At 60.1% G+C, this 56,940-nt stretch carries 52 protein-coding genes and 1 pseudogene (2 of these 53 running past the window's edge); 24 read left to right on the forward strand and 29 right to left on the reverse strand.

Annotated elements, in window-relative coordinates; genetic code table 11:
* Both lspA and H096_RS27980 read right to left on the reverse strand, forming a co-directional pair.
* A protein-coding gene (gene lspA / locus H096_RS27975) for a signal peptidase II (RefSeq protein ID WP_003821921.1) crosses the window boundary here: on the reverse strand, positions 1 to 213 show its beginning. The gene continues 300 nt to the left of window position 1, outside the view; the window shows 213 of its 513 coding nt (coding positions 1-213); its start codon is at positions 211 to 213; the stop codon falls past the left edge of the window.
* 3 nt (positions 214 to 216) lie between these two features.
* Positions 217 to 1,113 carry a cation transporter gene (locus H096_RS27980; RefSeq protein WP_004364974.1) on the reverse strand — a complete coding sequence of 299 codons (897 nt, stop codon included), beginning with the start codon at positions 1,111 to 1,113 and terminating at the stop codon, positions 217 to 219.
* Between the two features lie 95 nt (positions 1,114 to 1,208).
* Between H096_RS27980 and cadR the strand changes: the two genes are divergently transcribed.
* The 4 genes and pseudogenes from cadR (at position 1,209) to H096_RS27995 (ending at position 3,559) form a co-directional block, all read left to right on the forward strand.
* On the forward strand, positions 1,209 to 1,616 hold the full coding sequence (gene cadR / locus H096_RS27985) for a Cd(II)/Pb(II)-responsive transcriptional regulator (RefSeq protein WP_009403731.1): 408 nt from the start codon (positions 1,209 to 1,211) through the stop codon (positions 1,614 to 1,616).
* Positions 1,617 to 1,735: 119 nt separating this feature from the next.
* A pseudogene (locus tag H096_RS34785) lies at positions 1,736 to 1,900 on the forward strand (Wzz/FepE/Etk N-terminal domain-containing protein); the annotation flags it as partial.
* A 57-nt stretch (positions 1,901 to 1,957) separates the two neighbouring features.
* Entirely contained in the window at positions 1,958 to 2,356 is a 399-nt protein-coding gene (locus H096_RS34650; protein ID WP_241495548.1) for a hypothetical protein, read from the forward strand.
* Between the two features lie 363 nt (positions 2,357 to 2,719).
* The gene (locus tag H096_RS27995; RefSeq protein WP_033902557.1) at positions 2,720 to 3,559 is read left to right on the forward strand and encodes a lipopolysaccharide kinase InaA family protein; all 840 of its coding nucleotides are present in this window, start codon (positions 2,720 to 2,722) and stop codon (positions 3,557 to 3,559) included.
* Between the two features lie 33 nt (positions 3,560 to 3,592).
* Here the strand turns inward: H096_RS27995 and H096_RS33695 are convergent, their stop codons facing one another.
* Entirely contained in the window at positions 3,593 to 3,814 is a 222-nt protein-coding gene (locus tag H096_RS33695) for a hypothetical protein (RefSeq protein ID WP_082461930.1), read from the reverse strand.
* A 183-nt stretch (positions 3,815 to 3,997) separates the two neighbouring features.
* Between H096_RS33695 and dusA the strand changes: the two genes are divergently transcribed.
* The gene (dusA, locus tag H096_RS28000) at positions 3,998 to 4,993 is read left to right on the forward strand and encodes a tRNA dihydrouridine(20/20a) synthase DusA (protein WP_033902558.1); all 996 of its coding nucleotides are present in this window, start codon (positions 3,998 to 4,000) and stop codon (positions 4,991 to 4,993) included.
* A 168-nt stretch (positions 4,994 to 5,161) separates the two neighbouring features.
* Positions 5,162 to 6,088: a transaldolase gene (tal, locus tag H096_RS28005; protein WP_033902559.1), complete on the forward strand. Its 927-nt coding sequence runs from the start codon at positions 5,162 to 5,164 to the stop codon at positions 6,086 to 6,088.
* 71 nt (positions 6,089 to 6,159) lie between these two features.
* Here the strand turns inward: tal and rssC are convergent, their stop codons facing one another.
* Both rssC and rssB read right to left on the reverse strand, forming a co-directional pair.
* A complete protein-coding gene (gene rssC, locus H096_RS28010; protein WP_003172602.1) occupies positions 6,160 to 6,642 on the reverse strand; it encodes an anti-sigma factor antagonist RssC in 483 nt (160 codons plus the stop codon).
* On the reverse strand, positions 6,642 to 7,823 hold the full coding sequence (gene rssB / locus H096_RS28015; RefSeq protein WP_016975286.1) for a two-component system response regulator RssB: 1,182 nt from the start codon (positions 7,821 to 7,823) through the stop codon (positions 6,642 to 6,644). The genes rssC and rssB overlap by 1 nt, the downstream gene beginning before the upstream one ends.
* 276 nt (positions 7,824 to 8,099) lie before the next feature.
* On the opposite strand from rssB, the gene H096_RS28020 reads away from it, so the two are divergent.
* Positions 8,100 to 8,396, forward strand: a complete 297-nt coding sequence (locus tag H096_RS28020; protein WP_033902560.1) for a PilZ domain-containing protein — start codon at positions 8,100 to 8,102, stop codon at positions 8,394 to 8,396.
* A gap of 60 nt (positions 8,397 to 8,456) precedes the next feature.
* Here H096_RS28020 and H096_RS28025 read toward each other — a convergent pair whose 3' ends face one another.
* The gene (locus H096_RS28025) at positions 8,457 to 9,146 is read right to left on the reverse strand and encodes a VacJ family lipoprotein (RefSeq protein WP_010212030.1); all 690 of its coding nucleotides are present in this window, start codon (positions 9,144 to 9,146) and stop codon (positions 8,457 to 8,459) included.
* A 195-nt stretch (positions 9,147 to 9,341) separates the two neighbouring features.
* On the opposite strand from H096_RS28025, the gene H096_RS28030 reads away from it, so the two are divergent.
* Together H096_RS28030 and H096_RS28035 are read left to right on the forward strand one after the other, a co-directional pair.
* Positions 9,342 to 9,950, forward strand: a complete 609-nt coding sequence (locus tag H096_RS28030; RefSeq protein ID WP_033902561.1) for a hypothetical protein — start codon at positions 9,342 to 9,344, stop codon at positions 9,948 to 9,950.
* 110 nt (positions 9,951 to 10,060) lie between these two features.
* A complete protein-coding gene (locus H096_RS28035) occupies positions 10,061 to 10,327 on the forward strand; it encodes a DUF4404 family protein (RefSeq protein ID WP_005786202.1) in 267 nt (88 codons plus the stop codon).
* Positions 10,328 to 10,363: 36 nt separating this feature from the next.
* Here the strand turns inward: H096_RS28035 and queF are convergent, their stop codons facing one another.
* Positions 10,364 to 11,194 carry an NADPH-dependent 7-cyano-7-deazaguanine reductase QueF gene (gene queF, locus H096_RS28040; RefSeq protein WP_033902562.1) on the reverse strand — a complete coding sequence of 277 codons (831 nt, stop codon included), beginning with the start codon at positions 11,192 to 11,194 and terminating at the stop codon, positions 10,364 to 10,366.
* 69 nt (positions 11,195 to 11,263) lie between these two features.
* Complete coding sequence (locus H096_RS28045) at positions 11,264 to 11,776, reverse strand: cupredoxin family protein (protein WP_033902563.1); 513 nt, start codon at positions 11,774 to 11,776, stop codon at positions 11,264 to 11,266.
* 155 nt (positions 11,777 to 11,931) lie between these two features.
* Between H096_RS28045 and H096_RS28050 the strand changes: the two genes are divergently transcribed.
* Both H096_RS28050 and H096_RS28055 read left to right on the forward strand, forming a co-directional pair.
* Positions 11,932 to 12,612 carry a heavy metal response regulator transcription factor gene (locus tag H096_RS28050; protein ID WP_033902564.1) on the forward strand — a complete coding sequence of 227 codons (681 nt, stop codon included), beginning with the start codon at positions 11,932 to 11,934 and terminating at the stop codon, positions 12,610 to 12,612.
* Positions 12,609 to 13,955, forward strand: a complete 1,347-nt coding sequence (locus H096_RS28055) for a heavy metal sensor histidine kinase (protein WP_033902565.1) — start codon at positions 12,609 to 12,611, stop codon at positions 13,953 to 13,955. Before H096_RS28050 ends, H096_RS28055 begins: the two co-directional genes overlap by 4 nt.
* Positions 13,956 to 14,061: 106 nt before the next feature.
* On the opposite strand, the gene H096_RS28060 is transcribed toward H096_RS28055, so the two are convergent.
* The 3 genes from H096_RS28060 to H096_RS28070 form a co-directional block, all read right to left on the reverse strand.
* Positions 14,062 to 15,306, reverse strand: coding sequence for a lipoprotein-releasing ABC transporter permease subunit (locus tag H096_RS28060; protein ID WP_033902566.1), 1,245 nt, complete (start codon positions 15,304 to 15,306; stop codon positions 14,062 to 14,064).
* Between the two features lie 62 nt (positions 15,307 to 15,368).
* Positions 15,369 to 16,052 carry a lipoprotein-releasing ABC transporter ATP-binding protein LolD gene (lolD, locus tag H096_RS28065; protein ID WP_167351254.1) on the reverse strand — a complete coding sequence of 228 codons (684 nt, stop codon included), beginning with the start codon at positions 16,050 to 16,052 and terminating at the stop codon, positions 15,369 to 15,371.
* 7 nt (positions 16,053 to 16,059) lie between these two features.
* Positions 16,060 to 17,310 carry a lipoprotein-releasing ABC transporter permease subunit gene (locus H096_RS28070; protein ID WP_033902568.1) on the reverse strand — a complete coding sequence of 417 codons (1,251 nt, stop codon included), beginning with the start codon at positions 17,308 to 17,310 and terminating at the stop codon, positions 16,060 to 16,062.
* A 94-nt stretch (positions 17,311 to 17,404) separates the two neighbouring features.
* Between H096_RS28070 and H096_RS28075 the strand changes: the two genes are divergently transcribed.
* Positions 17,405 to 17,989, forward strand: coding sequence for a PilZ domain-containing protein (locus H096_RS28075; RefSeq protein WP_033902569.1), 585 nt, complete (start codon positions 17,405 to 17,407; stop codon positions 17,987 to 17,989).
* 46 nt (positions 17,990 to 18,035) lie between these two features.
* Positions 18,036 to 18,758, forward strand: a complete 723-nt coding sequence (locus tag H096_RS28080; RefSeq protein WP_016975274.1) for a glycerophosphodiester phosphodiesterase — start codon at positions 18,036 to 18,038, stop codon at positions 18,756 to 18,758.
* Positions 18,759 to 18,800: 42 nt separating this feature from the next.
* On the opposite strand, the gene sthA is transcribed toward H096_RS28080, so the two are convergent.
* Complete coding sequence (sthA, locus tag H096_RS28085) at positions 18,801 to 20,195, reverse strand: Si-specific NAD(P)(+) transhydrogenase (RefSeq protein WP_016975273.1); 1,395 nt, start codon at positions 20,193 to 20,195, stop codon at positions 18,801 to 18,803.
* A 234-nt stretch (positions 20,196 to 20,429) separates the two neighbouring features.
* On the opposite strand from sthA, the gene H096_RS28090 reads away from it, so the two are divergent.
* Positions 20,430 to 20,963 carry a chalcone isomerase family protein gene (locus tag H096_RS28090; protein WP_033902570.1) on the forward strand — a complete coding sequence of 178 codons (534 nt, stop codon included), beginning with the start codon at positions 20,430 to 20,432 and terminating at the stop codon, positions 20,961 to 20,963.
* A 56-nt stretch (positions 20,964 to 21,019) separates the two neighbouring features.
* Here H096_RS28090 and H096_RS28095 read toward each other — a convergent pair whose 3' ends face one another.
* A complete protein-coding gene (locus H096_RS28095; protein WP_033902571.1) occupies positions 21,020 to 22,483 on the reverse strand; it encodes a glyceraldehyde-3-phosphate dehydrogenase in 1,464 nt (487 codons plus the stop codon).
* Positions 22,484 to 22,823: 340 nt separating this feature from the next.
* Between H096_RS28095 and mfd the strand changes: the two genes are divergently transcribed.
* The 3 genes from mfd to H096_RS28110 are packed head-to-tail and all read left to right on the forward strand — an operon-like array spanning position 22,824 to position 29,551.
* The gene (gene mfd, locus H096_RS28100; RefSeq protein WP_033902572.1) at positions 22,824 to 26,273 is read left to right on the forward strand and encodes a transcription-repair coupling factor; all 3,450 of its coding nucleotides are present in this window, start codon (positions 22,824 to 22,826) and stop codon (positions 26,271 to 26,273) included.
* 11 nt (positions 26,274 to 26,284) lie between these two features.
* On the forward strand, positions 26,285 to 26,851 hold the full coding sequence (locus H096_RS28105) for a CsiV family protein (protein WP_033902573.1): 567 nt from the start codon (positions 26,285 to 26,287) through the stop codon (positions 26,849 to 26,851).
* Positions 26,852 to 26,860: 9 nt separating this feature from the next.
* Positions 26,861 to 29,551 carry a DEAD/DEAH box helicase gene (locus H096_RS28110; protein WP_033902574.1) on the forward strand — a complete coding sequence of 897 codons (2,691 nt, stop codon included), beginning with the start codon at positions 26,861 to 26,863 and terminating at the stop codon, positions 29,549 to 29,551.
* Here the strand turns inward: H096_RS28110 and nagZ are convergent.
* Positions 29,548 to 30,555 (reverse strand): beta-N-acetylhexosaminidase, encoded by a 1,008-nt coding sequence (gene nagZ, locus H096_RS28115; RefSeq protein ID WP_033902575.1) that lies wholly within the window; start codon positions 30,553 to 30,555, stop codon positions 29,548 to 29,550. The genes H096_RS28110 and nagZ overlap by 4 nt on opposite strands.
* Positions 30,556 to 30,691: 136 nt before the next feature.
* Positions 30,692 to 31,399: a TetR/AcrR family transcriptional regulator gene (locus H096_RS28120; RefSeq protein WP_033902576.1), complete on the reverse strand. Its 708-nt coding sequence runs from the start codon at positions 31,397 to 31,399 to the stop codon at positions 30,692 to 30,694.
* 263 nt (positions 31,400 to 31,662) lie between these two features.
* Here H096_RS28120 and lexA point away from each other — a divergent pair, with 263 nt between their 5' ends.
* Both lexA and sulA read left to right on the forward strand, forming a co-directional pair.
* Complete coding sequence (gene lexA, locus H096_RS28125) at positions 31,663 to 32,271, forward strand: transcriptional repressor LexA (RefSeq protein ID WP_003172575.1); 609 nt, start codon at positions 31,663 to 31,665, stop codon at positions 32,269 to 32,271.
* Positions 32,272 to 32,281: 10 nt separating this feature from the next.
* Positions 32,282 to 32,755: an SOS-induced cell division inhibitor SulA gene (sulA, locus tag H096_RS28130; RefSeq protein WP_033902577.1), complete on the forward strand. Its 474-nt coding sequence runs from the start codon at positions 32,282 to 32,284 to the stop codon at positions 32,753 to 32,755.
* A 52-nt stretch (positions 32,756 to 32,807) separates the two neighbouring features.
* Here the strand turns inward: sulA and H096_RS28135 are convergent, their stop codons facing one another.
* From H096_RS28135 to H096_RS28165, 7 genes are all read right to left on the reverse strand, one after another.
* Complete coding sequence (locus H096_RS28135; protein WP_016975264.1) at positions 32,808 to 33,041, reverse strand: hypothetical protein; 234 nt, start codon at positions 33,039 to 33,041, stop codon at positions 32,808 to 32,810.
* A 110-nt stretch (positions 33,042 to 33,151) separates the two neighbouring features.
* Positions 33,152 to 33,673 carry a DUF6586 family protein gene (locus tag H096_RS28140; RefSeq protein WP_033902578.1) on the reverse strand — a complete coding sequence of 174 codons (522 nt, stop codon included), beginning with the start codon at positions 33,671 to 33,673 and terminating at the stop codon, positions 33,152 to 33,154.
* Between the two features lie 126 nt (positions 33,674 to 33,799).
* Positions 33,800 to 36,421 (reverse strand): type I DNA topoisomerase, encoded by a 2,622-nt coding sequence (gene topA, locus H096_RS28145; RefSeq protein WP_033902579.1) that lies wholly within the window; start codon positions 36,419 to 36,421, stop codon positions 33,800 to 33,802.
* Between the two features lie 114 nt (positions 36,422 to 36,535).
* Complete coding sequence (locus H096_RS28150; protein ID WP_028619417.1) at positions 36,536 to 36,772, reverse strand: DUF1653 domain-containing protein; 237 nt, start codon at positions 36,770 to 36,772, stop codon at positions 36,536 to 36,538.
* A 97-nt stretch (positions 36,773 to 36,869) separates the two neighbouring features.
* Positions 36,870 to 38,045 carry an acetyl-CoA C-acyltransferase FadA gene (gene fadA, locus H096_RS28155; RefSeq protein WP_016975260.1) on the reverse strand — a complete coding sequence of 392 codons (1,176 nt, stop codon included), beginning with the start codon at positions 38,043 to 38,045 and terminating at the stop codon, positions 36,870 to 36,872.
* 29 nt (positions 38,046 to 38,074) lie between these two features.
* Positions 38,075 to 40,222, reverse strand: a complete 2,148-nt coding sequence (fadB, locus tag H096_RS28160) for a fatty acid oxidation complex subunit alpha FadB (protein ID WP_033902580.1) — start codon at positions 40,220 to 40,222, stop codon at positions 38,075 to 38,077.
* A 482-nt stretch (positions 40,223 to 40,704) separates the two neighbouring features.
* Positions 40,705 to 41,142 carry a hypothetical protein gene (locus H096_RS28165; RefSeq protein WP_033902581.1) on the reverse strand — a complete coding sequence of 146 codons (438 nt, stop codon included), beginning with the start codon at positions 41,140 to 41,142 and terminating at the stop codon, positions 40,705 to 40,707.
* A 105-nt stretch (positions 41,143 to 41,247) separates the two neighbouring features.
* Between H096_RS28165 and H096_RS28170 the strand changes: the two genes are divergently transcribed.
* Positions 41,248 to 41,691, forward strand: a complete 444-nt coding sequence (locus H096_RS28170) for a universal stress protein (RefSeq protein WP_033902582.1) — start codon at positions 41,248 to 41,250, stop codon at positions 41,689 to 41,691.
* 64 nt (positions 41,692 to 41,755) lie between these two features.
* Here the strand turns inward: H096_RS28170 and H096_RS28175 are convergent, their stop codons facing one another.
* On the reverse strand, positions 41,756 to 43,675 hold the full coding sequence (locus H096_RS28175) for an ATP-binding cassette domain-containing protein (protein ID WP_033902583.1): 1,920 nt from the start codon (positions 43,673 to 43,675) through the stop codon (positions 41,756 to 41,758).
* Positions 43,676 to 43,888: 213 nt separating this feature from the next.
* On the opposite strand from H096_RS28175, the gene H096_RS28180 reads away from it, so the two are divergent.
* Positions 43,889 to 45,817: a transglycosylase SLT domain-containing protein gene (locus H096_RS28180; protein ID WP_033902584.1), complete on the forward strand. Its 1,929-nt coding sequence runs from the start codon at positions 43,889 to 43,891 to the stop codon at positions 45,815 to 45,817.
* Between the two features lie 84 nt (positions 45,818 to 45,901).
* Here the strand turns inward: H096_RS28180 and H096_RS28185 are convergent, their stop codons facing one another.
* Complete coding sequence (locus tag H096_RS28185; RefSeq protein WP_162240133.1) at positions 45,902 to 47,686, reverse strand: ABC transporter transmembrane domain-containing protein; 1,785 nt, start codon at positions 47,684 to 47,686, stop codon at positions 45,902 to 45,904.
* Positions 47,687 to 47,933: 247 nt separating this feature from the next.
* Here H096_RS28185 and H096_RS34290 point away from each other — a divergent pair, with 247 nt between their 5' ends.
* Entirely contained in the window at positions 47,934 to 48,107 is a 174-nt protein-coding gene (locus H096_RS34290; RefSeq protein WP_033902586.1) for a PA1571 family protein, read from the forward strand.
* Between the two features lie 53 nt (positions 48,108 to 48,160).
* Here the strand turns inward: H096_RS34290 and pdxB are convergent, their stop codons facing one another.
* Positions 48,161 to 49,303: a 4-phosphoerythronate dehydrogenase PdxB gene (gene pdxB, locus H096_RS28195; protein WP_033902587.1), complete on the reverse strand. Its 1,143-nt coding sequence runs from the start codon at positions 49,301 to 49,303 to the stop codon at positions 48,161 to 48,163.
* A 140-nt stretch (positions 49,304 to 49,443) separates the two neighbouring features.
* Here pdxB and H096_RS28200 point away from each other — a divergent pair, with 140 nt between their 5' ends.
* The gene (locus tag H096_RS28200) at positions 49,444 to 50,838 is read left to right on the forward strand and encodes an MATE family efflux transporter (protein ID WP_033902588.1); all 1,395 of its coding nucleotides are present in this window, start codon (positions 49,444 to 49,446) and stop codon (positions 50,836 to 50,838) included.
* Here H096_RS28200 and tusA read toward each other — a convergent pair.
* Positions 50,835 to 51,086, reverse strand: coding sequence for a sulfurtransferase TusA (tusA, locus tag H096_RS28205; protein WP_033902589.1), 252 nt, complete (start codon positions 51,084 to 51,086; stop codon positions 50,835 to 50,837). The genes H096_RS28200 and tusA overlap by 4 nt on opposite strands.
* 27 nt (positions 51,087 to 51,113) lie before the next feature.
* On the reverse strand, positions 51,114 to 52,190 hold the full coding sequence (gene rlmM, locus H096_RS28210) for a 23S rRNA (cytidine(2498)-2'-O)-methyltransferase RlmM (RefSeq protein WP_016975248.1): 1,077 nt from the start codon (positions 52,188 to 52,190) through the stop codon (positions 51,114 to 51,116).
* A 196-nt stretch (positions 52,191 to 52,386) separates the two neighbouring features.
* Between rlmM and acnA the strand changes: the two genes are divergently transcribed.
* Entirely contained in the window at positions 52,387 to 55,128 is a 2,742-nt protein-coding gene (gene acnA, locus H096_RS28215; protein ID WP_033902590.1) for an aconitate hydratase AcnA, read from the forward strand.
* A gap of 44 nt (positions 55,129 to 55,172) precedes the next feature.
* Here the strand turns inward: acnA and H096_RS28220 are convergent, their stop codons facing one another.
* Both H096_RS28220 and cysK read right to left on the reverse strand, forming a co-directional pair.
* On the reverse strand, positions 55,173 to 56,111 hold the full coding sequence (locus tag H096_RS28220) for an aspartyl/asparaginyl beta-hydroxylase domain-containing protein (RefSeq protein ID WP_033902591.1): 939 nt from the start codon (positions 56,109 to 56,111) through the stop codon (positions 55,173 to 55,175).
* Between the two features lie 109 nt (positions 56,112 to 56,220).
* On the reverse strand, positions 56,221 to 56,940 hold the 3' portion of the coding sequence (gene cysK, locus H096_RS28225; RefSeq protein WP_010212098.1) for a cysteine synthase A. It continues 255 nt past the right edge of the window; the window shows 720 of its 975 coding nt (coding positions 256-975); its start codon lies beyond the right edge, outside the window; it ends in the stop codon at positions 56,221 to 56,223.

The raw sequence follows: 56,940 nt of genomic DNA on the forward strand, positions 1-56,940 counted from the left end.
GTAGCGCTGCCAGCCTCCACCATTCGCAAAAAGACTGAATGCGGCACCGGTGTTCCATAGGTGCACCCAGTTAAAGAACGGGGTCACCGAAACATACTCGCCATAGGCCATTGATTGCTGCACCAGCCACTTTACAGCCTGATCAGACGCTGCCAGCAGGCCCGATATGGACAATAGGGCATACGGCGAGAGCTTTTTGCCAATAATGAGCATTATTTAACCCTTCAACGCCAAAATGCGTCTGGCACCGTTAAGTACAATGCCCCCCGCGATGGTGCCGATAATCAGATCCGGATAATTGGAACCGGTCCACGCGACCAGGGCGCCGGCGGTGATGACCCCCAGGTTGATCACCACGTCGTTGGCCGAGAATATCCAGCTTGCCTTCATGTGCGCCCCGCCTTCCCGATGTTTGGATATGAGCAGCAGACAACTGGTATTGGCAATCAATGCGACGAATGCGATAGCCATCATCACCAGCGATTCAGGCTCACTACCGAATACAAAGCGTCTCACCACCTCTACGAGCACGCCCACAGCCAAGATCAGTTGCAGTACACCAGCAAGATGCGCGGCACGTACCTGCATTTTCACGCTATGTCCAACCGCATAAAGGGCAAGCCCGTACACCGCCGCATCGGCAAAATTGTCCAGGGATTCTCCAATCAGGCCGGTGGACCGGGCGATCAGACCGGCAGTCATTTCCACCACGAACAGAAGTGCATTGATGCCGAGCAACCAGCGCAGGGTCCCGGATTCTTGCTTAGCAGAAGCTGCCGAAAACTCGGCGGCCTTGATGGTCTCCGGATTTGCAGCGACGGTTTCCTGAAGCGAGGCGCCTAGCCCCAAGGTCTTCAGTTTCGAGGTGACGGGCTCGACCTCGCCGTCATGCACGACCTTCAGCCGGCGGTTCGACAAGTCGAAGGACAGCGCCCGAATTTCCTCAAAGCCGTTCAGGGCTAGGCGAATCATTCGTTCTTCTGATGGACAGTCCATCTTCGGCACGGCATAAACACTGACCCATCTCCCTGGCGCCTCGGAGGAGGCCTGTATATCGGTATCCGCTGCGGACGTTGCATCACCGCCACAGGCGCCACCACAGGATTTGCTCATGATACGACTCCACTTGAACAATGTTGTGGTACCATTTAAAACTATAAAGCTACTATAAGGTCAATAGAGTAAAGAATCCGTTGGGGAGGAGGCTGATGCGCATTGGTCAGTTGGCGCAGTTGGTAGGGGTCGAAACACAGACGATCCGCTTCTATGAACAGCAGGGCTTGTTGCCGCCGCCTGATCGGCAGGACAACGGTTACCGTGTCTATACCGAGAAGCATGGTGAGGGGCTGGCCTTCATCCGTCGCTGCAGAATCCTGGGCCTGTCACTGGCTGAGATTCACGAACTACAGAGCTATGAGGACGACCCTCATCAGCCTTGTACCGCCGTCAACGCCTTGCTCGATGATCACATCTCTCATGTGCGGTCGCAGATAACCGCTCTGCAAGCGCTTGAGAAACAACTCGTTTCACTGAGAGCGAGTTGCAACGATGACCGGGAAGTTGAGGCGTGTGGGGTTCTTGCTGGAATTAGCGAAGGAAACATGCACCAGCAGTAGGTGAAGCATCAACCAGATAATCCGATGAGATGCCGGTCTGTCTCACTCTCATGCAAAGGTAAGATCAACCATTTAATCCGCTTACCCCGAATTCAAAAGCCCGCCCTAATGATGACGAAATAGATCCGATACCACTTATCCAGGCATTATGGAAAGGCAAGATAGCCGTTATTGCAGCCACCTTAATAGGCGCCGCCGTTTCATTAGCACTTTATGCATCGTCACCCGAACAATGGATTGCCAGCACTTACATCACTAAACCATCCCTTTACAGCTTATATAAAGAAGTCAATGAAAAAGACGCTCCAGTCACAGCAAGTCCATTGCCGCTGGAAACCAAGTTGTACAGCACAATCCAAAATGATATTTTTTATTCCGCAATGGGCATCATGACTGCCAAATCCGTTACGTTGACAGACGCCCCACCCAAATCAATTGGAAATGAGCCCGTCCTTTATATCGCTTCAATTGCTGCTGGTACGGCAGCCATGGCTACAACACAGCTGGAATCAGCAATGGCGACTGCAAACTCCGAAGCCATAGTCCTTAATCTACCGGCATTGGCTGCAAACAATACGCTCAAAGCATTCAGCACTCTCGACGAAATAAAAACTGTCTCGACCAAGACGACAAAAGCCACCAGAAAGTTCGCCTCCCTGGGCGCTTTGTTAGGGTTTATTCTAGGGAGCGCCTTTGTGCTTGGCAGGTTTTTGATTCGACAGTACAAACAGTCGCATTGAGCGCGAACATCACTCTAAGAGCGCTTCAATCAAAAAACAAACAACACAGACCAGCAGAAAAACAATAAAAACAATGAACAATTTCGCTGAACGTGTTGTTTTCATTAGAAGAACTTTAATAAAGTAAGATAATAGCCTAACGCCATTATTGCACCACGACCCATTTTTTTTACAGCATTTTTTTGCTGAAACATGATATTCATACAGCCTTTAACGCACACCGAATCCATACTCAAAAGAAATAGTCAAGAAATACAAACAGATAGAACGAAATTTTTAAGCTCTGTTCAGGTTATGTTCAGGTTGGATCCAATACCTTCAGGCTGTAACATATCCGTCATACACCAATGACAAGGATGTGTTTTGAGCTTTCCCGACAGCATCGTGCTCCAGAGTTTTCCATCGACACTCAGCCATCGCAACGCCACGGTCCATACCACACAGGGCACTGACGACAGCGCCCAACAGGCGATTCAGGACCTGATCGACACCCGCTACCAGTTGAAAAATCGCATCAGCGCTCCACTGAAAGGAATGGAGAATGACCTGTTCGCCAAATCCCAACCGCTCGACAGCCTCAGGCCCAAATTGCGCGTCACATTCGGCCGCTCAAAGCGCGACGGCACATTCGACTGGCCGGTGGAAGAGGTCATCAACACCTTCAGCGCACAGAAACGCGGCGCCCCCGTCGCCGGCCTGTATGGCTTCGGCTACAGAAAATCAGCGCTAGGCCTGATCCAGGAGTTTTTCATCTTCACCGAGATGCTCGACGGCTACCTCAGTGGACTGACTTGGCTTGAACAAGAGCGCGACATCCACAGCCTGATCACTGCATCGTTCAAATTGCTGCGTACCCTGCACAGCAAAAACGTGGTGCACATGGACTTCTGGGCCGAAAATGTGATGATCAATCTGGAGCATCCCACCCTCGCCAAGGCGATCGACCTGGAAAACTGTTTCCTCACTCCGACAGAACACCTCAGCGAGGTACTCGCATTCCAGTTCGGTTTCTATTATCGGCGGGAGATTTTCCGGTTCGTGATCGAGCAGGATTACGATCGTATGGTCATGGAGGAATTGGGTAAATATGAAGGGATTGATCGCAGTCGCTTTGATGAAATGTACGCGTCAAGCAAGCACGAAAACATAAGCCGTCGGGCGCGGCGTGAGATTTATCATAAAGGCACGCTCACCACCCGCTGACTCCGCTGGGCTGCACAACAGCCCACTACCCCATCAATCGTCGTGCAGCAACCCGGAGCCGTACTCACCATAACTGCTCCCAAGCCCACTGCCTCCAAAACTCATCTTGGCGGCTTTGCTGGGGCTATGGTCACCAAACGCCTGGCATCCCCCTGAAAAGCATGGGTCGTGGCTCACGCTTGATAAATCGGACGAGCAAGCTCCCAGCAGTAAAGTGCTGGTGATCAACACGATTTTGATCAGTTTCGAGGCCATAATCCCGCTCCCATTGGACTGGAGGCGTGGACGGCCTCTGTCAGACCTATCCTAGCCTTCAAAAACGCGGGAAATGATGAAACCTGCTTGTGCTACAGGTTTGGTTCAGAAAACCAGCGCGAATCCTGCACCTTTATTCCTGATAAACTCGCGTCCTTCGCCCTACCCACCTCAGATTGTCCAATGTCCCCGATCAGTGCCGCACCACACTCTTTTTCCCGCCGTTTCTCCGTCGCGCCCATGATGGATTGGACGGACCGCCACTGCCGGTTCTTCCTACGCCTGCTCTCCAAACACGCCCTGCTCTACACCGAAATGGTCACCACCGGCGCCATCCTCCACGGCGACCACGAACGCTTCCTGCGCCACAACGAAGCTGAACACCCTCTAGCCCTGCAATTGGGCGGCAGCGTTCCCGCCGATCTGGCCGCCTGCGCGCGCATGGCGCAGGGGGCCGGCTACGACGAGGTGAACCTGAACGTCGGCTGCCCCAGCGACAGAGTGCAGAACAATATGATCGGCGCGATCCTGATGGCTCACCCGGCGCTGGTGGCAGATTGTGTGAAGGCAATGCGCGATGCGGTGTCGATCCCTGTGACGGTGAAGCATCGCATCGGGATCAATGGGCGGGACAGTTATGCCGAGTTGTGTGATTTCGTCGGGACGGTGAAGGACGCTGGCTGCACCAGTTTTACGGTGCATGCGCGGATTGCGATTCTGGAGGGGTTATCGCCCAAGGAGAATCGGGACATCCCGCCGCTGCGCTACGACGTCGCGGCCCAGCTGAAGCAGGATTTCCCTGAGCTGGAGATTATTCTCAACGGCGGAATCAAGACGCTGGAGCAGTGTCATGAGCATTTACAAACGTTCGACGGGGTCATGCTGGGGCGCGAGGCTTATCACAATCCGTATTTGCTGGCGGAGGTGGATCAGCAATTGTTTGGCAGCACGCAGCCGGTGATCAGTCGAGCCGAGGCGCTGGCGCAGTTGCGGCCTTACATTGCCGAACATTTGGCCGGGGGCGGGACGATGCACCACATTACCCGGCATGTGCTGGGGTTGGGCACGGGTTTTCCGGGGGCGAGGAAGTTCAGGCAGTTGCTGTCGGTGGATATTCATAAGGCGAGCGATCCATTGGCCTTGCTGGATCAGGCGGGCGCGTTATTGGAAGGGCGTTGATCAGGTTGAACCTGCTGGCCGTTTTGTCCTCCTATTTAACAGCCAGACCTGCCATTCAAACGGCTGTTTTCAGGTTGTTGCCCTCGCAAACGATCGAACGCATTTGCGCCCTTGAGCCCCTGCCGGCGCTCGGGTAATGTCATCAGACCCATAGGACAGAGCACGCCCATGACTTCCAAGCTGGAACAACTCAAGCAATTCACCACTGTCGTTGCCGATACTGGCGATTTTTCCACCCTCGCCAAGCTCAAGCCGCAAGACGCCACCACCAACCCTTCCCTGCTGCTCAAGGCTGCGTCGATCCCTGCGTATGCCAAGCTGCTGGATGAGGCCGTGCAAGACTGCAACGGTGACGTGGGCCTGGCCAGCGACCGCTTTGCGGTGGCAGTCGGTCAAGAGATCCTCAAAGTGGTACCTGGGCGTATTTCCACTGAGGTGGATGCCCGCCTGTCGTTTGACGAAGCCGCTATTCTCAAGCGCGCACACCGTCTGATCGACCTGTATGACAAAGCCGGCGTTGGCCGCGACCGCGTGCTGATCAAGATCGCTTCCACCTGGGAAGGCATCCGCGCCGCCGAGCAGCTGGAAAAAGAAGGCATCCAGACCAACCTGACCTTGCTGTTCTCCTTCGCCCAGGCCGTGGCCTGCGCAGAGGCCGGTGTGTTCCTGATCTCGCCGTTCGTGGGCCGTATCTACGATTGGTACAAAAAGGCCAATGGCAACGACTACACCGGTTCGGATGATCCGGGCGTGCAGTCGGTGACGCGCATCTACAACTACTACAAGGCCAATGGCTACAAGACCGTGGTGATGGGCGCGAGCTTCCGCAACCTCAGTCAGATCGAAGAGCTGGCCGGGTGCGATCGCCTGACCATCAGCCCGGACCTGCTGGAGAAGCTGGCGGCTGACGAAGGCACGCTGGAGCGCAAGCTGTCGCCAGGCCATGCCGGTGAAGCCCGTGTGCATTTGACTGAAGCGCAGTTCCGCTGGGAGTCCAACGAGGACGCGATGGCAACAGAGAAGCTGGCCGAGGGTATCCGTCAGTTTGCTCGGGACCAGGAAAAACTCGAAGCGCTGTTGTCCGCCAAGCTGTAAAGCAGCCACGGCAAAAAGGGCGGTCACCCTCACGGGGACCGCCCTTTTTTCATGCTTCGAATTCGTCTAGATCAATGCCGCTCCAGCGCATTCACCAGGTCGTGGAACGCTTCGCGATTGGACTCGTTCAACCCCATCAGGATCTTGTGCGCTTCCAACACCTTGACCCGCACCACTTCCTCGGACTGGTCCTGGGACGGCAGGTCAGTCAGGCACTCCGGGCACGGAATCGGGCGGTCAACGATGTTGAACACCTGATCGAACCCCATGGACTGCAACAGACGGGTAATGTCTTCGTGGGTGGTGACCACAGTCGGCAACAGGCCAACCTTCTGCCGAGACAGAATGGACAACTTGGCCAACAACCCAAGAGTGGTGCTATCGATGCTGCGGGTTTCGGTCAGATCGATCACGATCGCCGAGAAATTCAACGCTGTGAAGATCCGCTCAATCGTCGCATCCAGCGCCGAACACAAGGTCAGGCGCACTTCACCGACAAATTTCAGGACAAAGGTCCCGTCTTGCTCGGCGAATTGGATTCTTCCGGTACTCATCAAAGATTCCTGCTCAACACCAATAGGGCGATATCATCCGGCATCTCCCCTAGCGTGGCCAATCCAAAAACCTGCCGCAGGCCATCCAGGCTGCCGCCCGCCGACTTGACCTTTTGGGGCAAGGCGGCTTCTTTCTCTTTGAGTGTAGGCTCTGGAAGAAGGTCCAGGATGCCGTCTGACATCAACGTGAGGCTGAACGTCGGCGGCAGCTCCAGGATGTGGTCTTCGTAGGTGGCTTCATTGAACAAGCCAACCGGCAGACCACGGCCTTCCAGATAACGCACACTGTCTGGAGTGTATAAAACCGGCATCGGCAGGTGACCACCGATGCTGTAGGTCAAAAGACCGGTTTCTTCATCAATCACGCCGCCAACCATCGTCACGTGCTTGCCCAGCTTGCAGCTGATCAGGCCCCGATTGATGTGGCCCAGCACCTCGGAGGGGGTGAACTCCGGCAAGGTGCCATTGCGCTTGGATTCGAACAGCAACCGCGTGGTCATGAATTTCAACAACACGGTGACAAAAGCCGAGGAAGCACCGTGGCCGGAAACGTCGGCCAGGTAGAACGCCACACGTCGCTCATCCACACGGAAGTAATCGACAAAATCACCCGACAGGTACAACGACGGGATGATCTGGTGGGCAAACTGGAAGTCGTCGATGGTCCAGGGGCTGACCGGCAGCATGTTCATCTGCACCTGGCGACCGGCATTCTGGTCCTCCTGGAGCAGGTTGAGGCTGGCTTCGAGTTCGCGGTTGGCGGTTTCGAGCTTTTCGCGGTAGCGCTGGTTCTCCACCAGCAGGCGTGCACGATCCAGGGCACGGCGCACCGAGTGCTCCAGTACCGCCAGGTCTTCCAGGGGCTTGATCAGGTAGTCGGCGGCGCCCAGGCGCAAGGCTTCGACAGCATCGTTCATCACCCCGGCACCCGACACCACAATCACCGGCGTCTGCGGGGCGAGCTCAGTCACCTGGCGAATCAGCTCCAGGCCGCCCATCTGGGGCATGCGCAGGTCGCAGATCACAAGGTCGGGCTGGTCGCGCTCGAATACCTGGAGACCCTGTTGGCCATTACTGGCCTGCAGGACGCTGAAGCCACTGTCTTCCAAATAGGCCGCGAGGCTCGCGCGCACTACTTCGTCGTCATCGATTATCAGCAGCGTGGCACTGGTTTTTTGCATGTGGGCAAACGGCGCCAGAATTAGGTTGGCGTAGGTGGCGCGACAATGGCCGGGCTCACGTACTGGATTCGCTTTCTAGCCTCTCTGTCCTACAAAGCATTGGGATTGTCCCCATGCACAACGGTAAAGCAGAGGTGCCCTTCTAAGGCGCAGACGGTACTCCCATCCGTCAGGGGTTTCAAGCTCATGCCGATGGTCGCCGGGCGTCTTTACACCGCAAATCACCGGGAGTTATAAGAACAGGCACGACCACAACACAAAGTAAGGATGAAGCCCATGAGCGAACACGAGCGCGACTACGCCGAAAAACGCGATTTCATCCGCATGCGTGTGGATGCAGACGTGTCCCTGATCCATGCAGGGCAAGAGATTGCCGGGGTTTGCGTGGACCTTTCCAGTTCCGGCATGCAGGTGCAGGCGCCTCGCCAGTTCAACGTAGGCGACCTGCTGACCGTGCGCATCGATTCGGAGCACGCCGCGCTGAAGGGGCTAGAGGCCGATACCGAGGTGGTATGGGCCAAGGCCACGGGCCAAGACCAGCACCTGGGCCTCAAGATCCTGAAAATGCGCTGAAAACCGCGCACAAAAAAGGCGACCGCTGAGGTCGCCTTTTTCATTTCAAAACGTCACGACTTAAAAGTCGTCGACGACCTTGCCGTCCTTGACCTTGAACTCACGGTTCTGCAGGTAGGCGTTACGGATGAAGGTGTACTTGTCACCGGTGATCAGCTTCTCGCTATCGAGCAGGCTGGCACGGGTGTCGACGATATTCAGGCCGAAAGTACTGTTGCGCCAGCCGATATCGTTCATGTAACGGTACGGTTGGGTGTAGCTGTCCACGTACTTGGACGGCGCATCACGCAAGGTGCTTGGGCCGAGCAGAGGCAGCATTACGTAAGGACCGCTGCCGACGCCCCAGTAGCCGAGGGTCTGGCCGAAATCTTCATCGCTGCGTTGCAGCCCCATTTTGGTGCCGACATCGATAAAGCCCAGCACGCCGAAAGTGGTGTTGACCAGCAAACGTGCCGTGTCGACACCGGCATTATGCGGCTTGAGCTGCAGCACGTTGTTGGCCAGGTTGCCTACGTCGCCGATGTTGCGGAAGAAGTTGTGAATGCCATCCTGTACGAACTGCGGCGTCACGAACTGATAGCCCTGGGCCAATGGCTTGAGGGCATAGGTATCTACGGTGTCGTTAAAGGTGAAGATCGGGCGGTTGACGCTTTCCCACGGATCATCTTCCGACGCGGCCTGTGCGGCGAAAGGCGCCAACAAGACAGTGGCACACACCGACAGCTGAGCGAAGTAGTGGCTCCAGCGCATAGCTTTTGCTCCTTGAATGGTCTGTCATGGGCGCTATGCCCTGAATAAGGCCGTCAGTATATGACGGAAGTTGGCAATTAGGCAGTAACTAGGAAATGTCACAACAAAAATGGACAAATTTCCTACAATTCACAATCCTGTCATCGACTTGTCATCCTGGCTCGATAGCGTTGGTGCTATTTCAGGGATGTCGACATGCCTCACGCCGAGATAGCCATCGCCAGCGCGCCCACCTTGACTGCCGTCCTGTTTGGTTTGAGTGGCTGCCTGGTGGACTTCGGTTCCCGTGCTCGCACCGACTCGCCCTCCCTTGAATCCCAGGCTACGCCCGGCGCCCTGAACATCCTGCGCAGTCTCAAGGAACAAGGCGTCCCGTGCGCCTGGCTGGATGAACTGCCTCCCGCCGTCACCACCCCGCTGGCCGCCACGCTGCCTGCGTGGGTCAAGGCGACACCACCCTCCTCCATTCGCTGGCCTGCGCCCCATGCCTGCTGGCAAGCCTTGATGCAGCTGAACATCGAACGCCTGGAAGGCTGCGTCTTGGTCAGCGGCGAACCGCGCTTGCTGCAATCCGGGCTCAACGCCGGGTTGTGGACCATCGGCCTGGCCTCCTGCGGCTCGCTGTGCGGCATGGCGCCGGAGCAATGGCAGGCGCTGAGCGAACAGGAACGCGAGCATAAGCGCGGCAAGGCCACCGTCGCCCTGTATGGGCTGGGCGTGCACTCGGTGATCGACCACTTGGGCGAACTCGGCACCTGCCTGGCCGACATAAGCCTGCGCCAGCTCAAAGGCGAGAAGCCCTGACACGGATCATGCACAGTCGACGTCAGTGGATTAATCTACAAGTCAGCCCGTAGACCTTTCTCGGCGTGCCGCGGTCTATGCCAGTGCCTATCGATAAAAGGAAACACGTCATGCCTGATCGCAAAAAACTGGAAGAACAGGTCGAAATCCTGCGCGGGCAGTTGGAACAGGAACCGCCGCTGTCGGAAGAAAAACGTGAAGCGCTGGAAGCCTTGATTGCCAAGTTTGAATTACAACTCGAACTGGAGCCGGCCACTCAAACACCGAGTATCTCCGACGATGTGAATCAAGCGGCCATCGAGTTCGATGCCGAGCACCCGGTGATTTCCGGGACCCTGCGCAATATCATGATCACCTTGGGCAATATCGGGATCTGATAGCAAAAAGCCCCGCAATCGCGGGGCTTTTCAATGTTACTGACGGGCCAGGCGCACATTCTGGAACGCCACATCCTCAGTACTGCGATACGGGTTGATATCCAACCCACCCCGCCGCACATACCGCGCGTACACCGTCAACTTTTCCGGCTTCAGCAAGCGCTGCAAGTCCAGGAAGATGCGCTCTACGCACTGCTCATGGAAGTCCGAGTGCTGGCGAAAGCTCACGATGTACTCCAGCAGGCTGCCGTGATCCAACGCGTGACCACGGTATTGCACCACCACACTGCCCCAGTCCGGCTGGCTGGTCACCGGGCAGTTGGATTTGAGCAGGTGGCTGTGCACGCTCTCCTCGACAACACGCGAGTCATCACAACGCAGCAATTCCGGGCGCGGGTGCTCGTAGTTGCTGACGCTGATATCCAAATCATCGATGCACACACCCGGCAACGCCATCACGCCTTCGGCCTCGATCTCGGCCAGGCTGCGGATACGCACGCTCACAGGCGCACCCGCGGCAGCGCTGAGGTCGGTGCGCAAGGTGGTTTCCAGGCTGGCAGCATCGGCAAACGCGGTCTGGTTCAGCGAGTTGAGGTACAGCTTGAACGACTTGGACTCGATGATGTTCGGCGAGTCAGCCGGGATGCTGAACTCACCGATGGCCACCACCGGCTTGCCCGACGGCAGCAGCCACGACAGTTCGAAGCAGTTCCAGAAATCCACGCCCTTGTACGGCAAGGTCTCGGCGCTCAGGCCCAGCTCGGCCCATTTGGCGGCACGCGGGATCGGGAACAGCAACGAAGGTGTGTAGGTGGAGATGTATTCACTGGACTTGCCCAGCGGCGAATGTTCGGCTGCGGGATGCATGGCGGAAACCTGGCTAAATAAACCGTGCCAGTCTACCAGCCTTTGCCCCCGCGCCTAAGCGCCAGCGGATCAATCGACGTTGAGCTTGCCGACCATGCCCGCCTGGTAATGCCCCGGAAGGTTGCAGGCAAACTCCAGGCCAGTGGCCTTAGTGAACGTCCAGGTCAGCTCGGCGGTTTTGCCCGGCTCGACCAGTACGCTATTGGGATCATCGTGTTTCATCGCACCGTGGCCCATGGCTGCATGATCCATCTTGCCCATGCCCGTTGCCGTCAACATGCCACTGGCCTGCATCTGCAACATTTCCTTCTGGTGTTCGGCATGCATCGCAGCGTCGCCCAGGTTGAATTCGTGGAGCAACTGGCCTTTGTTGACCAGTACAAAGCGCACGGTCTCACCGGCTTTCACGTCTAGGGACTTGGGCGAAAAGGAAATGTCCTGCAGGGTTATTTCCACGGTACGCGTGGCTTTGCTCGCCGGCGCAGCCTCGCCGAAGGCATAGGTGTGGGCCGCATCGGCCATCGCATCAACACTCAATGCCAACAGGCAACCCGCCAACAACAGGGGTGTACGCAACGCCATCGGTCTTCTCCAAAAATAGATGAACAGCTTGGGCAGCACTCTAAGATTGCGCCGCTGCCAGCCAGCTGACTGCTAGATTACAACTTTGTCAGGTTGCTCCCCCGCCCTGGCACTCAAGGTATAAAGCCGTCGTCCACCGTTGCCAAGAGCTGCCCATGAAACTGCTGATCGTCGAAGACCAACCCAAAACCGGCCACTACCTGCGCCAGGGCCTGGCCGAGGCGGGCTTTACCACCGAACTGGTGGCCGATGGCACCACCGGCCAGCACCTTGCGCTGACCGGGGACTACGACCTGTTGATCCTCGACGTGATGCTGCCGGGCCGCGACGGGTGGCAGATCCTCCAGGCCGTGCGCAGTGCCGGCATGGACATTCCGGTGCTGTTCCTCACTGCCCGCGACGCCGTCGAAGACCGTGTGCATGGCCTGGAGCTGGGCGCCGACGATTACTTGGTCAAGCCCTTCGCCTTTTCCGAACTGCTCGCCCGCGTGCGCAGCCTGTTGCGTCGTGGCAGCAGCACACCGCAGGAAACAGCGCTGCAACTGGCCGACCTGCGCCTGGACCTGATCCGCCGCCGCGTGGAGCGAGACGGCCAACGCATTGACCTGACCGCCAAGGAATTCTCCCTGCTGGAACTGCTGCTGCGCCGCCAGGGCGAAGTGCTGCCCAAATCGCTGATCGCTTCCCAGGTGTGGGACATGAACTTCGACAGCGACACCAACATCATCGAAGTGGCGATCCGCCGCCTGCGTCTGAAAGTCGACGACAACTTCCCCAATAAGCTGATCCACACAGTACGCGGCATGGGCTATGTGTTGGAGGAGCGGGTCAATTGATCAAGCGCCTGTCCCTGGCCAGCCGCCTGGCGCTCCTGTTTGCCGCCTGTACCGCCGTGGTGTCGCTGATCGCCGGGGTGCTGTTCAATCGCGCCAGCGAGGCGCACTTCATTGAGTTGGACCAGCAGCAACTCGACAGCAAACTGGTGGCGCTGCGCAGTACCTTGCAGGGTGTCGACTCGCCAGAGGCCTTTGCCCGGCGTGAAGCGCAATTGCGCACCGAACTCAGTCGCCAGCCCGACCTGACGCTACGCATCACTGCCGCCGGCCAACGCTGGCTGGACGATGCGCCAAGCGTGACCTTGCCCGAGGCAGCCGGCCTGCACAGCCTGCAAAACGCCGACACCGACTACCGGGTCTACAACGCGCCGTTGAGAGCCGGCCAACCCGACTCGCCGCAACTGAGCCTGATGCTCGATATCACTCACCATCAGCACTTCTTGCAGCGCATGCAGCACCTGATCTGGCTCACCGTCGGCCTATCGGCCTTGGCGACCGCCCTGCTCGGCGCCTGGGCTGCGCGCAGCGGGTTGCGGCCACTTCGACGCATGGGCGAAGTGGCCGCCAGTGTGTCGGCACACTCCTTGACCCAACGTTTGCCCCAACAGGAAATGCCCACGGAACTGGCCGACCTGGCCCAAGCCTTCAACGCCATGCTTGGCCGACTCGACGACGCGTTCCAGCGCCTTTCGGCGTTTTCCGCCGACATCGCCCACGAACTGCGCACGCCGCTGTCGAACCTGCTGACCCAGACCCAGGTCATCCTCACCCAGCCACGGCCGCTGGAGGACTACCGCGAGGCGCTGCACAGCAACCTGGAAGAACTGCAATGGATGGCGCAGTTGGTCAACGACATGCTGTACCTGGCCAAGGCGGATCACGGCTTGTTGATGCCCAAGCGTGAAACCTTGGTGCTGGCGGATGAAGTGGATGCGCTACTGGAGTTTTTTGCACTGCTGGCGGAAGACGGGCAGATCAGCCTAATGCGCGAGGGCACGGCCCGTACGACGGGTGATCGTGGGATGTTGCGCCGGGCACTGTCGAATCTGCTGGATAACGCACTACGGTTTACTCCGCCGGGTGGCGAAGTACGTGTGCGAATCGAGGATGGGGTGAGGCTTTCAGTGGAGAACACCGGGGATGGCATTCCAGCGGAGTTGCTGCCGAGGTTGTTTGACCGCTTCTACCGGGTGGACCCGGCGCGCCACGAAGGCAGCAGTGAGCATGCGGGGCTGGGGCTGGCGATTACCCAGTCGATTGTGCGGGCACATGGCGGGAGGATTTATTGTGAATCTGGGGCGGGATTGACAAGGTTTGTGATTGAGTTGCCGACTGAAGTTTGATGCAAGATGGGCCGACCTCTTCGCGAGCAAGCCCGCTCCCACATTTGAATGTATTCACAAATCAAAAATGTGGGAGCGGGCTTGCTCGCGAAAGCGGTCTTGAAGTTTACGAATATCTCAGGGCATGCGCCGGCTCAATCTTCGCCGCCCGATACGCCGGATACAGCGTGGCCAGAAAGCTCAACACAAACCCGGCCGTGCAGATCAGCAGCACATCCCCGCCTTGCAGCTCCGACGGCAGGTTGCTGACAAAGTACACGTCCGAACTGAAGATATGCTGCCCGGTAACCCGCTCGACCCAGCCCACCAGCTCACTCACGTTCAGCGCGGCAATCACGCCCAATACGCCGCCGATCAAGGTGCCGACGATACCGATCACCGTGCCCTGCACCATGAAGATCGCCATGATCTGCCGTGGTGTCGCGCCGATGGTGCGCAAAATCGCAATGTCCGCGCCCTTGTCGTTCACTACCATGATCAGCGTGGCGATGATGTTGAACGCGGCCACGGCGACAATCATCAGCAACAGCAGGCCGATCATGGTCTTTTCCATCTTCATCGCGCTGAACAGGCTGCCCTGGGTGTGGGTCCAGTCGTCAGGCTTGTAGGCGGCGCCCAGGCTGGCGGCGATGTCCGATGAGACCTTGGGGGCCGCGTACAGGTCTTTCACCGCCAGGCGCACGCTTTGTACCTGGTTTGGCTGCCAATGCTGGATCTCTGCGGCGTCGGCCATGTGGATCATGGCCATGGAGCCGTCCAGTTCAGCACCGACCTTGAAGATGCCCACCACGTTCAAACGCTGCATGCGCGGGGTGATGCCGCCCGGCGCGGTGCTGATTTCCGGCACGATCAGGGTCACTTTGTCGCCCACATTCAGACGAAAGCGCCGAGCCGTGATTTCGCCGACTACCACGCCGAACTCGCCGGGTTTCAAGTCTTCCAGACTGCCGCGCACGATGTGTTGGGCCACGATCGACACCTTGCCTTCCTGCGCCGGGTCGATGCCGCTGATCTCAATCGGCTGCATCGCGCCTTTGTAGGAGAACATGCCGTCCATCTGCGTGAAAGGTACGGCGGCAGTCACTTCCGGATTCTTCATCGCGGCGGCGGCCACCGGCTGCCAATCGTTAATCGGATTCACGCCGACGATGGTGGCATGGGGCACCATGCCGAGGATGCGCGAGCTCATTTCGCGCTGGAAGCCGTTCATCACCGACAACACCACGATCATCGCCAACACGCCCAGGGCGAGGCCGATCATCGAGGTCATCGAGATAAACGAGACAAAACGGTTGCGGCGCTTGGCGCGGGTATAGCGCGTGCCGATGAAAATCGATAACGGTCTGAACATTCGCTTGCACCGCCTGAAAAAATGAAAAAGCCCGGCGCTTGAAGCGCCGGGCTTGAAACGGGTCAGATGGCGACCAGATGACCTTCCTGCAGGTGCAATACACGGTCCATCTGGCGGGCCATGCTCATGTCATGGGTCACCACCAGGAACGCGGTGCGCATCTGGGTGCTCAATTCCAGCATCAAGTCCTTGATGCCCTGGGCGGTGTGGGAATCGAGGTTGCCGGTCGGCTCATCGAGCATCACCAACCCTGGGTTGTTCACCAGGGCGCGGGCGATGGCCACACGCTGGCGCTCGCCGCCGGACAACTCGGCCGGTTTGTGCTCCAGGCGATGGCCGAGGCCAACGCGCTCCAGCAGCGCTTTGGCACGCTGGCGGGCTTGCGGGATCGCGGTCTTGCCGATCAGCAGCGGCATGCACACGTTTTCCAGGGCGGTGAACTCCGGCAACAGGTGGTGGAACTGATACACAAAGCCCAGCGAACGGTTGCGCAACTGGCCGCGAGCCTTTTCACCGAGGGCCGACAGTTCTTCACCGGCCAGCCACACGCTGCCCTGGGACGGCGTATCAAGGCCGCCCAACAGGTTCAGCAAGGTACTTTTACCGGAACCGGAACTGCCGACGATCGCCACGCGCTCGCCTGGGTGCAGCTCAAGTTGCAGGTTGGACAGCACCACCACCGACTCCGGGCCTTCCTCGTAGGATTTGCCCAGGTCGCGGCAGCTCAGGATTGCTTTTTCACTCATGCCCGATTCACTCATAACGTAAGGCCTGTGCTGGCTGGGTACGTGCCGCGCGCCAGGCTGGATACAGGGTGGCAAGGAAACTCAGGACCAACGCAGCACCGCCCACCATCAACACGTCCTGGGCCTGAACCTGGGACGGCAAGTAGTCGATGAAGTAGACGTCGGCGTTGAGAAACTTGTGGCCGATCAGGGTTTCGAGGCCGGCGATGGCGGCGCTCACGTTCAGCGCGGCCAAAATGCCGACGGCCGTACCGATCAGGGTACCGACCACGCCGATCACGGTGCCCTGCACCATGAAGATCGCCATGATCTGCCCCGGCGTGGCGCCGAGAGTACGCAGAATGGCGATATCGCCCTTCTTGTCGTTCACCACCATCACCAACGTGGAGATGATGTTGAAGGCCGCCACGGCGACGATCAGCAGCAACAGCAGGCCGATCATGGCTTTTTCCATGCGGATGGCCTGGTACAGGTTGCCGTGGGTACGGGTCCAGTCGCGGGCGTAGTACTGGCTTTCACCCAGGTGCTGGGCGATTTCCCAGGCGCCGCGCGGCGCATCGAACAGGTCGGCGAACTTGAGGCGCAGGCCCTGCACTTGGTCTGGCTGCCAGCGATGCAGGCGCGCCAGGTCGGTGAGGTTGGTCAGGCCTAGGTAGCCGTCGATCTCGCCAGCGCCAACGTGGAAAGTGCCGACCACGGTAAAGCGCTTCATGCGCGGGAACATGCCCGCCGGGGTCACGGTGACTTCCGGCGCGACGAAGGTCAGCTTGTCGCCGAGGCCCACGCCGAGCTTGGCCGCGGCCTTGTCGCCGATGACGATGCCAAAGCTGCCGGGCGCCAGGTCATCGAGTTTGCCCTCCAGCATGAACTTGTCGATGATCGAGACGTTGCGTTCCTGGACCGGGTCGATGGCATTGAGCAGGATCTTCTGCACCTTGCCGTCATGGGTCAGCAACCCCTGCATCTGGGTGAATGGCGCGACGGCCAGCACCTTGGGGTTCTGCTTGACCTTGTCGGCCAGGCTTTGCCAATCACTGATGGGCGCATCGCCCTCGATGGTCGCGTGGGGCACCATGCCCAACACGCGGGTGCGCATCTCATGATCAAAGCCATTCATCACCGACAGCACCACGATCATCACGACCACGCCCAAGGCGAGCCCGATCATCGAGGTCAGGGAAATGAACGACACAAAATGATTGCGACGCTTTGCACGGGTATAACGCGTGCCAATAAATACGAAGAGAGGTCTGAACATGTCGGGGCTTGTTCGGAGGAAAAGAAGACGTCCCGCTGGCGGGGTCTGGTAAGCAGCTTTACACTCTGACCATTACCGCTAGCTGGGGTTCGCCATGTCGACATTAGATGAAGAAGAACGCCGCGAATACTACCGTATCGACGACATGATCGCACTTCAAATCAAAAGCCTGTCTGCCCCCGAGGCGGCGAGCAAGGAAGTGTTGCTGGATGATTCTCCGCTGTTCAATTTACTCAGTGAATTGCACCTGAGCGAATTCGAAGCCCAGCACCTGCTGCGCCAGCTCAGCGAGAAGGATCGCACCCTCGCCGCCTTCCTTCGCGTGCAGAACAAACGCCTGGACCTGCTCAGCCAGATCATGGCGCGCGGCCTGCTGGATGAGGTCGGCGCACCGCAGCCGGTGATCATTTCCGAAGGCGGCATCGACTTCCAACACCCCACGCCCCTGCCAGCCGGTGCGCACCTGGCGGTCAAGCTGGTGCTCATGCCCCAGGCGCTCGGCCTGCTGCTGCGCGCGCGGGTCACCCATTGCGACCCCAAAGGCGCAGGCTTTGATGTCGGCACGGAATTCGAAGCCATGACCGACGCCCAACGCCAACTGCTGGCGCGCTACATCCTGCAGAAACAGGCCCAGGAACGCCGCCTGGCGCGGGAACAGAGCGACGCCCAAGACACTTGAACTCTCGAATTCACCCCGCCAGACGACCTGGCGTAAAGGAGCAACTGTGACCCTGATCTACGGCCACCGCGGTGCCAAAGGCGAAGCACCGGAAAACACCCTGACCAGCTTCCAGGAGTGCCTCAAGCACGGTGTACGCCGTTGCGAACTGGATTTGCACCTGTCCATGGACGGCGAGCTGATGGTCATCCACGACCCGACCCTCAAGCGCACCGCCGACCGGCGCGGCAAAGTCGTCGAATACTCGGCAGCCGACCTGGTAAAGATGGATGCGCGCAAAGGCGGCCCTGGCTGGGTCAAGCCGTGCCCGATTCCGCGCTTGGAAGAGCTGTTCGAAAAGTGTGACTTCGATCACTGGCAACTGGAAGTCAAAAGCGCCTCGCGCACCCGCGCCGCCACCACCGTGTTGGCGATCCGCGAGATGGCCGTGCGCTTTGGCCTGATGGACAAAGTCACCGTCACCTCAAGTTCGCGAGAAGTGCTGAAGGCGGCCGTTGAACTCACCCCCGACCTGTCACGCGGCCTGGTCGCCGAATACGCCTGGCTCGACCCGCTGAAGGTCGCGCAGAATTACGGCTGTGAGATCTTGGCGTTGAACTGGACGTTGTGCACCCCTGAGCGACTGGAAAAAGCCCAGCGCCAGGGTTTGCACGTGTCCGTATGGACCGTCAACGAACCCGCGCTGATGCGCAGGCTCGCCGACTTCGGCGTAGATAGCCTGATTACAGACTTTCCCGGTTTGGCCACTGCCACTCTCGGGAATTACTGAAATCGGTCTCCCCGGCCGGCTCAGGCCACCGGCCGGAGCCGCTCAAAAAAGCCGGTTGAGGCCGTCGTAGGCCGCTACCCGATAGGCTTCCGCCATGGTCGGGTAGTTAAACGTGGTGTTGACGAAATACTTAAGCGTATTGAGTTCGCCCGGCTGGTTCATGATCGCCTGGCCGATGTGCACGATCTCCGAAGCCTGGTAGCCGAAGCAATGCACGCCGAGGACTTCCAGGGTTTCACGGTGGAACAGGATCTTCAGCATGCCTTGCGGCTCACCGGCGATCTGCGCACGCGCCATGCTCTTGAAGAACGCCTTGCCCACTTCGTAAGGCACCTTGGCCTTGGTCAGTTCGTGTTCGTTCTTGCCGATCGAGCTGATCTCGGGAATCGTGTAGATCCCGGTCGGCACGTCGTTCACGTAGCGCCAGCTGCCATTGTCGACGATGCTGCCAGCGGCCGAGCGACCCTGGTCATGCGCCGCACTGGCCAGGCTCGGCCAGCCGATCACGTCACCAGCACCGTAGATGTTCGCCACGCAGGTACGATAGTTCTCGTCCACTTCGATCTGGCCACGGCTGTTGACCTTGACCCCGATGTTTTCCATACCCAGCTTGTCGGTGTTACCGGTACGGCCGTTGCACCACAGCAAGGCGTCGGCCTTGATCTTCTTGCCGGACTTGAGGTGCAGGATCACACCGTTATCCAGGCCTTCAACGCGCTCGTACTCTTCGTTGTGGCGCACGGTGATGTTGTTGTTGCTGAAGTGGTAGCTCAACGCCTGGGAGATTTCCGAGTCGAGGAAGCTCAGCAACTGGTCGCGGTTGTCCACCAGTTCCACCAGTACACCCAGGCCGCTGAAGATCGAGGCGTATTCACAGCCGATCACGCCAGCGCCGTAGATGATCAGTTTGCGCGGGGTGTGGCCCAGGCTCAGGATGGTGTCGCTATCGTAGATACGCGGATGGTGGAAATCGATGTCCGCCGGGCGGTACGGGCGCGAACCGGTGGCGATGATGATGTGCTTGGCCACCAGCTTCTCGACCACGCCATTGGGGCAGACCACTTCGATGGTTTGCTCGTCGGCGAAGCTGCCGGTGCCGAAGAACAGGTCGACGCGGTTACGGGCGTAGTAGCCGGTACGCGAGGCGACTTGCTTGGAGATGACTTTCTCGGCACTCTTGAGCACGTCCGGGAACGAGAACCAGCGCGGCTCACCAATGGCCCGGAACATCGGGTTGGTGTTGAACTGCATGATCTGGCGCACCGAGTGACGCAAGGCCTTTGACGGGATGGTGCCCAGGTGGGTGCAGTTACCGCCGACCTGACGACGGCTATCGACCATCGCCACCTTGCGCCCAGCTTTGGCGGCGTTCATCGCCGCACCTTCTCCAGCCGGGCCGGAACCCAGTACCACCACGTCGTAGTTGTAGACAGCCATGCGTACTCCTCAGAACAGGCCAGGCGTACGGTTGGACGCCGGGCTAAATCATGCCGCGGCCAGCGGTCATGAAGGACAATTCGGCTCAAGTGTGTGAACCGGGGCACAGTCTATATAAGGCTCAACGCCGCGAACATTAACCCTTGGTCGCGTCGTAGGCCAGTCTTGCCTTTACTACACCATCAGGAAATTGCAATTACACTGCCAGCAAGCCCCTTTACAGGACTGGCCATTATGCGACATGTCGCTTTCTGTTTATTACTGATGCTGTCGATCACGGTGCAGGCCAATGAGGCGGATCGTCTGAAACAGGCCGATTTCCCGGCGAAGTCCCAGCTACTGACCTTGAAAAACCAGGCGGTGCTCACTTACCTCTGGGCGGATGTTTACGCGGCTGCGCTGTATGCCCCGCCCGACGTGAGCGCCAAGCAGGCCTGGGCGCAACAGAAAGCGCTGCGCCTGACGCTGTATTACTTCCGTGACATCGACCGCAATGATGTGATCAAAGCCGCCACTGCCACGCTGGAGCACCAACAGGCCAGCGCCCGACTCAAACCCGAGATAGACAAACTGCACGCCAGCTTTCGCGATATCCGCAGCGGTGATCGGTATGCCCTGGACTTTCGTCCGGGACGTGGATTGAACCTGGAGATCAATGGGCAGGTGGTGTTCAGCAGTCGTGATGACGAGCTAGCGCGGGCTTACCTGGGCATTTGGCTGGCGCCCAAAGGATTGTCCGACAGTTTGCGCGACAGACTCCTCCTGTAGGAGCAAATACGAAAAAGCCCCGAACCAGTCGGGGCTTTTTCATTTACTGCTGATACTTAGCGCGGAAACGCAGGCGGGTTCACCCCAGCCATGTCTTCCATCACGCGAACCACCTGGCAGCTGTAGCCGAACTCGTTGTCGTACCACACGTACAGGACAACGCGGTTGTCCTGGGTAATGGTCGCTTCCGCGTCCACCACACCGGCGTGGCGCGAGCCCACGAAGTCGGTGGAGACCACTTCCTGTGAGTTGACGAAGTCGATTTGCTTATGCAGATCGGAGTGCAGCGCCATGTAGCGCAGGTACTCGTTCATCTCTTCACGGGTGGCGGCTTTCTCAAGGTTCAGGTTGAGAATGGCCATCGACACGTTTGGCGTCGGCACGCGGATCGCGTTACCGGTCAGCTTGCCGGCCAGCTCAGGCAGGGCCTTGGCAGCAGCAGTGGCAGCACCGGTCTCGGTGATCACCATGTTCAACGCGGCGCTACGGCCACGGCGATCGCCCTTGTGGAAGTTGTCGATCAGGTTCTGGTCGTTGGTGTACGAGTGAACGGTCTCGACGTGGCCGTTGACGATGCCGAACTTGTCATTCACCGCCTTCAGCACCGGCACGATGGCGTTGGTGGTGCAGGAAGCGGCGGACACGATCTTGTCGTCAGCGGTGATTTCGCTGTGGTTGATGCCGTGAACGATGTTCTTCAGCTTGCCTTTGCCAGGCGCGGTCAGGACAACGCGATCCACACCCGGGCAGGCCAGGTGCTGGCCCAGGCCTTCGGCGTCACGCCATACGCCGGTGTTGTCCACCAACAGGGCGTCCTTGATACCGTACTGGGTGTAATCCACCTCGGACGGGTTCTTCGCGTAGATCACCTGGATCAGGTTACCGTTGGCGGTGATGGTGTTGTTTTCTTCGTCGATGACGATGGTGCCGTTGAACGGACCGTGTACCGAATCGCGGCGCAGCAGGCTGGCGCGTTTGGTCAGGTCGTTCTCGGCGCCTTTACGCACGACGATGGCACGTAAGCGCAGGCCGTCGCCGCCACCGGTTTTTTCGATCAGGATGCGTGCCAGCAGGCGGCCGATACGACCGAAGCCGTACAGCACCACGTCGGTACCTTTGCGGGCAGCGGCGTTTTGCTGGCCAACCACATCGGCCATTTCTTCACGCACGAACTGCTCGGCGCTGCGGCCGGCGCCTTCCTTGCGGAATTTGTAGGCCAGCTTGCCCAGGTCTACCGAAGCCGCGCCGAGCTTGAGCTCGCTCATGGCTTTAAGCAGTGGGAATGTTTCGTGGACGGAGAGTTCGCTGTCGTCGGCGGAACGGTGACGCGCAAAGCGGTGGGCTTTGAGAATCGCGATGACAGACTGGTTGATCAGGCTGCGGCCATAGATCGAGCTCACCACATTGTTATTGCGGTACAGCTGACCGATAAGCGGGATCATCGCTTCTGCGAGTGCTTCACGGTCGATCCATTCACCAAGACACTGGTCGGGCTTCTGAGTCACGGGAACCTTCCACATGTAGGGGCTGAAAAAAGGGGCTACATTATGCCGCCCGACTGCCCCCGGAGCAATGCGCGTCCGGCAACAAAAAGTCCTTGCGAAAAATTGACACCCCGCTACAGCCCAGTAAATACGCGGGTTCCAGAAGGCCACTAATGGCAGGCGCGGAACAACTTGTCCGTAACCCTCCGAAAAACGCGTACATTTTGGCACTACATATTGAGTCAAAACCCGCCATTGTTTGTCTTAGCCACTACATTTCCTACAAACCGTAATAGGCTCAGTCAGCAACTGACAGACGGCGCCCCGCACCGTTACAATTACCGACTTTGTCGCAACGCTTGGAGCTCAACCTTCCGTGCCCGTCCTGCGTCTACCGCTACTCCCTGCTGCGGCAGGCAAACAGCACTGGGGCAACCTGCCCGGTGCCGCCCTGAGCCTGGCCATCGCCGAGGCTGCCAGCGCAGCCAAGCGCTTTACCCTGCTGCTCACCGCCGACAGCCAAAGCGCCGAACGGCTGGAGCAGGAGCTGAGCTTCTTCGCCCCCGATTTGCCGGTGCTGCACTTCCCCGACTGGGAAACCCTGCCCTACGACCTGTTCTCGCCGCACCAGGACATCATCTCCCAGCGCATCGCCAGCCTGTACCGCTTGCCGGAACTGGCCCACGGCGTGCTGGTAGTGCCGATCACCACGGCCTTGCATCGCCTGGCGCCGACCAAGTTCCTGCTGGGCAGCAGCCTGGTGCTGGATATCGGCCAGAAGCTGGACGTCGAACAAATGCGCACACGCCTGGAAGCCAGCGGCTATCGCTGCGTCGACACGGTGTACGAGCACGGTGAGTTCGCGGTGCGTGGCGCGTTGATCGACCTGTTCCCGATGGGCAGCAAACTGCCCTATCGCATCGACCTGTTCGATGACGAAATCGAGACCCTGCGCACCTTCGATCCGGAAAACCAACGCTCCATCGATAAAGTCGACTCGGTCAAGTTGCTGCCCGCACGGGAATTCCCGCTGCAGAAAGACGCGGTCACGCGCTTCAAGGCACGTTTCCGTGAGCGCTTCGACGTGGACTTCCGCCGCTGCCCGATTTTCCAGGACCTGAGCAGCGGAATCACCCCGGCCGGTATCGAATACTACCTGCCGTTGTTTTTCGACGAGACCTCCACCCTGTTCGATTACCTGCCCCACGACACCCAGGTGTTCTCGCTGCCAGGCATCGAACAGGCCGCGGAAAACTTCTGGAACGACGTGCGCAACCGCTATGAAGAGCGCCGCGTCGATCCGTCCCGTCCTTTATTGCCGCCCGCCGAACTGTTCCTGCCGGTGGAAGACTGCTTTGCGCGCCTGAAAAGCTGGCCGCGCGTGGTCGCCAGCCAACAGGATGTGGAGACCGGCGTCGGCCGCGAACGCTTCCCGGCGGGCACACTGCCGGATCTGGCAATCCAGGCAAAAGCCACGCAACCGCTGGAAGCGCTGTCCAATTTCCTCGGCGACTTCCCCGGCCGCGTGTTGTTTACCGCTGAATCCGCCGGCCGTCGCGAAGTGCTGCTGGAACTGCTGGAACGCCTGAAGCTGCGACCGAAAACCGTCGACAGCTGGCCGGACTTCGTCAAAAGCAAAGAACGCCTGGCGATCACCATCGCGCCGCTGGACGAAGGCCTGTTGCTGGATGATCCGGCCCTGGCATTGATCGCCGAAAGCCCGCTGTTCGGTCAGCGCGTGATGCAACGTCGCCGCCGCGAAAAACGCGCAGACGCCAACAACGACGCGGTGATCAAGAACCTCACCGAACTGCGCGAAGGCGCGCCAGTGGTGCACATCGACCACGGCGTCGGCCGCTACTTGGGCTTGCAGACCCTGGAGATCGACAACCAGGCCGCCGAATTCCTCACCATGGAATACGCCGAAGGCGCCAAGCTCTATGTGCCAGTAGCCAGCTTGCATTTGATCGCGCGCTACACCGGCAGCGATGACGCCCTGGCGCCCTTGCATCGCCTGGGCTCCGAGACCTGGCAGAAAGCCAAGCGCAAGGCCGCCGAGCAGGTGCGCGACGTCGCTGCCGAACTGCTCGACATCTACGCACGCCGCGCTGCCCGCGAAGGTTACGCGTTTGCCGACCCGAAAGCCGACTACGCCACCTTCAGCGCCGGCTTCGCCTTCGAGGAAACCCCGGACCAGCAAACCACCATCGAAGCGGTGCGCGCCGACATGCTCGCGCCCAAGCCCATGGATCGCCTGGTCTGCGGCGACGTGGGCTTCGGCAAGACCGAAGTGGCCATGCGCGCCGCCTTTATTGCCGTGCACGGCGGCCGTCAGGTGGCAATTCTGGTGCCCACCACTCTGCTCGCCCAGCAGCACTACAACAGCTTCCGCGACCGCTTTGCCGATTGGCCGGTGACCGTGGAAGTGATGAGCCGCTTCAAATCAGCCAAGGAAGTGAATGCCGCCGTCGCCGACCTGGCTGAAGGCAAGATCGACATCGTGATCGGCACCCACAAACTGCTGTCGGACGACGTGAAGATCAAGAACCTGGGCCTGGTGATCATCGACGAAGAACACCGCTTTGGCGTACGTCAGAAAGAACAGCTCAAGGCCCTGCGCAGCGAAGTCGACATCCTCACCCTCACCGCCACGCCGATTCCGCGTACGCTGAACATGGCGGTGTCGGGCATGCGCGACCTGTCGATCATCGCCACGCCGCCCGCGCGCCGCTTGTCGGTGCGCACCTTCGTGATGGAGCAGAACAAAAGCACGGTCAAGGAAGCGCTGCTGCGTGAACTGCTGCGCGGCGGGCAGGTGTACTACCTGCACAACGACGTGAAGACCATCGAGAAATGCGCCGCCGACCTCGCCGAGCTGGTGCCGGAGGCGCGTATCGCCATCGGCCACGGGCAGATGCGCGAGCGCGAACTCGAACAGGTGATGAGCGACTTCTACCACAAGCGCTTCAACGTGCTGATCGCCTCGACCATCATCGAGACCGGCATCGACGTGCCGAGCGCCAACACCATCATCATCGAGCGCGCCGACAAGTTCGGCCTGGCGCAATTGCACCAGCTGCGCGGTCGGGTCGGTCGCAGTCACCACCAGGCGTATGCCTATTTGCTGACGCCGCCGCGCCAACAGATCACTTCCGACGCAGAGAAGCGTCTGGAAGCCATCGCCAACACCCAGGACCTGGGCGCCGGTTTTGTGCTGGCCACCAACGACCTGGAAATCCGTGGCGCCGGCGAACTGCTGGGCGACGGCCAGAGCGGGCAGATCCAGGCAGTGGGCTTCACCCTCTATATGGAGATGCTCGAACGCGCGGTGAAAGCCATCCGCAAGGGCGAGCAGCCGAATCTGGATCAACCCTTGGGCGGCGGGCCGGAGATCAACCTGCGCTTGCCGGCGTTGATTCCCGAAGATTACCTGCCGGATGTACACGCACGGCTGATCCTGTACAAGCGCATCGCCTCGGCCACCGATGAAGAAGGCCTTAAAGACCTGCAGGTCGAGATGATCGACCGCTTCGGCCTGCTGCCGGAGCCGACCAAGAACCTGGTGCGCCTGACCCTGCTGAAATTGCAGGCAGAGCAGCTCGGCATCAAGAAGGTCGACGCCGGGCCGCAAGGCGGACGTATCGAATTCGAAGCGCAGACGCCGGTAGACCCCCTGGTGCTGATCAAACTGATCCAGGGCCAGCCCAACCGCTACAAGTTCGAAGGGGCTACGCTGTTCAAGTTCATGGTGCCGATGGAACGTGCCGAAGAACGCTTTAATACCTTGGAGGCGTTGTTCGAGCGCCTCATCCCGAAATCTGCTTGAAGGACGCCCCAATGCGCCTGATCCGCATGTTGAGCCTGTTGTTGGTGGTCGTGGCCCCTGCGGCGTTCGCCGACAGCCCGTACCAGGTGGAAATGATCCTGGTGCGCCAGAACGCCGAGCCGGTGATCAACAGCCGCGCCGCCCCGGAAAACTGGGATGCCGGAGCAGCGCGCCTGGGCGACAGACTGAGCCCGCCGCGCCTGTCCAACATTGTCGATAAGCTGCGTGCCGACTCTACCTATACGGTACTGCTGCATAAGGCGTGGGAACAGAACCTGGGCGAACAGCCGGTCAAGGTCGCGATCACCGACGGTTCGGAGCAATTCGGCCAGTTTCCGATCGAGGGCGTGTTGAGCCTGCAACTGGGGCGTTTTACCGATATCGATGCGAACTTCTGGATCAACCAGTTCGACGCCAACGGCAGCGTGATCGCCAGCGAGCACCTGAGCCAGACCGACGTGCGCACCAAAAACAACCAACTGAACTACCTGGACGGCGGCCACCTGGCGCTGCTGATCAAGATCACCTCGCTGACCGCCAAGCCACCCAGCGCGCCCCCGCCCGACATCCAGGACTGATCCAGCACCATGTCCCTCACGTCGTCGCTGACCAAACCCCTGGCCCCTTCGTGGGCCAATCGCTTTAAAGAGCAGAGCCTTGAGCGCGGGCGACGTTATGCCCTGGAAAACCGGGTGCGCATCGTCGAGTGCGGCGACAGCACCATCGTCGCCAGTTGCGAAGGCTCCGGCAGCAACGTGTATCGCCAGACCATCTCGCTGCGTGAATCGGCCAAGGGCACCTTGATCCTGGTGGACAGCCGCTGTACCTGCCCGGTGCACACCAACTGCAAACACATCGCCGCGGTATTGCTCAAGGTCCAGGAAACCCTGGCCTACCCCGCCGCCGCACAGGATGCAGAGCTGCTGGAAAAACTCCAGGCCGTGCTGGAAAACCGTGCGGTGCTGCCGCAAGTGGTGATGGAAGACGTGGTGCCGGTACCGCGCCTGTGGATGGCCAGTGTCGAATTCAGCGCGTTTGAACCGCGCAACGGCAAGATGCAGCGCTATATCCAGCACCGGGCGGCGCTGTCGTTCAACTACCTGGGTAACTACGTCAGTGGGCAGAAAAACGCTGACATCATCGTGCGCCAGGACACCCAGAGCCTGCGCATCAAGCGGCATCCGGAGCTTGAGCAACCGTATCGCGAACAACTGCGCCTGCTAGGCTTCAAGATCGCCACGCGCCAGAGCAAGGCCCTGCCGGAAAGCGCCGGCGAGCTGTTCGAGATGGTCAATGACAGTGCCTGGCTGACCTTCACGCTCAATGCCACGCCGACACTTCGCGCCGAGGGTTGGGAGCTGCTGATCGATGACGATTTCGGCTTCGACCTCAGCGCCGTCGATGACTGGTATGCCACCGTTGATGAAGGTCCGGAGCGTGATTGGTTCGATCTGGAGCTGGGGATCATCGTCAACGGCGAGCGGCTGAGCCTGTTGCCGATCCTGCTGAACCTGATGCGGTCCCACACCGAGATTCTCAACCCGGAGAAGCTGGCGCGGCGCCGCGATGATGAGCTGATCCTGGTGAATATCCCAGGCCTGCCCAATGGCCATGGCCCGATACAAGTGGCGCTGCCCTACGGTCGACTGAAGCCCGTACTGGCGACCCTCGGTGAGTTTTACCTACAGGAAGCCGGCGCCACCACGCTGCGCATGGCCAAGGCCGATGCCATCCGGCTCAACCCACTGGAAGACTTGCCGCTGCAATGGGAGGGTGGCGAGAAGATCCGCAACTTCGCCCAGCGCCTGCGGGATATCAAGGACTTTACCTGCGTAGCGCCTGAAGGGCTGAACGCGACCTTGCGCCCCTACCAACTGGAAGGCTTGAGCTGGATGCAGTCGCTGCGTCAGTTGGATGTCGGCGGCATACTTGCGGATGACATGGGCCTGGGCAAAACCCTACAGACCCTGGCGCATATTCTCAGCGAGAAGGCCGCGGGTCGCCTGGATCGGCCGTGCATGGTGGTGATGCCCACCAGCCTGATCCCCAACTGGCTGGATGAGGCGGCGCACTTCACACCGCAACTCAAGGTCTTGGCGCTCTATGGCGCGGGGCGTAAGAAACATTTCGCCAACCTGCAGGACTACGACCTGCTGCTGACCACCTACGCGCTGCTACCCAAGGACATCGAACAACTCGCCGCCCTGCCCTTGCATGTGCTGATCCTCGATGAAGCGCAGTACATCAAGAACCCGTCCAGCAAAGCGGCCCAAGCGGCGCGCGAGCTGAACGCACGCCAGCGCCTGTGCCTGAGTGGTACGCCGCTGGAAAACCATCTGGGCGAACTGTGGTCCCTGTTTCACTTCCTGCTGCCCGGCTGGCTCGGTGACGTGAAAAGCTTCAACCGCGATTACCGCGTGCCCATCGAAAAGCGCGCCAGCGATGTACGATTGCAGCACCTCAACGGTCGGATCAAACCTTTCCTGCTGCGCCGCACCAAGGAACAGGTGGCGACAGAATTGCCCCCCAAGACCGAGATCATCCACTGGGTCGACCTCAATGAAGCCCAGCGCGACGTGTACGAAACCATGCGCCTGGCGATGGATAAGAAAGTCCGCGACGAGATCACCCGCAAAGGCGTGGCGCGCAGCCAGATCATCATTCTTGAGGCGCTGCTGAAGTTGCGCCAAGTGTGTTGCGACTTGCGGCTGGTCAACGACGCGACCCTGCCCGCCCGTGGCAGCAGCTCCGGCAAGCTGGATAGCTTGATGGAGATGCTTGAGGAACTGTTTGAGGAAGGTCGGCGGATCCTGCTGTTTTCCCAGTTCACCTCAATGTTGAGCCTGATCGAAGTCGAGCTGAAAAAACGTGGCGTGGCCTACGCACTGCTCACCGGCCAGACCCGGGATCGGCGCACACCGGTGAAGGACTTCCAGAGCGGCAAGCTGCAGATTTTTCTGATCAGCTTGAAGGCCGGCGGTGTTGGCCTGAACCTGACCGAGGCCGATACGGTGATCCATTACGATCCTTGGTGGAACCCGGCCACGGAAAACCAGGCCACCGACCGTGCCTATCGCATCGGTCAGGAGAAGCCGGTGTTCGTCTACAAGATGATTGCCCGGGGCACGGTGGAAGAGAAAATCCAGCACCTGCAGAAGGAAAAATCCGATCTGGCAGCGGGCGTGCTGGATGGGCGTACTACCGGAGACTGGCAGTTGGGCAACGAGGATATCGAAGCGTTGTTTGCGCCGTTGCCCAACAAACAGGAAAAGCGCTAGATCAACTGCGCATCGCGCAAGGCAGTGAGGGCTTTCAGCCAACGCGGATCCTGTTTGTAGTCCATCGACGCAATCGCCTGGCCGCGCATCCGCGCGATTCGAGCCGATGGCTTGACCTTCATGCGCTGGGCGGCGGTCAACGCCAGTTCTGCAGCCGCGCGATCATTGCACACCAGGCCCATGTCGCAACCCGCCGTCAGCGCCGCTTCGATACGGCTGGCGGCGTCGCCCACCACGTGGGCACCGGCCATGGACAGGTCATCACTGAAAATCACGCCATCGAACCGCAACTCACCACGCAGGATGTCCTGCAACCAGCGTCGCGAAAACCCGGCTGGCTGGGCGTCGACTTGCGGGTAGATCACGTGCGCGGGCATCACGGCCGCAAGTTGCTTGCTCAGGCGTGCGAAAGGCACTAGGTCATTGGCGCGAATCTGTTCCAGGCTGCGTTCATCATTGGGAATGGCGACGTGGGAGTCGGCCTCAGCCCAACCGTGACCGGGGAAGTGCTTGCCGGTGGCGGCCATGCCGGCGCTGTTCATGCCGCGAATGAAGGCACCGGCCAGCACGGCGGCGCGCTCCGGGTCGCCTTCGAAGGAACGGGTGCCGACCACGGCGCTGCGCTGGTAGTCCAGGTCCAGCACCGGGGCGAAACTCAGGTCCAGGCCAACGGCCAGCACTTCAGTCGCCATGATCCAGCCACACTGCTCGGCCAGGTATTCGGCGTTGGGGTTGTCGGCCAACGCACGCATGGCCGGCAGGCGCACAAAGCCCTGGCGCAGGCGCTGTACGCGGCCGCCTTCCTGGTCGACAGCCAGCAACAGGTCCGGGCGCACGGCGCGAATCGCGGCGCTCAATTCCCGCACTTGGCGCGGATGCTCGATATTGCGCGCGAAAATGATCAGGCCGCCCACTTCAGGCTGGCGCAGCAGGTGGCGGTCCTCGGCCGTCAGCCAGGTGCCAGCCACATCGACCATCAAAGAACCTTGCAGGGCAGCAGTCATAAACCTTCCTTAAATAACGCACACAACCCGTTGCCCTCACCAGGCACAGTGAGCACAACGGGTTATGAGTAAATAGCTGAATTCGGCATGGGCCGCTACTTTAGCGGATGCAAGCGGCCGCGCCCACCCGGCGCGGTCAAACCTTGGCGGGTGCTGGCGCGGACTTGCTGCGCGGGCGCAATTGGGCAGCGGCCATGGCCGCGTCGGTCACACCGGTCTCGGCGCGCATGCCGGCGGCCAGGAACGGCACCATCAGGCGCATGACCTGCTCAATGGAGGTGTTGACGCCGAAATCAGTCTCGGCAATGGCCCGCAACGCTTTGATCCCAGACATGCTGAACGCAGCGGCACCGAGCATGAAGTGCACACGCCAGAACAGCTCGATCGGCGGAATACGCGGAGCGGCCTCGTTAACCAGCAACATATAGCGACGAAATACCTTGCCGTACATGTCTTCGAGGTAACGGCGCAGGTGACCCTGGCTCTGGCTGAACGCCAAGCCCAACAGGCGCATGAAAATCGACAAATCGTTGCCGCTGCGAGGCTGAACCACCAGAGCTTGCTCAACAAGGATTTCCAGCAGTTCTTCCAGGGTCGGCTTATGGTCAGCCTTGGCCTGGCGACGCTCCAGCTCACGGTCGAGGCTCGCGCAGAACGGCCCCAGGAAGCGCGAGAATACCGCCTGGATCAGGGCCTTTTTCGAGCCGAAATGATAGTTCACTGCGGCGAGGTTGACGCCAGCCTTGCTGGTAATCAGCCGCAATGAAGTTTCAGCAAATCCTTTTTCCGCGAACAATTGCTCGGCAGCATCGAGAATGCGTTCAACGGTTTCCGACTGGGCCATGGCTACTCCGCCTGACAAACACTTGTTTGAAACATACGTTTCAGGGTGTGTCTTGTCAAGCCTGCGGGTTCGCTTTCCGGCCGGGCAGTCATACATTTCATCGCTATTTAATCACATCCATACCGGTCTGTAGGCAGCGCTATCCCTGGCTTGTGGGAAGCATGCCCGATGACCGTCCAGCGGAGGGGCAGAAAAGGATGATTGCCAAGCGCAGTTCACTGTATATAATCCCAGTCACTGTATAAAAAGACAGAGCGATCAACATGCTAAAACTGACGCCACGCCAAGCTGAGATTCTGGCTTTTATCAAGCGCTGCCTCGATGACAACGGCTACCCGCCGACACGAGCGGAAATTGCGCTGGAACTGGGGTTCAAGTCCCCCAACGCCGCTGAAGAACACCTCAAGGCCCTCGCTCGCAAAGGCGCGATCGAGATGACCCCCGGTGCCTCGCGCGGTATTCGAATCCCTGGCTTCGAAGCCAAGGCCGACGAATCGACCCTGCCGATCATCGGCCGTGTCGCCGCCGGTGCGCCGATCCTGGCGCAGCAGCACGTCGAGGAATCCTGCAACATCAACCCGACCTTCTTCCATCCTCGCGCCGACTACCTGTTGCGGGTCCACGGCATGAGCATGAAGGACGTGGGCATCTTCGATGGCGACCTGCTGGCCGTCCACACCACCCGCGAAGCCCGTAATGGCCAGATCGTCGTCGCCCGCATCGGCGATGAAGTCACCGTCAAACGCTTCAAGCGCGAAGGCAGCAAGGTCTGGCTCCTGGCCGAGAACCCTGAGTTCGCCCCGATTGAAGTGAACCTGAAAGACCAGGACCTGGTGATCGAAGGCTTGAGCGTCGGCGTCATTCGCCGCTAGAGGAGGCATCATGCAACTCGTCCACACCCCACAACACACACAACTGTCGCTGTTCGAGGCCTTCATGGCCCAACCCCTTGCGCCTATCCTCAAGGAAACGGTCGAGGCGCCCTGGGATGCAGAACCTGAGGCGTTCAGTGAATTGTCGTTGCGCGGTGCAGCGGGGAGTTGCCTGAGCCTGCTCGCGCCGATCCTGCGTGATCTGAGCGAAGAGCAGGACGCCCGCTGGCTGACGCTGATCGCCCCGCCCGCCAGCCTGACCCAGGCCTGGCTGCGGGATGCCGGTCTCAACCGCGAGCGTATCCTGCTACTGCAACCGCGCGGCGCACAAAGTGCCCAGCAGTTGACCTGTGAAGCATTGCGTCTGGGCCGCAGCCATACGGTGGTGAGCTGGTTGAACCCACTGAGTGTCAGCGCCAAGCAACAGTTGATCAGTGCCGCGCGCACGGGGGATGCGCAGAGCTTGAACATTCGATTGGGATAAACGGCTTTTATAGTGAGCGGGCTTGCCCGCTCACTACAACGATCACCGTCAGTCAGTGAAGAACCCGCGGCCCCTCGTCTTTCTCCGGCTCGCCTTCCGCCAGGCGGCCGGCCATCTGCACACCCACGCTCAACATGGCTTTAGCCACTTCCACATGCTGGCCTTGCAGGAACTGTTTGGCATCCTCGGAAAAATCCAGGATAACCAGAGAACCCTCGTCCTCAGCCCGGCGCAGCTCGATTCGGCCGTCAGGCAACTCAACAATTTCCAGAAAGGACGTTGGCATAAAAGTCTGTTCTCCACGAAAGGCCGGGATTATATCAGTCATCCACCCAGCCCCGCAGAGGATCTGAACAGGTTTCTTGACAGCTTGATGAATGGTCGCCTACCGGATGCTCAACACTCGTTGAGACCTTCGCGAAAACGCAGCGCCATCTTTTTCAGCTCCTGGCGCCAGCCTTCCAGCTCTTCCCGGCTTAACGGCTTGGGTTCTTCCTCTTCCAGCGCGACCGCCACGATCAGCGGCTGGGTCACATCCCCCTTGGGGACATGAGGAATACGCGGTGGCTGGAACATATCCGCATGCGCCTTGAGCAAACGCGCCACCCAACTGTCCGGGCTTTGAGCCATTTCCACCAGTTCGGCCAGCTCAGGAATGGCCATCGAGTCCAGCACTTCGCGATTCATGATCATTTCTGCACGGGGCGAGCCGGCTTGAGGCAGGCGGTAAAACCCGGCGATTTCATGGCACAGGCCCAGCAAGGCACCGTACAGGTGGAACAACGCCGCTTCACGCCCCGCCTGGACCAGCGCGATGGCATTCATCTCTTTCCCTTCCTCGGCGCGGCCAAGGGCTTCCAGGGATAAACCCGCGAAGTAAATTTTCTGATTGGTACGGGTATAGAGTTCGTTGGCCATGACGGCAATCTCCACAACGAATAAGCGTGATGCTGGCTGAACAGTGTCACGGATCAGCCGAGCGCACTGCAAGGGCAAAAAAAGGCCGCCTGTGCAGGCGGCCTTTGTCATTGGCAGATTAGTCGATCAAGCGCCCTGGCGCTTATCCTCGACCCTCCACTTGCCGCCGTCGTAGAACGCTTTCCAGCCGGTAGGCTTACCGTCCACTTCGGTCTGCACGTATTGCTCCTTGGTTTTGCGGCTGTAACGGATCACGGCTGGACGACCATCCGGGTCCTTCTTCGGCGCTTCACACAGGAAGTGGTACTTCGGATCGATCTCATCCTTGTGCGGCACGATCTCCAGCACCAGCGGCGCGCGGGTCTCGCGGTTTTTCGGGAACTGGCTGGCCGCCAGGAACAACCCCGAAGCGCCATCCCGCAGGATGTAGGTGTCGTTGACCTTCTCGCACTTGAGTTCCGGCATCTTCACCGGGTCCATCTTCGGCGGCGCCGCGTCACCGCTTTTCAGCAGTTTGCGGGTGTTCTTGCAGGTAGGGTTGGTGCAACCGAAGAACTTGCCGAAACGGCCGGTCTTGAGCTGCATCTCGCTGCCGCACTTGTCGCATTCCAGGCTCGGACCTTCGTAGCCCTTGATGCGATAGGTGCCCTCTTCAATCTCGTAGCCGTTGCAATCCGGGTTGTTACCGCAGATGTGCAGCTTGTGCTTCTCGTCCAGCAAGTAGGCGTCCATCGCCGTGCTGCAGATCGGGCAACGGTGCTTGCCACGCAGGACCAGCGACTCGGATTCACCCTCGTCATCGGCGGCGATTTCATCACCCGGCACCAGGTTGACGGTGGCCTTGCAGCGCTCTTTCGGCGGCAGGCTGTAGCCCGAGCAGCCGAGGAACACACCGGTGGACGCCGTACGAATCTGCATCGGCCGACCGCAGGTCTGGCACGGGATGTCGGTCATCACCGGCTGGTTGGCGCGCATGCCGTTTTCAGGGCTTTCGGCTACTTCGAGTTTCTTCTTGAAGTCGCCGTAGAACTCGTCCAGCACGTTTTTCCAGTCGCGTTCGCCCTGGGCCACGTCATCGAGGTTCTCTTCCATACCGGCGGTAAAGCCGTAGTCCATCAGGTTGGAGAAGCTCTCGGACAGGCGCTCGGTCACGATGTCGCCCATCTTTTCCGAGTAGAAGCGACGGTTGTGCAGCGCAACGTAGCCACGGTCCTGAATGGTCGAGATGATCGCCGCGTAGGTCGAAGGACGACCGATGCCGCGTTTTTCCATCTCTTTTACCAGGCTGGCTTCCGAATAACGCGCCGGCGGCTTGGTGAAGTGCTGCGACGGATCGAGCTTGATCAGCTTCAACGTATCGCCCTGGGCCATGTCCGGCAGCACGTCGTCATCGCCAGGCTTGGCGATTTGCGGCATCACACGGGTATAGCCGTCGAACTTGAGGATACGGCCCTTGGCACGCAGCTCGAAGTCCGAAGCCGCCACCGTCACGGTGGTGGACAGGTATTGCGCTGGCAGCATCTGGCAGGCCAGGAACTGGCGCCAGATCAGCTCGTAGAGGCGCTCAGCGTCGCGCTCCATGCCGCTCAGCTTGGCAGGCGTGGTGTTGGCGTCGGAAGGACGGATCGCTTCGTGAGCCTCTTGTGCACCTTCCTTGCTGCTGTAGACGTTCGGCTTCTCCGGCAGGTACTTCTTGCCGAACTCTTCTTCAATGTAAGTACGCGCCATCGCCACCGCATCTTGCGACAGGTTGGTGGAGTCGGTACGCATATACGTGATGTAGCCGGCTTCGTACAAGCGCTGGGCCATCATCATGGTTTTCTTCACCCCAAAGCCCAGGCGGTTGCTCGCGGCCTGTTGCAGGGTGGAAGTGATAAACGGTGCCGACGGCTTGCTGCTGGTCGGTTTGTCTTCACGCTTGACGATGCTGTAGCTGGAAGACTTGAGCTTCTCCAGCGCGGCCATCGCCTGGGCTTCGTTCAGCGGCTTGAACGCCTCGCCTTTCTCGCGGGCCACTTCAAAACGTACGTTGGCACCCTTGGCGGTGCCCAAGTCGGCGTGGACTTCCCAGTATTCTTCGGGGATGAACGCGCGGATTTCGCGCTCACGCTCCACCACCAGCTTTACCGCAACCGATTGCACACGGCCGGCCGACAGGCCACGGGCGATCTTGGCCCACAGCAGTGGCGAGACCATGTAGCCCACGACGCGGTCGAGGAAACGACGGGCCTGCTGGGCGTTGACACGATCGATATCCAGTTCGCCCGGCTTGGAGAAGGCTTCCTGGATGGCTTTCTTGGTGATTTCGTTGAACACCACGCGCTTGTAGCGGCTGTCATCACCGCCGATGGCTTCCCGCAGGTGCCAGGCAATGGCTTCCCCTTCGCGGTCCAAGTCCGTCGCGAGATAGATGGTGTCAGCATCCTTGGCGAGCCGGCGCAGCTCTTCGATGACCTTTTCCTTGCCTGGAAGGATTTCGTACTTGGCCTTCCAGCCATGATCCGGGTCCACACCCATGCGCGAGACCAGCTGCTTGCGCGCTTTCTCTTTAGGGGTGAGCACCGGACCTTCGCCCGCAGCCGCCTTGCCGCGCTTGGCGGCTGGCTCCTTGCTGGCGCTAGCCGAACCGCTGGTGGGCAGGTCTCGGATATGGCCGATACTCGACTTCACCACGTACTCGTTGCCCAAGTACTTGTTGATGGTCTTGGCCTTAGCCGGGGATTCCACAATGACCAGCGATTTGCCCATGGATCGGAAAATTCCTGAATTCGAGAAGTGAAAGGCAGTTGGCGCCTGTCGCGGCAACGCTATATATAGTGGCAACAAGGTGAGGTCAAGCGCAGCATTCTGCGCGACCTGCCGTTATTGCCCTGAAAAAAGACTGGGTTCGGCCTGGACCAAAGCAAAGCGCGGGACCTGCTCGCCGTCAACTTCGACGGTCTCCACAAACATGCTCAACGGGCGCACCCAAAAGCCGTAATCGCCATACAGTGCTTGGTAGAACACCACTTCTTCTTCGGTCTCGGAGTGGCGCGCCACACTGAAAACACGGTACTGCGGACCTTTATAATGCTGGTAGAGCCCTGGTTCGACTTTCATGCTCTGGCCCTCTTACAAAATTTGTTAAAAAAAAAATACAAAACCACCCAAAAACAAAAACCGGGGCACTGGGCCCCGGCTTCCGTCAACCCAACGCTTAGACGCGTTCGAAGACGGTGGAAATGCCTTGGCCGAGACCAATGCACATGGTTGCAACCCCAAGGTTGCCGCCATTTTGCTTCATCACGTTAAGCAAAGTGCCGGAGATACGCGCACCGGAGCAACCGAATGGGTGGCCCAGGGCAATCGCGCCGCCGTGCAGGTTAACCTTCTCATTCATCTTGTCGAGTACTTTCAAATCTTTCAGCACGGGCAGGGCCTGTGCGGCGAAAGCTTCGTTGAGCTCGAAGAAGTCGATGTCGTTGATGGTCAGGCCCGCGCGCTTCAAGGCTTTTTGTGTGGCCGGTACAGGACCATAGCCCATGATTGCCGGGTCCACACCTGCCACGGCCATCGAACGAATCACGGCCAGCGGTTGGATGCCCAGGTCCTGGGCACGTTGCGCCGACATCACGATCATGCACGAAGCACCGTCGGTGATTTGCGACGAAGTACCGGCAGTCACGGTGCCGCCCTTTGGATTGAACGCCGGCTTGAGCGCCGCCAGGCTTTCCAGGGTGGTGTCCGGACGAATGGTTTCGTCGTAGTCGAACAGTTTCAGGAAACCGTTCTCGTCATAACCGTTCATCGGGATGATTTCATCCTTGAACTTGCCTTCCACGGTCGCCTTGTGGGCGAGCTGGTGGGAACGCAGGCCGAACGCGTCCTGGGCTTCGCGGGTAATACCGTGCATTTTGCCAAGCATTTCCGCAGTCAGGCCCATCATGCCCGAGGCTTTCGCCGCGTACAGCGACATGTGCGGGTTAGGATCGACGCCGTGCATCATGCTGACGTGGCCCATATGCTCCACACCACCGACCACGAACACATCACCGTTGCCGGTCATGATCGCCTGGGCGGCCGTGTGCAGCGCGCTCATCGACGAACCGCACAGGCGGCTCACAGTCTGGCCGGCGGCGGTGTGCGGGATCTGGGTCATCAGCGACGCCATGCGCGCAATGTTCCAGCCCTGCTCCAGGGTCTGGTTGACGCAGCCCCAGATCACGTCTTCGACTTCGTTCGGGTCGACCTTGACGTTGCGTTCCAGCAGTTTGCTGATCAGGTGTGCCGACATATCTTCGGCACGGGTGTTGCGGTGCATGCCGCCCTTGGAGCGGCCCATCGGCGTACGACCGAAGTCGACGATCACGACGTCTCTTGGATTCAAGCTCATAAATATTCTCGCTCTAGTCGTCTGGGCACTTAACCGAAGAAGCGCTGGCCGTTCTTGGCCATTTCACGCAGCTTCGCGGTCGGGTGGTACAGCGGGCCCAAATCAGCGTATTGATCAGCCAGGGCAACGAACTCGGCCACACCGATCGAGTCGATGTAACGCAGCGCACCACCACGGAATGGAGGGAAACCAATACCGTACACCAGGCCCATATCGGCTTCGGCGGCGGTCTCGACGATGCCGTCTTCCAGGCAACGCACGGTTTCCAGGCACAGGGCGATCATCATCCAGTTGATGATGTCTTCGTCCGACACCTCACGCTGTTCGTAGATGACCGGAGCCAGCACTTCATGCACCGACGGGTCGGCCACTTTCTTCTGCTTGCCCTTCTTGTCGGCCTCGTAGGCGTAGAAACCCTTGCCGTTCTTCTGGCCCAGGCGCTTGGCCTCGTACAGCGCGTCGATCGCCGAACGGCGGTCGTCTTTCATGCGGTCCGGGAAGCCTTCAGCCATGACGTCGCGACCGTGGTGGCCGGTGTCGATGCCGACCACGTCCATCAGGTACGCCGGGCCCATTGGCCAGCCGAATTTTTCCATGATTTTGTCGATGCGCACGAAGTCCACGCCGGCGCTGACCAACTTGGCGAAACCACCGAAGTACGGGAACAACACGCGGTTGACCAGGAAGCCCGGGCAGTCGTTGACCACGATCGGGTTCTTGCCCATTTTCTTGGCGTAAGCAACGGTGGTGGCAACCGCCAGCTCGCTGGACTTCTCGCCACGGATCACTTCCACCAGCGGCATCATGTGCACCGGGTTGAAGAAGTGCATGCCGACGAAGTTTTCCGGACGCTTGAGGGCCTTGGCCAGCAGCGAGATGGAAATGGTCGAGGTGTTGGACGCCAGGATGGTGTCGTCTTTGACCTGGGCTTCCACTTCAGCCAGTACGGCTTGCTTGACCTTCGGGTTCTCGACAACCGCTTCGACCACCAGGTCGACGTGGCCGAAATCGCCGTAGGACAGCGTAGGACGAATGCCGTTAAGCACTTCAGCCATTTTCGCGGCGGTCATGCGACCTTTATCCACGCGGCCGACCAGCAGCTTGGCGGCTTCTGCCAGGCCTTGCTCGATGCCGTGCTCGTTGATGTCTTTCATCAGGATCGGCGTGCCTTTGGACGCCGACTGATAGGCGATACCGCCGCCCATGATACCGGCGCCGAGTACGGCTGCCTGTTTCACGTCCTTGGCGATTTCGTCGTAGGCCTTGGCCTTTTTCTTCAGTTCCTGATCGTTCAGGAACAGGCCGATCAGGCTCTGGGCTGCGGAGGTTTTCGCCAGTTTGACGAAGCCAGCCGCTTCCACTTCCAGGGCTTTGTCGCGACCGAAGTTCGCGGCTTTCTGGATGGTCTTGATCGCTTCAACCGGTGCCGGGTAGTTCGGGCCGGCCTGGCCAGCCACGAAACCTTTGGCGGTTTCGAACGACATCATTTGTTCGATGGCGTTGAGCTTGAGTTTTTCCAGCTTCGGCTGACGCTTGGCCTTGTAGTCAAATTCGCCGCTGATGGCGCCCTTGATCAGGTTCAGTGCGGCTTCGGCCAGTTTGTCCGGGGCAACCACAGCGTCGACAGCACCGACTTTCAGCGCGTCTTCAGCACGGTTTTCCTTGCCAGCGGCAATCCACTCGATGGCGTTGTCGGCACCGATCAGGCGCGGCAGGCGTACGGTGCCGCCGAAACCTGGGTAGATGCCCAGTTTGACTTCAGGCAGGCCGATCTTGGCCGTGGCCGACATGACGCGAAAGTCAGCCGCCAGGCACATTTCCAGGCCGCCGCCCAACGCGATGCCGTTGATAGCGGCGACGGTCGGTACGTTGAGGTCTTCAAAATCGCTGAAAATCTTGTTGGCTTCGAGGTTGCCAGCCACCAGCTCGGCATCGGGCAGCTTGAAGTTGTCGACGAATTCGGTGATGTCAGCGCCGACGATAAACACGTCCTTGCCGCTGGAAACGATCACGCCCTTGACCGAAGCATCTGCTTTGATGGTGTCCACGGCCTGACGCAATTCATTCAGGGTTAGACGGTTGAACTTGTTGACGGACTCACCCTTGAGGTCGAACTTCAGTTCGACGATGCCACTTTCAAGAGCCTTAACCGTGATGGCTTTACCTTCGTAAATCATCAACTGATCTCCACGATATGGAAGCTGAACAGTACACACTGGACGCTGGCCTCTGGTTGGACACTGACAGTTGCGTCAATGCTCATGCCAATCCGCCAGGCACACCCGCCAATGCGATAGTCGGGATTCTGTATGAGTCGTCTGACAGACAAACGCTCAATTCATACGCCCGTTTGATTTGGGTACGCCACCTTCATCCAATTCCGGGCAATTGTCAATCGCTCGAAAGGCTAGGAAAAACGCGACTTTCCAGTCATTTCAGAACCCCAACCCTAAGCCCGCGACTCGTCAATATTCAACTATTCACAAAATCAATAATGCAAAAGATGCGGGAAAAGACTGTACAGACCGGAATATGCGGCTAGGCTAGCCGCAACCGTAAAGCGTCTGGATGAACATCCGACGCGCGAAACACCAGAATTACCGGCCTGCCTGGCCAACTCCAGCCCGATGATGATGTCGGGCTTTTTATTGCGTGCGATTCAGGCCAGGGCCTTGAGCAGTGCATCAATAGCCTTCAACACGCTCGCCTCGCCCTTCTCGCCCCAATACAAGGCGATCATCTGCTTGTCGGCTTCGACCTTGTAGACGTTGTCCGGCAGCGTCGCAAAATGCGGCAACAACTTTTCATCGACACACACTTCGCGCCACTGATTGACCCAGACCCCAGGCTCCAGCTGCCAGTAACTCCAGATCGCCGGCGTGCTGCCGCGCCGTGGCCGGCAATACTGCGCGCACGGGCTCGGCGGCTCTTGCTTGAGCCAATGCGGCCACTCCTGGGGCGACAACTGCATGGCCAGGCCGATGCGGCGTGCCTCCATGCGCAGGGCCATGCGCCCGCTCTGATGGCGCGACGGGCGCAGCCATGCCAGAGGGCTCAGAACCACCACAAGGATTGACACCACTATCCAGACCGTCATATGTGTACTCCCGAATTTCTAGATGAGCGGATTTGACCTGACGCAACCCCATCCGCTTGAAAGCAGCCATACTGAACTTATTGCAGTCCCTTGGAGGAACGCCTCATGCCCTACCAACATATTCTGGTCGCTGTTGATCTGACCGAAGAGTGCGATCCAGTGATCAAGCGCGCGCAGGAGTCTGCATTGGCCAATGGCGCCATACTGTCGCTGGTGCATATCGTCGAGCCCATGGCCATGGCCTTTGGCGGTGACGTGCCGATGGACCTTTCCCAGTTGCAGCAACAGCAGTTTGACCAGGCCAAAGAGCGCCTTGACCGCTTGATTCTCAAATACCCGCACTTGAAAAAGGAAGACTGCCACCTCACCTACGGCCAACCGCGCCAGGAAATCCACCATCTGGCCAAGGAAAAGGGTTGCGACCTGATCGTGGTCGGCAGCCATGGCCGTCACGGGCTGGCGTTGCTGCTCGGTTCCACCGCCAATGATGTGCTACACGGTGCGCCGTGCGATGTGCTGGCGGTGAAGCTGGTCAAAGACGCCAAGTAAACCGATACGAAAAGCCCGGCACTCACATCAGTGAGGCCGGGCTTTTTTATGGCTGGCGGGTCAATCAGGCATCCAACTCGGCCCAGCGCTCAACCAGCACTTCCAACTCCTGGTTCAGTTTCTCCAGGGAAGCGATGACCTTGGCGGTTTCTGCCGCCGGACGCAGGTAGAAACCCGCGTCAGCCATGTCCGCTTCTACAGCGGCAATCTGCTGTTCCTTGGCGTCGATATCACCTGGCAAGGCTTCCAGCTCGCGCTGCAGCTTGTAGCTGAGCTTCTTTTTGGCCGAAGGCGCAGCTTCTTGGACAGGCGCAGCAGCGGCCACCGGGGTCACCACCGCCGAGTTCAAGTCGGCCTTGCCGGACTTGCTCTCGGTCACGCCCAGCAGGCGCGGCGAGCCGCCCTGGCGCAGCCAGTCCTGGTAACCACCGACGTATTCACGCACCTTGCCTTCGCCTTCGAAGACCAGGGTGCTGGTGACCACGTTGTCGAGGAATGCCCGGTCGTGGCTGACCATCAGCACAGTGCCATTGAAGGTCAACAGCACTTCTTCCAACAGCTCGAGGGTTTCCACGTCGAGGTCGTTGGTCGGTTCGTCGAGCACCAGCAGGTTGGCCGGCTTGCTGAACAGCTTGGCCAGCAGCAGGCGCGCACGCTCACCACCGGACAAGGCTTTCACCGGCGTACGTGCACGCTGCGGGCTGAACAGGAAGTCGCCCAGGTAGCTGAGGACGTGGCGGCTCTGGCCGTCGATATCGATAAAGTCGCGGCCTTCGGCAACGTTGTCGATCACGGTTTTTTCCAGGTCCAGCTGGTGGCGCAACTGGTCGAAGTAGGCCACGTCAATGCGCGTGCCTTCTTCCACGGTGCCGCTGGTCGGCTGCAGTCCGCTGAGCATCAGCTTGAGCAAGGTGGTCTTGCCGGTGCCGTTGGCGCCGAGCAGGCCGATACGGTCGCCGCGCTGCAGGACCATGGAGAAGTCCTTGATCAGGAACGGGCCGTCCGGGTGATGGAAGCTGACGTTCTCCAGCACCATCACTTGCTTGCCCGACTTGTCGGCGGTGTCCAGCTGGATATTCGCCTTGCCGGTGCGCTCGCGGCGTTCGCTGCGCTCGACACGCAGGGCTTTCAGGGCGCGTACGCGGCCTTCGTTACGGGTGCGGCGGGCCTTGATGCCCTGGCGGATCCAGACTTCTTCCTGGGCCAGCTTTTTGTCGAACAGCGCGTTGGCGGTTTCTTCGGCAGCCAGCGCGGCTTCCTTGTGTACCAGGAAGCTGGCGTAGTCGCCGTTCCAGTCGATCAGGCCGCCACGGTCCAGTTCAAGAATGCGGGTGGCCAGGTTCTGCAGGAAGGAACGGTCGTGCGTGATGAACAGCACGGCGCCCTGGAATTCCTTGAGGGCTTCTTCCAGCCAGGCAATCGCGCCAATGTCCAAGTGGTTGGTCGGTTCGTCGAGCAGCAGCAGATCCGGCTCGGACACCAGGGCCTGGGCCAGCAGCACACGACGACGCCAGCCGCCGGACAACTCGGCGAGGGTCTTGTCGGCCGGCAGTTGCAGGCGGCTCAAGGTGCTGTCGACCAGTTGCTGCAAGCGCCAGCCATCACGGGCTTCGAGGTCTTGCTGAACGTGCATCAGCTTGTTCAGGTCATCTTCGGTGACGCAGTTCTGCGCCAGGTGATGGTATTCGGCGAGCAGTGCGCCGACGCCGTCGAGGCCTTCGGCAACCACGTCGAACACTGTCCGTCCGTCGGCCACCGGCAATTCTTGCGGCAATTCGCCGATCTTGAGGCCCGGCGCGCGCCATACGGAGCCGTCATCGGGCTTCTGGTCGCCTTTGACCAGCTTCATCATGCTGGATTTGCCGGTGCCGTTGCGGCCGATGATGCACACCCGCTCACCACGGGCGATCTGCCAGGACACCTTGTCCAACAACGGCATAGCGCCGAAAGCAAGGGACACATCGCTGAATTTGAGCAGGGTCATACGCTTCTCCAAAAACTGGGCGCGCATTCTACCTGAGTTAGGGGTGGGATGCGGCTGGCATTTTCGCTGCCGACACGTTCTGTAGGACATTTCCAACGAACTTGAACGAACCGCCCAGCAAAGCTTTCGTCTGCGTCGGGCAAAAGGCTAAGCTAGGGGCAATCAGTGTCGGCGGTGCCGATGCTAGTCGTGATTTCTCTGCACGGACGTCTCATGCGCAGTCGCCTTTTCAACTTTTTATCTTGTCTGCTTCTTTCCGCCACCGCCGTTCAATCCGCCCAGGCCGTGGACCTCACCACCCAACGTCAATATTACGATGAAGCCAAACGCGCCTTGGCCAAGGGCGATACCGGCCCGTACATGCAATACAGCCAGGCCCTGGCCGACTATCCGCTGACGCCGTACCTGGCCTACGACGAACTGACGGCGCGCCTGAAAACCGCGAGCAACCAGGAAATCGAGCAGTTCCTGGCCAAAAACGGTGACCTGCCCCAGGCCAACTGGATGAAACTGCGCTGGTTGCGCTGGTTGGCCGACCGCGGCGATTGGCAGACTTTTGAAAAGTACTACGACGCCAAGCTCAATTTCGTCGAGCTGGACTGCCTGCATGGCCAGTACCAGCTTACCCATAACCTGAAAGCCGAAGGCTACAAGACCACCGAAAAGCTCTGGATGACCGGCAAGTCTCAACCGGCTGCCTGCGATGCCACCTTCGGCCAATGGGCGGCTGACGGCCAGCTCACCGAACAGAAAATCTGGGACCGCGCCAAGCTCGCCGCCGAAGCGCGCAACTACGCACTCGCCAACAGCCTGGTGAAAACCTTGCCCACCCTCGGCGCTCAAGGCCGCCTGATGGTGGACGTGGCGCAAAAGCCCGACATGCTCAGTGACCCGTCACGTTTCCTGCCAGCCACCGAGGCCATGTCTGACGCCGTGGGCCTGGGCCTGCGTCGCCTGGCCCGCCAGGATCCAGACAAGGCCATGGCCCTGCTCGACGGCTACGCCAGCAGCATGCACTTCTCCCGTGACGAAAAAGTGTCGATCGCCCGTGAAATCGGCCTGACGTTGGCCAAGCGCTACGACCCGCGCGCCCTTGAGGTGATGACCAAATACGACCCAGAACTGCGCGACAACACCGTCTCCGAATGGCGCCTGCGTCTGCTGTTGCGCCTGGCGCGCTGGGAAGACGCCTACCAGTTGACCCGCAAACTCCCACAAGACCTGGCGACCACCAACCGCTGGCGCTACTGGCAGGCCCGCAGCCTGGAACTGGCCGAGCCGAAAAACCCACAAGCGCTGGTGTTGTACAAGAACCTGGCGCAAGAGCGTGACTTCTACGGCTTCCTTGCGGCGGATCGCTCCAAAGCCCCGTATCAGTTGAAGAACAAACCGCTGCTGATGAGCCAGGCGCTGGTCAACAAGGTGCGCAACACGCCGGGCGTGCGCCGTGCGCTGGAATTCTATGCCCGTGGCCAAGTAGTGGATGGTCGTCGCGAGTGGTACCACGTGAGCCGTCACTTCAACCGTGACGAGATGGTCGCCCAGGCCAAGTTGGCGTATGACATGAAATGGTATTTCCCGGCGATCCGCACCATCAGCCAGGCGCAGTACTGGGATGACCTGGACATCCGTTTCCCGATGGCCCACCGCGACACCCTGGTGCGTGAAGCCAAGGTGCGCGGCCTGCATTCCAGCTGGGTGTTCGCCATTACCCGCCAGGAAAGTGCCTTCATGGACGACGCCCGCTCCGGCGTCGGTGCCAGCGGCCTGATGCAACTGATGCCCGGCACTGCCAAGGAAACCGCGCGCAAGTTCAGCATACCCCTGGCCTCCCCGGCCCAGGTACTGGACCCGGACAAGAACATCCAGCTCGGCGCCGCGTACCTGAGCCAGGTGCATAGCCAGTTCAACGGCAACCGCGTGCTCGCCTCCGCCGCCTACAACGCCGGCCCCGGCCGCGTGCGCCAGTGGCTGCGTGGCGCGGACCACCTGAGTTTCGATGTGTGGGTGGAAAGCATCCCGTTCGATGAAACCCGCCAGTATGTGCAGAACGTGCTGTCTTATTCGGTGATCTACGGGCAGAAGCTCAACTCGCCACAGCCGTTGGTGGATTGGCATGAGCGATATTTTGATGATCAGTAACAAGAGCAGCTTCAAGCGTTAAGTTTGAAGCTTCAAGAGAAATGCCCGCATTGAGAAATGCGGGCATTTTTTATGGACTGTACGTTAGTGTGATGCGTGTTCTTCAAGTCCATCACTGAACTGCAACGCCGCCAGTCTTGCATACAACGCATTGCTCGCAATCAACTGCTGATGCGTACCCACAGCCACTAACTTGCCCTGGTCCATCACCGCGATCCTGTCGGCGTTTTTCACCGTGGCCAGTCGATGGGCGATCACCAGGGTGGTGCGCCCTTGCATCAATTGCGGCAGCGCTTGCTGGATCAGGTGTTCACTCTGGGCATCAAGGGCGCTGGTAGCTTCGTCGAGCAGCAGGATCGGCGCGTCCACCAACAACGCGCGGGCGATGGCCAGGCGTTGGCGTTGGCCGCCGGAAAGGCCCATGCCGCCGTCGCCCAAGTGAGTCTGGTAGCCATCGGGCATTTGCAGGATGAAGTCGTGGGCATGGGCGATGCGAGCAGCGGCTTCGACCTGTTCCTGGGTGGCGGTTGGGTTGCCGTAACGGATGTTGTCTTCGACGCTGCCGAAGAACAGCGCTGGGCTCTGGGACACCAGGGCGAAGTGACGGCGCAGGTCCATGGGGTCGAGCTCGGTGAGCGGATGGCCTTCGAGCAGGATGCGGCCTTGCTGGGGGTCGTAGAAGCGCAACAACAGGTCGAAAATCGTCGATTTACCCGCGCCGGAGGGGCCCACCAACGCGAGGGTTTCGCCGGGATTGATGGTCAGGTCAAGGCCGTCGATGGCGTAGCTGTCCGGCCGTGAGGGATAGGAAAAACGCAGGTCTTGCAGCTCCATGCGGCCGCTGACGCGGGCGGGCAATTGGACGGTGCCTGCGCTCGGCGCCTGGATCTCGTTGCTCGACTGCAACAACTCACCAATGCGCTCGGCCGCCCCGGCGGCGCGTTGCAACTCACCGAGCACTTCGCTCAGGGTGCCGACCGCGCTGCCGACGATCAGGCTGTAGAACACGAACGCCGCCAGCTCGCCGCCGGAAATACGCCCGCTGATCACGTCCATGCCGCCGACCCACAGCATCACGCCCACGGCACCGAGCACCAGCATGATCACCAGGGTAATCAGCCAGGCGCGTTGGGTGATGCGCTTGCGCGCGGTGGTGAAGGCGTCTTCCACGGTCACGGCGAAACGCTGTTCGTCCTGCACCTGGTGATTGTAGGCCTGCACGGTCTTGATTTGGCCGAGCGTCTCAGACACATAGCTGCCCACATCGGCGATGCGGTCCTGGCTTTGCCGTGACAGCGTGCGCACCCGGCGGCCGAAGATGAGTATCGGGGCCAGCACCAACGGCAACGCCACCACCACGATGCTGGTGAGCTTGGGGTTGGTGACAAACAGCAGCACGATGCCACCGATGACCATCAACGCATTACGCAGGAACAGCGACAGCGATGAGCCGATTACCGACTGCAGCAAGGTGGTGTCGGTGGTCAGTCGCGACTGGATCTCCGAACTGCGGTTGTTCTCGTAAAAGCCCGGATGCAGATAGATCAAGTGGTTGAACACTTGCCGACGAATATCCGCCACTACGCGCTCGCCGATCCAAGACACCAGGTAGAACCGCGCAAACGTGCCCACCGCCAGACCCAGCACCAGGATCATGAACAGGCCGATGGACTGGTTGAGCAAGTGCGGGGATTGGGTCATGAAACCCTGGTCCACCAGCAGGCGAATGCCCTGCCCCATGGACAAAGTGATGCCGGCCGTGACGATCAGCGCCAACAGGGCGCCGAGCGCCTGCCAGCGGTAGGGTGCGATGAAGCGGCTGGCCAGACGGATCGCGCGGCGTTGACGGACTGAGAACATGGAGGGCATCACCAATGAGGAACCTGTCTTCAACATTGGGGGAACTTGGGTAAATAACAATGAGTCAGGTTAATTATGCCCGCCGATACCTAACCCTAGAGGCTATCGGTCTAACCCCTGGCTGGAAATTTGTATCGGTTTCTGGTCGACTGGGTATTCGAACCGGTGACTTTGAAAGGAGTTGTAACAGCCTGGTCACGCGGGCGGCTTAGAGTGATAAGCAGAATGGGTACACAACCTGATGAGGAGACAGGCCATGACCTTGCAGAACAGCAGCGATGCCAACGTTAACGTGATCCGTCAGCCACAGCAGTTGCCTTGCTCGTATATCAACGCCAAGGGCGAGGAAGTGACGATCACCGAGGAAATGATCCAGCAAGCCTGCCGCGAACTGGACGAAAAACTGGTCAAGCCTGCCCAGCAAGGCTGAAGCGCCGACGCTCTTTCAAACCCGGCCCAGGTGGCCGGGTTTTTTATGGGGGTCTAAACGCTCACCGCGCCCAATGCGCTGATGATGTTCGACAGCGCCGCCGATTCACCGTTGATACGCACCTTCAAGCCATCAATCTCGCGGCGCTCCGGGTAGTTCTTGCGCAGCAGGTCAAACGCCTTACGCTGTTCTTCCACTGTTCCCACCAGACTACGCCGGAAATCCGCATCATCACGGCGCGGGTCGTACACGCTGCGGCACAGGGTCGCCAGCGCCCAGGCAGGGTCGGTGGACGCATTCAACTGCACCTCAGCCAACCACGGCGGCGGCAGCAAGTCACTCAACTGAATGCCCGGCGCCTGCCCCAGGTGCGCGCAGAACGCCTGATAGATCTGCGCCGTGCCGCGTTGCTTGCCATCCAGGCTGTAGCCGGCGATGTGCGGCGTAGCCAGCACGCACAAATCTGCCAGGTCCACGTCCACTTCAGGCTCGCCCTCCCACACGTCCAGCACCGCTTGCAGGTCTTCGCGCGCGAGCAGCACCTCGCGCAGGGCGGCATTGTCCACCACCGGGCCACGGCTGGCGTTGATCAGCCAGGTGCCGGGCTTGAGCTGGTTGAGCCGCTGGCGATCAAACAGGTGCCAGGTGGAACCGTTGCCGGACTTGGTCAGCGGTGTGTGCAGGCTGATCACATCGCATTGCTCGATGACCTGCTCCAGGCTGACGTAATCGCCGTCTTCGGCAATCTGCCGTGGCGGATCGCACACCAACACGTTCCAGCCCAGGCCCTTGAGCACCTTGACCAGCCGCCCGCCGACTTCGCCGGCCCCGACCACGCCATAGGTGCGCTGAGTGAGGTCGGCACCTTCGATTTCCGCCAGAGTCATCAGGCTACCCAGCACATAATCCACCACGCCACGGGCATTGCAGCCGGGGGCGCTGGACCATTGGATGCCGGCCTGCTTGAAGTAATCGAGGTCCAGGTGGTCGGTGCCGATGGTGCAGGTGCCGACGAAGCGCACTTTCGTGCCCTCCAGCAGGGCGCGGTTGACGTTGGTCACCGAGCGCACCAGCAACACGTCGGCCTGCTCGACCGTGGCGCGGTCGATGGAACGGCCGGGCACGCGGCGAATCTCGCCAAATCCCTGGAAGAATGCATCGAGCAGCGGAATATTTTCGTCGGCAACAATCAGCATGGCAGGCTCCTTTCGCGGACCCGCAGTGTACAGGGATCACAGCCCGCGCTTACAAATCCCTAACACAGGTTTTTTCCTGACCAGTGCGTCAAAGCGTAGAATCCGCCGTCCTTGCGCTTCCCTTTATTGGACACCTGTACGTGAACACTGCAACTGCCACCCTCAGCCGCCCCGCCCGCATCAGCCGGGAAGTCGGCGGCCTGCTGACGCTCGCCCTGCCGATCATGGTCGGCCAACTGGCCACCACCGCGATGAGTTTTGTCGATGCGGTGATGGCCGGCCGCGTCAGCCCACAGGACCTGGCGGCGGTGGGCCTGGGCAACTCGATCTGGATCCCGGTCTACCTGCTGATGAGCGGTACGCTGCTGGCCACCACGCCGAAAGTCGCGCAACGCTACGGCGCGGGCCAGTACCGCGAGATCGGGCCGTTGGTGCGTCAATCACTGTGGCTGGCCTTGATGGTCGGCATCATCGGCTCACTGCTGCTGCTCTGCGCCGAACCGATCCTGCATGCAATGAAGGTGGAGCCGGACCTGATCGCGCCCACCATGGGTTACTTGCATGGCATCGCCGCCGGTATGCCGGCCATTGCGTTCTATTACGTGCTGCGCTGCTTCAGTGACGGCCTGGGCCGCACGCTGCCGAGCATGGTCATGGGCCTCTTCGGCCTAGCGCTGAACATTCCACTGAACTACATCTTCATCTATGGTCACCTCGGCCTGCCGGCCATGGGCGGCGTAGGCTGCGGCTGGGCCACGGCCATTTCGATGTGGGCGATGATGCTCGGCCTGGCCGGCTGGACCCGCTGGGGGCCGGCCTACCAGAGCAGCGAGTTGTTCAAGCGCTTCGATTGGCCGCAATGGGCAGTGATCAAGCGCGTGCTGGGCATTGGCTTGCCGATTGGCGTGGCGATCTTTGCCGAGTCGAGCATTTTTGCAGTGATCGCCCTGCTGCTCGGTGGCTTGGGCGCCACCGTGGTGTCCGGTCATCAGATCGCGCTGAACATCAGTTCCATGGTGTTCATGATCCCGTACTCCTTGAGCATGGCCGTCACCGTGCGCGTGGGCCAGGCGCTGGGGCGTGGGGAACCGCGTGACGCCCGCTTTGCCGCCGGTGTCGGCATGGGCACGGCGCTGGCCTACGCCTGCCTGTCCTGCAGCCTGATGCTGCTATTTCGCGAGCAGATTGCGGCGATCTACACCCCGGACCCGGTGGTCATTCACCTGGCGTCGACGTTGATCGTGTTTGCAGCGCTGTTCCAGTTCAGCGACTCGATCCAGGTGACGGCAGCTGGCGCACTGCGTGGCTACCAGGACACCCGAGTGACCATGGTGCTGACGCTGTTCGCATACTGGGGCGTTGGCCTGCCGGTGGGTTACGCCCTGGGCCTGACGAATTGGCTGGGCGAGCCGAGCGGCCCAAGCGGCTTGTGGCAAGGGCTGATCGTGGGCCTGAGCTGTGCGGCGGGGATGTTGCTGGTGCGCCTGGCGCGCAGTGCACGCCGGCGTATCCGCGCCGACAAGGCGCGGGTTTAAGCGGACTTCTTGCGGATCCAGTACAGGTACGTACCGGCCTGCTCCTGCTGACCCACCAATTCGTGGTCAAGGAACACGCAGAACTTGGGGATATCGCGGCGCGTGGACGGGTCGGTCGCGATCACCTTGAGCAAGCCGCCGGGCGGCAGGTCGCGGATGTGCTGGTGCAGCATCATCACGGGTTCCGGGCAATTCAAGCCTGTTGCATCTAGGGTGCCGTCGACGGCGCTGTCGAAAATATCGCTCATGATCTACTCCTGAAACTGGCCACCAGTCTACCGGGCCTTGGTTTTCTTCACATCCACCAACCGACGCAAATGGCAGGTCACTTCCTCACGGTCGTGATACAGCTGCTTGCAGCCGATCTCCACGCGGATGCCGCGCGCCTTGAAACCGTCTTCGATGCGTTCCAGCAGGCGCTTCACTTCGGCGTAGCGCTGCTTCATCGGCAGCTTCAGGTTCACCACCGCCTCGCGGCAATGCCCTTCGCCGATCCAGGTTTCCAGCAGCGCGGCGTTACGCGCCGGCTTTTCGACGATGTCGCAGACCATCCAGTCCACCGGCTGCTTGGGCACGAAGGTGAAACCGTCGGCCATCAAGTGCTGCACCAGGCCAGTGTCCATCAGGCTTTCGGCCATCGGGCCGTTGTCGATGGCAGTCACCAGCATGCCGCGGTTGACCAGTTGCCAGGTCCAGCCGCCGGGCGCTGCACCGAGGTCCACGCCGGTCATGTCGCCGTGCAGGCGCTCGTCCCACTGGTCGCGGGGAATGAAGTGGTGCCAGGCCTCTTCCAGCTTGAGGGTCGAACGGCTGGGTGCTTCGCGGGGGAACTTGAGGCGCGGGATACCCATCGGCCACATCGCCGAGTTGTTCGACTCGGCCAGGCCCATGAACACTTCGCGGCCACTCTTGAAGGTCAGCAGCAGGCGCGGCTTGCTCGGGTCGTCCACCAGCTTGCCGGCGTTCAGCAGGGCTTTGCGCAGGTGCACTTCGAATTTCTTGCAGAAATTGGACAGTTCCTTGCCGTCGTTGGTGTCGACCATTTCCAGCCACAGGCTGCCGCACACCGGGAACTCGCGCAGGTGAGCGAGGATCACGCTGATGCGGTCGGTTTCCGGCAGGTCGATGAACACCCCGCGCGCCCACTGCCGTGGAAAGATCAGCTCGGCAAAGCGCTGGCCGTGCATCAGGCGCTGGGCGCCGTCTTCCTCGGTGCAGACAAATTCGGCGCAGGCGCTGCCGGTCTTGGCCTTGGCGTAGCCGGAAACGTTCAGGCGCGCGGCGAGGTCCGCGATCTCGGAACAGACTTCGCCTTCAAAACCCGGGCGGCAGTGCATAAAAAGGGTGTTCATCAACTCTCCAAGTGAATCAACTGACGTTGCGCTGTCGCGATGCCTGTCATGAAAACCCGCGCATGATAACGGAGTTCGGAACCTTGGACTTAACGATAGAGTCCAGTTATTAGCCTGCTAATGAAAACAGGGCTAAGTTGATAGCTCTGTTCGTCCCGTCAGGTCCGTAGCCGTGCGGACCATAAGGAGTCGTGTCATGTCATCGCTTGATAGCCTGAGAACCCTTAAGACCCTTGAAATAGACAGCAAAACCTACCACTACTTCAGCCTGCCCGAAGCCGCCAAGAGCCTGGGTGACCTGGACAAGCTGCCGATGTCGCTGAAGGTGCTGCTGGAAAACCTGCTTCGCTGGGAAGACAACAAGACCGTCACCGGCGCCGACCTCAAGGCCATTGCCGCCTGGCTCAAGGAACGCCAGTCCGACCGTGAGATCCAGTACCGCCCCGCCCGAGTGTTGATGCAAGACTTTACCGGCGTCCCCGCCGTGGTCGACCTGGCCGCCATGCGCGCCGCCGTGGCCAAGGCCGGGGGCGACCCGCAGCGCATCAACCCACTGTCCCCCGTGGACTTGGTAATTGACCACTCGGTGATGGTCGACAAGTTCGGCAACGCCGACGCCTTCGAGCAGAACGTCGATATCGAAATGCAGCGCAACGGCGAACGCTACGCCTTCCTGCGCTGGGGCCAGAGCGCCTTTGACAACTTCAGCGTGGTGCCACCGGGCACCGGCATCTGCCACCAGGTCAACCTCGAATACCTCGGCCGCACCGTGTGGACCAAGGACGAAGACGGCCGCACCTACGCCTTCCCGGACACATTAGTGGGCACCGATTCCCACACCACCATGATCAACGGCCTCGGCGTACTCGGCTGGGGCGTGGGCGGGATCGAAGCGGAAGCGGCGATGCTCGGCCAGCCGGTGTCGATGCTGATCCCGGAAGTGATCGGCTTCAAGCTCACCGGCAAATTGAAGGAAGGCATCACCGCCACTGACTTGGTGCTGACCGTGACCCAGATGCTGCGCAAGAAAGGCGTGGTGGGTAAATTCGTCGAATTCTACGGCGACGGCCTGGCTGATCTGCCGTTGGCCGACCGTGCCACCATCGCCAACATGGCCCCGGAATACGGCGCCACCTGCGGCTTTTTCCCGGTGGATGAGGTGACGCTGGATTACCTGCGTCTCTCCGGCCGTCCGGCAGAAACCGTGAAGCTGGTCGAGGCCTACACCAAGGCCCAGGGCCTGTGGCGCATCGCCGGCCAGGAGCCGGTGTTCACCGACAGCCTGGCCCTGGACATGGGCAGCGTGGAAGCCAGCCTGGCCGGGCCGAAACGCCCGCAGGACCGCGTGGCGCTGCCGAATGTCGGCCAAGCCTTCAGCGACTTTCTCGACCTGCAATTCAAACCCACCAACAAAGAAGAGGGCCGCCTGGAAAGCGAAGGCGGTGGCGGGGTTGCCGTGGGCAATGCCGACCTGGTGGGCGAAACCGACTATGAGTACGACGGCCACACCTATCGCCTGAAAAACGGCGCGGTGGTGATCGCCGCGATCACCTCCTGCACCAACACCTCCAACCCCAGCGTGATGATGGCGGCCGGGCTAGTGGCGAAAAAGGCCGTGGAAAAGGGCCTGACGCGCAAGCCTTGGGTCAAGACCTCCCTGGCGCCAGGCTCCAAAGTGGTCACCGACTACTACAAGGCGGCGGGCCTCACCCAGTACTTGGACAAGCTGGGCTTCGACCTAGTGGGTTACGGCTGCACCACCTGCATCGGCAACTCCGGCCCGCTGCCCGAGCCGATCGAAAAAGCCATCCAGAAGGCCGACCTTGCGGTGGCTTCAGTGCTGTCGGGAAACCGCAACTTCGAAGGCCGCGTGCACCCGCTGGTGAAAACCAACTGGCTGGCTTCGCCGCCGCTGGTGGTGGCGTATGCCTTGGCGGGCACCGTGCGCATCGATATCAGCAGTGAACCGCTGGGGAATGACCAAGACGGCAAGCCGGTGTACCTCAAGGACATCTGGCCCAGCAGCAAGGAAATCGCGGATGCCGTGGCCCAGGTCAGCACCGGTATGTTCCACAAGGAATACGCCGAGGTGTTCGCCGGTGACGAGCAGTGGCAAGCCATTGAAGTGCCACAAGCCGCCACCTACGTCTGGCAAAAGGATTCCACCTACATCCAGCATCCGCCGTTCTTCGACGACATTGCCGGGCCGCTGCCGGTGATCAAAGACGTCAAAGGCGCCAACGTGCTGGCGTTGCTGGGTGATTCGGTGACCACCGACCACATCTCCCCGGCCGGCAATATCAAGACCGACAGCCCCGCCGGTCGCTACCTGCGCGAACAAGGCGTGGAACCGCGCGACTTCAACTCCTACGGCTCCCGCCGGGGCAACCATGAAGTGATGATGCGCGGCACCTTTGCCAATATCCGTATCCGCAATGAAATGCTCGGCGGCGAGGAAGGTGGCAATACGCTGTATATCCCCACCGGCGAGAAGATGGCGATCTATGACGCGTCGATGAAGTACCAGGCCTCGGGCACGCCCTTGGTGGTGGTCGCCGGCCAGGAATACGGCACCGGCTCCAGCCGCGACTGGGCAGCCAAGGGCACCAACCTGCTGGGCGTCAAGGCGGTGATCGCCGAGAGTTTCGAGCGGATCCACCGCTCTAACCTGGTGGGCATGGGCGTGCTGCCGTTGCAGTTCAAGCTGGATCAGAACCGCAAGACGCTCAAGCTGACCGGGAAGGAGAAGATCGACATTCTCGGGCTGACCGACGTGGGGATCGTGCCACGGATGAACCTGACGCTGGTGATTACGCGGGAGGATGGGAGTACGGAGAAGGTCGAGGTGTTGTGCCGGATCGACACGCTTAATGAGGTGGAATACTTCAAGGCCGGGGGCATCTTGCACTATGTGCTTCGCCAGCTGATCGCCTCGTAAGCTATAGGAGCCCGGCTTGCCGGGCTCCTATTTAATCGAATCAATCAGCCGAACAACCACTTCCACAGCAACACCAGCACCACCACCGCCAGCACCGGCCGCGCAATGCGGTAAGCCTTCGGGTGCTTGCGCTTCCACTGCTTGACCACACCGCTGAACTTGTCACTGAAGGTCTTGCTCCAAGCGTACGCCTGGTTGATCCCGCCCACGCGCTCGTCATCCAGGTTCTGCGGTGCAGTGGCGCGACCCAGTTGCTTGCTGACCCAACGGTTGACGCGGGTCATCACGCGGTTGCTCAGGGGGCGCTCGATGTCGCAGAACAGGATTACACGGGTCTGCTCGGTTTCATTCTTGACCCAGTGCACGTAGGTTTCGTCGAACATCACGTCTTCACCGTCACGCCAGGCGTACACCTGGCCGTCGACAAAGATGCGGCAGTCGTCGGAGTTCGGCGTGGACAAACCCAGGTGATAGCGCAGGGAACCGGCGAACGGGTCGCGGTGCGGGTTGAGGTGGCTGCCGCCCGGCAACAGCGCGAACATCGCGCCTTTGACATTGGGAATGCTGCTCACCAGCGCCACGGTTTTCGGGCACAGCGCCTCGGCCGATGGCAGGGGTTTGTCGTACCACTTGAGGTAGAAACGCTTCCAGCCCTTCTTGAAGAACGAGCCGAAACCGGCGTCGTTGTTCTTTTCGGCGGCGCGGATGTAACCCTCGTCGAACAGGTGCATGGCCTCTTCGCGGATCACTTCCCAGTTGTCCTTGAGCACATCCAGTTCGGGGAACTTGCTGCGGTCCAGGTAGGGCTTGGACGGCACGGCCGAGAACAGGTACATCAAGGCGTTATACGGGGCGAACAGCGCCGAATGGTTGACGAACTGACGCAACATCGGCAAACGCGCCTTGCCGCGCAGGTGCACATACAACGTGCTGCCGATAAACAACGCCAGCACGGACAGTTTGGCGGCCAAAGAAAAGGTCATGCAGCAACTCCTGGAAATAAGCGCCTGGCCAACAGCAGACGTAGCAGCCGGCCATGATAAACAGTTGGGCCATTATGCAGAAGGCCTAAGGTATGGGCGCTGACATACATCAAGCCTGGTTTTCTTGCTCGGTAAACAAATCGCTGAACAGCATGCTCGACAGGTAGCGCTCACCGGAGTCCGGCAGGATCACCACGATGGTCTTGCCCTGCATCTCCGGCTTCTCGGCCAGGCGCACCGCCACGGCCATCGCGGCGCCGCAGGAGATGCCACACAGAATCCCTTCTTCCTGCATCAGCCGCAGGGCCATGGCCTTGGACTCGTCGTCGGTCACCAGTTCCACACGGTCAACCATCGACAGGTCGAGGTTCTTCGGCACAAAACCGGCGCCGATGCCCTGGATCTTGTGCGGGCTGGGCTTGATCTCTTCACCGGCCAGCGCCTGGGTGATCACCGGCGACACGATCGGCTCGACAGCCACCGACAGGATCGGCTTGCCCGCAATGTTCTTGATATAGCGCGAAACACCGGTGATGGTGCCGCCGGTGCCCACGCCCGCCACCAGCACATCCACGGCGCCATCGGTGTCGTTCCAGATTTCCGGACCGGTGGTTTTTTCATGAATCGCCGGGTTGGCCGGGTTTTCGAACTGGGCTGGCATAAAGTAGGTGGCCGGGTCGCTGGCAACGATTTCGCCGGCTTTTTCGATCGCGCCCTTCATGCCCTTGGCCGGCTCGGTCAACACCAGTTCGGCGCCGAGGGCCTTGAGTACCTTGCGGCGCTCGATACTCATGGACGCTGGCATGGTCAGCAGCAACTTATAGCCACG

This window comes from Pseudomonas sp. FH1 (assembly GCF_000510895.2).
GTDB lineage: Bacteria > Pseudomonadota > Gammaproteobacteria > Pseudomonadales > Pseudomonadaceae > Aquipseudomonas > Aquipseudomonas azotoformans_A.

Coding starts and splice junctions, on each gene's coding strand:
- cadR (WP_009403731.1), top strand. CDS start 1,209: ATGCGCATTGGTCAGTTGGCGCAGTTGGTAGGGGTCGAAACACAGACG.
- tal (WP_033902559.1), top strand. CDS start 5,162: ATGACTTCCAAGCTGGAACAACTCAAGCAATTCACCACTGTCGTTGCC.
- H096_RS28090 (WP_033902570.1), top strand. CDS start 20,430: ATGCGACATGTCGCTTTCTGTTTATTACTGATGCTGTCGATCACGGTG.
- H096_RS28075 (WP_033902569.1), top strand. CDS start 17,405: ATGTCGACATTAGATGAAGAAGAACGCCGCGAATACTACCGTATCGAC.
- lexA (WP_003172575.1), top strand. CDS start 31,663: ATGCTAAAACTGACGCCACGCCAAGCTGAGATTCTGGCTTTTATCAAG.
- H096_RS28120 (WP_033902576.1), bottom strand. CDS start 31,399: ATGGCCCAGTCGGAAACCGTTGAACGCATTCTCGATGCTGCCGAGCAA.
- lolD (WP_167351254.1), bottom strand. CDS start 16,052: ATGAGTGAAAAAGCAATCCTGAGCTGCCGCGACCTGGGCAAATCCTAC.
- tusA (WP_033902589.1), bottom strand. CDS start 51,086: ATGAGCGATATTTTCGACAGCGCCGTCGACGGCACCCTAGATGCAACA.
- dusA (WP_033902558.1), top strand. CDS start 3,998: ATGTCCCCGATCAGTGCCGCACCACACTCTTTTTCCCGCCGTTTCTCC.
- nagZ (WP_033902575.1), bottom strand. CDS start 30,555: ATGACTGCTGCCCTGCAAGGTTCTTTGATGGTCGATGTGGCTGGCACC.
- H096_RS28060 (WP_033902566.1), bottom strand. CDS start 15,306: ATGTTCAGACCGTTATCGATTTTCATCGGCACGCGCTATACCCGCGCC.
- H096_RS28070 (WP_033902568.1), bottom strand. CDS start 17,310: ATGTTCAGACCTCTCTTCGTATTTATTGGCACGCGTTATACCCGTGCA.
- H096_RS28185 (WP_162240133.1), bottom strand. CDS start 47,686: ATGCCCTCCATGTTCTCAGTCCGTCAACGCCGCGCGATCCGTCTGGCC.
- H096_RS28105 (WP_033902573.1), top strand. CDS start 26,285: ATGCGCCTGATCCGCATGTTGAGCCTGTTGTTGGTGGTCGTGGCCCCT.
- rssC (WP_003172602.1), bottom strand. CDS start 6,642: ATGAGTACCGGAAGAATCCAATTCGCCGAGCAAGACGGGACCTTTGTC.
- H096_RS33695 (WP_082461930.1), bottom strand. CDS start 3,814: ATGGCCTCGAAACTGATCAAAATCGTGTTGATCACCAGCACTTTACTG.
- H096_RS28035 (WP_005786202.1), top strand. CDS start 10,061: ATGCCTGATCGCAAAAAACTGGAAGAACAGGTCGAAATCCTGCGCGGG.
- H096_RS28140 (WP_033902578.1), bottom strand. CDS start 33,673: ATGGCCAACGAACTCTATACCCGTACCAATCAGAAAATTTACTTCGCG.
- H096_RS27980 (WP_004364974.1), bottom strand. CDS start 1,113: ATGAGCAAATCCTGTGGTGGCGCCTGTGGCGGTGATGCAACGTCCGCA.
- fadB (WP_033902580.1), bottom strand. CDS start 40,222: ATGATTTACGAAGGTAAAGCCATCACGGTTAAGGCTCTTGAAAGTGGC.
- H096_RS28095 (WP_033902571.1), bottom strand. CDS start 22,483: ATGTGGAAGGTTCCCGTGACTCAGAAGCCCGACCAGTGTCTTGGTGAA.
- rssB (WP_016975286.1), bottom strand. CDS start 7,823: ATGCAAAAAACCAGTGCCACGCTGCTGATAATCGATGACGACGAAGTA.
- H096_RS28020 (WP_033902560.1), top strand. CDS start 8,100: ATGAGCGAACACGAGCGCGACTACGCCGAAAAACGCGATTTCATCCGC.
- rlmM (WP_016975248.1), bottom strand. CDS start 52,190: ATGAACACCCTTTTTATGCACTGCCGCCCGGGTTTTGAAGGCGAAGTC.
- H096_RS28135 (WP_016975264.1), bottom strand. CDS start 33,041: ATGCCAACGTCCTTTCTGGAAATTGTTGAGTTGCCTGACGGCCGAATC.
- H096_RS28175 (WP_033902583.1), bottom strand. CDS start 43,675: ATGACCCTGCTCAAATTCAGCGATGTGTCCCTTGCTTTCGGCGCTATG.
- H096_RS28165 (WP_033902581.1), bottom strand. CDS start 41,142: ATGACGGTCTGGATAGTGGTGTCAATCCTTGTGGTGGTTCTGAGCCCT.
- H096_RS28025 (WP_010212030.1), bottom strand. CDS start 9,146: ATGCGCTGGAGCCACTACTTCGCTCAGCTGTCGGTGTGTGCCACTGTC.
- H096_RS28170 (WP_033902582.1), top strand. CDS start 41,248: ATGCCCTACCAACATATTCTGGTCGCTGTTGATCTGACCGAAGAGTGC.
- pdxB (WP_033902587.1), bottom strand. CDS start 49,303: ATGCTGATTGTTGCCGACGAAAATATTCCGCTGCTCGATGCATTCTTC.
- topA (WP_033902579.1), bottom strand. CDS start 36,421: ATGGGCAAATCGCTGGTCATTGTGGAATCCCCGGCTAAGGCCAAGACC.
- queF (WP_033902562.1), bottom strand. CDS start 11,194: ATGCATCCCGCAGCCGAACATTCGCCGCTGGGCAAGTCCAGTGAATAC.
- sulA (WP_033902577.1), top strand. CDS start 32,282: ATGCAACTCGTCCACACCCCACAACACACACAACTGTCGCTGTTCGAG.
- H096_RS34290 (WP_033902586.1), top strand. CDS start 47,934: ATGACCTTGCAGAACAGCAGCGATGCCAACGTTAACGTGATCCGTCAG.
- H096_RS28045 (WP_033902563.1), bottom strand. CDS start 11,776: ATGGCGTTGCGTACACCCCTGTTGTTGGCGGGTTGCCTGTTGGCATTG.
- H096_RS28110 (WP_033902574.1), top strand. CDS start 26,861: ATGTCCCTCACGTCGTCGCTGACCAAACCCCTGGCCCCTTCGTGGGCC.
- H096_RS28220 (WP_033902591.1), bottom strand. CDS start 56,111: ATGACCTTTTCTTTGGCCGCCAAACTGTCCGTGCTGGCGTTGTTTATC.
- sthA (WP_016975273.1), bottom strand. CDS start 20,195: ATGGCTGTCTACAACTACGACGTGGTGGTACTGGGTTCCGGCCCGGCT.
- H096_RS28050 (WP_033902564.1), top strand. CDS start 11,932: ATGAAACTGCTGATCGTCGAAGACCAACCCAAAACCGGCCACTACCTG.
- fadA (WP_016975260.1), bottom strand. CDS start 38,045: ATGAGCTTGAATCCAAGAGACGTCGTGATCGTCGACTTCGGTCGTACG.
- H096_RS28030 (WP_033902561.1), top strand. CDS start 9,342: ATGCCTCACGCCGAGATAGCCATCGCCAGCGCGCCCACCTTGACTGCC.
- acnA (WP_033902590.1), top strand. CDS start 52,387: ATGTCATCGCTTGATAGCCTGAGAACCCTTAAGACCCTTGAAATAGAC.
- H096_RS28180 (WP_033902584.1), top strand. CDS start 43,889: ATGCGCAGTCGCCTTTTCAACTTTTTATCTTGTCTGCTTCTTTCCGCC.
- H096_RS28150 (WP_028619417.1), bottom strand. CDS start 36,772: ATGAAAGTCGAACCAGGGCTCTACCAGCATTATAAAGGTCCGCAGTAC.